Source organism: Natrinema saccharevitans (genome assembly GCF_001953745.1).
GTDB lineage: Archaea > Halobacteriota > Halobacteria > Halobacteriales > Natrialbaceae > Natrinema > Natrinema saccharevitans.
This window is the reverse complement of record NZ_LWLN01000001.1, coordinates 1,335,920-1,390,409: the sequence shown is the minus strand read 5'-3', so window position 1 is coordinate 1,390,409 and position 54,490 is coordinate 1,335,920. Positions and strand designations below refer to the sequence as shown.

The window sequence follows — 54,490 nt, the reverse complement described above, 5'->3', positions numbered from 1 at the left end:
TCGCCCGCTCGACGACGCGATCGGTCAGCACCTTCACGTGGGGGTCGACTCGGTACGTCACTCCTCGATCACGCCCCCCACTTTCGGGACAGCCGAGTTATGAATTCTGATTCGGCGGCCGCTCGGACACGTGTCTTCCGACCGATGGGCTCGGCTGCGAAAGGATGATTAGGGCGGCCGTGCGAGTTCCGGTATCGAATGGCCTGGGAATGCGGAATCGACGGCTGTGGATCGGTCTTCGAAGACGTCGAGTCGGCCGTCGTCCATCAGGCGACGGAACACCAGCGCCGCGAGTGTAAGGTCTGTGGCACCGTCGTCCCCGACGGCTACCTCGCGATCCGACACGCCTTCACCGAACATAGCCGCGCCGAGTACGTCCGCGCCTACGGCGCCAGCTCCGAAGCGGTCCGGGAACGCGAGGAACTGCTCGAGGAGATCGAATCGGTCGCGGACATGAAAGCGATCGCGACCGAACTGAAGCGGTAGCAAGGCGGTCGTCCCTGTCCCGCCGTCCCCTCGCTCGTCGTCCGCTCGAGTCGCGTCGTAGCGCCGTCAGTAGTTGTCGATGATCGCCGAGACGCAGCCGGAGCTCTCCTTGTAGGAGGTGTGGTCGGGAACGGCGTCGCTCACGTCGACGTCCGCGTAGTTGCTCGCCGTCTCCCCGTCGGAGAACCAGCCGCCGCAGTCGGCCGGGCCGCTCCCGAGTCGGGCGATGCTGTCGTTGGTCGAGTAGTAGTTATGAACCTCGCTGACCGAGGACTCGATGGCGTCGGAGAAGTCCCCGCTCTCACAGGGAGCGTCGTCCGCCTCGTCGGAGCCGATGCTGTCGGCCGTCGCGATCGTGAACGAACCGCCGACAGCCGCGAGCGTCTCCAGCTGGACGATCCCGCCCATCGAGTGGCCGAGGGTGCGGATCGTCGTGTCCGGGTTCGGTTCGTGTAGTCGTCGAGCCAGGCGGCGAAGGCGTCGCCGGTGTCTCGAGCGCTCGCTTCGGCTGAACTCCCGCGGCTGGGTTGACGACGGATACCGCTCGCCCGGTTTTGTCGCGATGTCGGATGTCCGTGGACAGCCGCGTCCGTCGTTACCGCGCCTCGCAAAATGTAGCATGAAACCCCTCGATGCTCGCTGCACGCGGGTCGTTCCTCCCCGTTCGCGTTCCGAGACCCTCCAGCGCTCGCGTCGAGCGAACCGACTCGCTACCGCTCGTCGGAATCCAGCACGCGAATCTGGTCGCCCCGAACCGTCACCGGAATCGGAACCGTCGCCTCGTACAGTTCGACGGTCACCTGATCCTTGCCCTCGTCGATGCGCTGAACCTGTGCCTTCTCGCCCTTGAACGGACCGGCGATGAGTTCGACGATGTCGCCCTCGGCGATCCCCTCGACGTCCGGCTTCGGCGAGAGGAAATGTTCGACTTCCGAAATGTCTGACTCGCCGGGGACGATGCTGCGGGCGTGGGGAATGTCCTCGAGGACGCGGTTGAGGACGGCGTCGCCCTCGGCTTCGACCATCACGTAGGAGGTCAGCGAGTCGGGGGCCAGCGCCGCGTGGATCTCCGGTTCCTCGCGGTTGATGATCATGTCGGCGACGGTTCGTTCTTGACTCGCCGTCGTTTTGACAGCGTAGATCCCCATTAGATGCCACCACCGCCCGAGATGAACAGCATGATCGCGCCGATGATGAAGCCGACGAGGCCGACCAGGAAGATCCCCGCACCGGCGATCTTCGACACTTGGAGGAACTCCTCGGTCGTGGGTGTCGTCGCCATTTTCAACACCCGAACGTACGAGGTGAGGTCGTAGGGAACGTCCATATCTGTCTATTCACAGCGCGGGGTCTTTTATCTGTCTTTCGTGTCAGCCGAAGGGTTGCCACGATCGACCCCGCTCGGCGGGCCGACTCGAGGCCGCCATCGACGTTGCAGTCGACGGCCCCGCGTCCAACCCGTTCGACCACCAAGCGCCTCCGCATGGCCGAAGACGACACCGACAGAACCGACGAGTACGAGGCCGAACGAGAAGCCGAGATCGAAGACGAACTCGAGCGGATCGACCGCGATCCCGACGAAGTCGACGACGGCGACGGTGCCCTCGGGACGCAGAACGCACCCCGCGAGGACGCAGAGACCCTCGAGGAGGCGGAAGGCGAGGCCGAGGAGGAATGAGGTCGGACGAGTCGCCGATCGCGACGGGACGGGTCCGGAAACGGGAGTGACTGGATTCGAACCCGACGTTTGTGACCGCGAGAGCGCCGACGGATCAGGGACGGGGCCCTGATGGTCGTTCGCCCGGACCCGGACCGCCGGGTATCGGGAGTCGCGGTCGGTCCGGCTCCGGGCGGGTGCCGAGCGTCAGTTCGACGGTCCTCCGCTCGCCGTCGCGAACGATCTCGACGTCGACCGTCTCGTCCGGCGACGCCTCGAGCGCAAGAGACGAGGAGAGTTGGTCCTGCGTGGGGATCGGCGTCCCCTCGATAGCGACGATCACGTCGCCGGTCTCGGGCCGTCCCGTTGTCGCCGGCTCGAGGACGCCGTCCGCGGGAGAGTTCGGAACCACTTCGGCGACCAGCACGCCGGTCGCGTCCTCGAGACCGATCTCGTCGGCGATGCTCGGGCCGACCGGTCGGACGCCCACGCCCATGTAGGGATGTTCGTAGTCACCGTCCTCGATGAGGGCGGGGACGACCCGGTTCGCCAGTTGCGCAGTGATCGCGAAGCCGATGGTCTGGCCGACTCCGGCGAAAACGACTCCAAGCACCTCGTTGTCGAGACTCACCAGCGGCCCGCCGCTGTTGCCGGGGTTGATCGGCGCGTCGGTCTGGATCGCGGCCGGGATCGAGAACCCGGTCGGACTGGGGAGCGCCCGATCGAGTCCGCTGACGATCCCCTGCGAGACGGAGGCGTCGAGCCCCAGCGGATTGCCGATCGCGAGAACCTCCTGGCCGATCACCGGCTCCGCGTCGGCGAGCGAGAGACCGTCGGCGATCCCGGGCAGGTCCTCGGCCTCGAGGACGGCGAGATCGCTGTAGACGTCGGTACCGACGACTGAGGCCGTCCGCCACTCGCCGTCGTTGAATTGGAGTTCGATCCCGCCCTCGGCGGCGGTCTCGACGACGTGGTTGTTCGTCAGGACGGATCCGTTCTCGAGGACGAACCCGGTGCCGAGACCGCCTCGCCCGCCGCCAGGACCGCCGGTCCCGGCGATGGACACCAGCACGACGGAGTCGATCGACTCCTCGTACACCGCCGCATACTCGCTGTCGACATCGGGGCCGTCGCCCGACGCGCTCGAGTCGCCGTCGTCCTGTGCAGCGCCGGTTCCCGTCCCGCCGAGGCCCAGTACCGTGGCGGTACCGATCGTTCCGACCGCCCGTACGAACCGCCGTCGCGTCCGTTCGTTCGATGACACGCGGGTAGCCACCCCGACGAACGATATAAAACGGAAGCCGGCAGGAGCAGCCGTCGGGGCGGCGATCGGCGAACTTACGCCTCGTCGAAGAGTTCCTCGCCGTCGACCAGATGCTCCGCGACGGCGTCCATATCGAGCGTGACGCCCAGTCCGGGCTCCTCGGGAATCTCGATCGAACCGTCCTCGATAACTGTCTCCTCGATCAGATCCGCCCACCAGCCGAGTTCGTAGGAGTGGTACTCGACGGCCAGGGCGTTCGAAATCGCCGCGCCGACGTGGGCGCTGGCGACCGTCGCGACCGGCGAGGCGACGTTGTGCATCGCGACCGGGACGTAGTACATGTCCGCGAGATCCGCTATCTTGCGCGTCTCGCGCATCCCGCCGACCTTCGGCATATCGGGCGCGATGATGTCGACGGCCTGTTCCTCGAGCAGGCGGCGCTGACCGTGGTTCCGGTAGACGTTCTCGCCGACGGTGATCGGCGTCGTCGTCGACTGCGTGACTTCGCGCTGAACGTCGTGGTTCTCCGGCGGCACGGGGTCCTCGAGCCACCAGACGTCGTACTCCTCGAGGCGCTTCGCGAGTCGCTTGGCGCTACCGGCCGAGAAGCTCCAGTGACAGTCGAAGGCCACGTCGGCGCGCGAGCCCACGCGCTCGGTGACCGCCTCGACGATCGAGGCCTTGTGTTCGATCTCCGGTTCGCGGAGGTGGCGGTTCGCGCGGTCCTTCTCGTGGCCGCTGGGCACGTCGAGGTCGAACTTCAGGGCGTCGTAGCCCAGTTCCTCGACGACGCGTTCGGCCTCGTCCGCGCAGGCGATCGGGTCGGCCTCCGCTTCGGTGTGACAGTCACAGTAGACCCGCACTTCGTCGCGGTACTTGCCACCGAGGAGCTGGTAGGCCGGCACCTCGAGGATCTTCCCGGCCAGGTCGTGCAGGGCGACCTCGATGCCCGAAATCGCCGTCACCGTGACGCCGCCGATCGAGCCCTCGCCGGACATCTTCTGGACGAGGTGTTCGGTCAGCCGGTCGATGTCTAACGGGTTCTCCCCCTGCAGGAAGGGTTTCATCCGCTCGATCAGTTCCGGCGCGCCGGCCCCCCAGTAGGCCTCGCCGGTGCCGACGATCCCCGCGTCCGTGTAGATTCGGACCAGCGTCCACGGGAAGTTGCCGTCGACCATCGTCGTCTGGACGTCGGTGATCTCGACGTCCCGGCCGCCGCCGCGCTCGCGCGTGACCCCCATCGTCTCCGCCGAGAGGTCCCGCATCGTGTACTCGGCGTTCGGGTCGTGCAGCCTCGAGTAATCGACTCCCATGGACGGACGTTCACTCGCACGGTAGTAATAGCTGTCACCTGCCGTCGGCGGGTCGACTCGACCGTCGCAGGGGGCCCGGGGCCGAAACCGCGGCGGTCACGGGCCCTCGAGATCGTCGGGCACGTCCTCGAGGGCGGCGTCGGTCGTCTCCATCGCGGCGAATGCGGCCCGCTTCTCGGCCGTTCGCCGTTCGATCGCCGCCGGTCCGACGGCGAGTTCGATCCGGGTCACGTCCTCGCCGGGGCTCGAGGCCCCCAGTATCGTAACGGGGCCGATTTCGCGGGTGTTGCGGACGTGGGTGCCGCCGCAGGCCCGCGCGTCCCACGGCTCCGGAGAGCCGGTCGTCGCGGTGAATCGACCCGTTCGCTGGCGGTCCTTCTCGTCCTCGATCGAGACGGTTCGGACGCGCCCTTTCTCCACGGCGGCGTCGTCGGCGTGGTCGTCGAAGACGACGGCGTCGCGCTCGCGGACCGCCGACACCGGCTCGTCGTCCCACGACACCGGTCGGGACTCCCAGACCACGCGGTTGACCGCCTCGTCGAGTTCGAGCAGGCGCTCGTCGTCGACCGTCGCCGTCGTCTCGAGGTCGACCCGGACCGTCTCGGGGCCGATCTCGAGGCCGGCGTACGACGCGCCCTCGAGCGACCGGTCGGCGACCCCGAGCAGGACGTGACTGGCGGTGTGGGCCCGCATGCAGTACATTCGGAAGGACCAGTCGACCGAACAGAGGACGCGGTGGCCGACCGAAAACGACGGCTCTGCCGCCAGCACGTGGACCTGCTCGCCGTCGACCAGCTCCACGTCGGTGACTTCGATATCGCTGACCGTCCCGCGGTCGGCCGGCTGGCCGGCGCTCGCCCCGAAGAAGTGACTGCGCTCGAGCCAGACTCGCCGCCCGTCGATCGACGTCACCTCGGTCTCGAACCGCGTCGCGTACGGCTCCGCCGCCGCCCGTTGCCCGGTCATCGGTTGCAGTCGGTCCTCGGTCACTAAAAGTCTGCTCGCCGAGACCGTCGCCCGACCCGAAAACTACCGGTCGCTCACTCCGCCAGCGTTACGTCCAGTCGCTCCTCGAGGGCCTCGATCAGCCCGCCGCCGACGCCGGCCTGAGCCGCCCGCCCCTGTTCGACCGCGAGGACGTCTTTCTCGGGCGCGCCGAGTTCCTCGGCGAGTTCCTCACGCTGGAGGCCGGCCTCCCGTCGGGCCTCGACGAGGGCCTCGCCGTAGTCCGAGACGAGGTAGGGCAGGGGGTCGTCGTCGTAGTTGGTGCCCTCGCTCTCCCAGTGTTCGGAGTCGCCGTCCCACACCGGGTTGGCCTTCGCGACGTTCTGGGCCGCCCTCTGCCTGCGGCTGGGTTCGTCGTTCGACGCGGCGTCCTGCTCGCTCCGGCGTCGGTCCCTGTCGCCGTGGGCCGTCGAATCGTCGTGTGGCGCACAGTCCGGGCAGACCTCGAGTTCGGCGCCGGCGACCGACGCGAGCGTCAGCGAGTCGCTCTCGGTACCACAGAGTTCGCAGTTCGTCCCGCCGCCACCGCCGGACGAACCGGTCGAGTATTTGGCCATGCGGACGTTTGGCATCTGCTGCATTTCAACGGTTCGGTAGCGTAGCAGTCCGTCGAGCGAAAAGCGGGTTGCCGACGGTTCGGCGGGCGATCAGCGCCCGAACCGTTTCCTGATCGTCGCCCGCAACGGCAGCCCCAGCCCGCCGAGCAACGGCAGGACGACGACCGCCGCGATGTCGATCGGGAGGCTGGCAACGCCCGCCGCCGCCGCGCCGATGGCCGCGAGCGGCGCGAGGACGGGAAGGACGTAGAGATACGACGGCGTCCAGCCCGGGCCGCGCCGCGTGTGCCGAACGACGACGCCGAACAGCAGCGGCATGAGGACCGCGCCGGCGAGCAGCGGGCCGCCGACCAGCGTCGTCGGCACCGCCACCGACAGCGCGACGACGATCGTCTCGTCGATCGTCACCGGTCCCCAGGTCTCCTCCCGGCGGACGATCCGCGAGACGAGCAGACCGAGGAACGCGACGGCGACGACGCCCGCCAGCGCGCCGTACCACAGCGGCCGCTCGAGGGGCGGGGTCACGACCTCGAGCCCGCGCATGAACGCGACGGTCGTCTCGACGCCCCCGCGGTCGGCCGAGAGTGCGGTCCAGAGCCCCTGCGGGTCGGCACCGATCCCGGCCAGTTCGGCCCGGAGCGAGCGGAGCGCGCCCTCGTTCGCGAGTCCGAACTGGACGAGGCCGGCGACGTAGACGACCACCGACAGCCACAGCAGCGGCAGCGAGACGTTCCGTCGCCGCCACCAGCGGGCGATCGGATTGGCCGTCGACGCGCCGTCGGCGTCGGTCGTCCGTGATCGGTCGGCACCGCCGGCGGTGTCGCTCGACCCGCCGGTCCGGTCGCTCGTTCCCGACCCCGTCCCGCCGCCGGTCCCCGTCGCGGTCTCGGTTGCGGTCGCGCTCGAGGCGTCGGCGGTCGCGCCGGCCGCCGACGTGCCCGTACTCGAGCCAGTGCCACCGGTTCCGGCGGCCGAGCCGGTCGCGCTCGCACCGGCGCTCGAAGTCGAAGTCGACGCCGAGCCGCGACTCGAGTGCCTCGAGTCGCTGCCCGCGGCGCCGGCCGCCGACGCTCCGGCGGCCGATGCCGACGCGGAGGCCGTCTCCGATTCCGAGTAGCTCACCTCCGTTCCGCCGTCGTCGCCGTCGTCACCGTCGTCGCTCTGCCAGACGTCGGGGGAAGGAAGGCCGCTGGTCCGTTTGGCGACGTAGTCCTCGTGACCGAGTCGGTCGTAGGCCTGTCGCTCGACGGGATCGCCGAGGATGTCGTAGGCGGTTTTGACGGCGGTGAACTGCGCCTGTGCGCGATCGTCGTCGTTCACGTCGGGATGATAGACACGGACCTGTTCGCGGTAGGCGTCTTTGATCTCGTCCTGATCGGCGTCGGGCGAGACCTCGAGTAGATCGTAGAAGTCCTCTGTCATATGAGCGTCGGGCGGGATGGTCTGTCCCCGAGTTGTGGGGGAGGGGTTATAGTTTCAATGTTCTTGCCGATCCGGGCGGAAGCTCGGTCTCGAGCGTCGAGTGCGTTGTGGCCGCCGCCGGTCGGAGCGGACACGGACGGGTGGTCACGAGAAGTCCGCGAGCGACGACTGCCCGCTCGAGCGATCGCCGCCGAGCGTTCCCGGGTCCGGCTCGTCGTCGGTCGCGTCGGCGGCTTCGTCGTCGGCTGACTCGGGGTTCGACCGCCCGTCGGGACCGCCCCCGTCTCCCTCCCAACTCTCGAGGCTGGCCTGGTCGGCGGCCGCGAACTCGAGGTTGGCGACGCGGACGCCGACCTTGCGGACGGGCTCGCGCTCGAACTCGGCGAAGAGGTCGCGCGCCACGCGGTCGACCAGTTCGGGGTCGTCGACGGGGCCGGGCAGGGACCGCTCGCGCGTATTGACGTCGTACGGCGGCGTAACCGCCTTGACGCCGATGGTCCGGTAGAGCGCGCCCTCCCGGCGAGCGCGGTCGGCGACGGCCGCCGCGAGCGTCTCGATCTGGTCGTACTTCGGCTCGGGCTCGGCGACGGCCTCGGCGAAGGCCGACTCCCGAGAGAAGCTCTTGGGGTCGCCCTTTGGCTCGACGCGGCGGTCGTCGTCGCCGCGCGCGCGGTCGTACAGTTCTCGGCCGCGCTCGCCGAACCGCTCGACCAGCGGCTCCGGGTCGGTCGCCGCCACGTCGCCGGCCGTCTCGAGGCCCATCTCCCGAAGCTCGCGGGCGGTCACCGGGCCGACGCCGTGCAGCAGGTCGACCTCGAGCGGGGCGAGGAAGTCCCGGATCTCGTCGGGCCGGACGACGGTGAGCCCGTCGGGCTTGTCGAAGTCGCTGGCGATCTTGGCCGTACTCATCGTCGGCGCGACGCCGACGCTGACGGCCACACCGACTTCCCGTCGGATGCGGTCTTTGATGTGCCGGGCGAAGCCGTCGGCGACCTCCCACGCCGTGCGCTCGGTTACGTCGAGGTAGGCCTCGTCGATGCTGACCTCCCGGACCACGTCGGCGCAGTCGTGAAGGATTTCCCGGACGTCGGCCGCGACCGACTCGTAGTAGTCCATGTCGACGGGGCGGTAGTGGCCGGTCTCCCCGCGGTCCGTCGCCCCGTCGAGATCGCCGGCCTCGTACGCCGCGCGCCTGGGCAGTCGCTCGAGGGCCGTCGAAATCGCCTGGGCGCTCTCGACGCCGAACTCGCGGGCCTCGTAGCTGGCGGTGGCGACGGCCCCGACGGTCTCGCCGGGTTCGTACCCCATGCCGACGACGACGGGTTCGCCCCGGAGTTCGGGCTCGCGCAGCCGCTCGCAGGAGGCGTAGAAGCAGTCGGCGTCGACGTGACAGACGATGCGGTCCTCGTCGACCTGGCGTTCGACGCCCGGCAGCCGCGGCCCGTCGGACATTCGTCTACCGGTCGATTCGTCCGGATCGACGTGAACGTTGCGTCCGCCGTCGGCGGCCGCGGTCCGCCCGGATCGCCGCCGCTACAGCTCGTAGGCCATCATCACCTCGTCGACGTACTCGCCGTCGATCGTGTAGTGGTCCTTGCGGATCGCCTCGGTGTCCCAGCCGTGGACGGTCAGGAACTCGAGCGCGGTGTCGTTGACCACGGGAACGCTGTTGTAGAGCTTCCGGTAGCCGTTGGCCTCGGCCCACTCGATCCCGCGTTGCAGGAGCGTACTCCCGATCCCGTGACCCCGGTAGGCCTCGCGGACGCCGACGGTCTGCTGGGCGACCTCCCGGACCGGTTCGACCCGACGGAGGTCGAGGTGGGTCCAGCCGACCACGTCGCCGTCGACGGTCGCGACGAAGAACTGGCGGGTCTCGACCGCGTTGTGTCTGGTGACGGTGTCGTCGTAGAGCAGTTGCTCGGCGACCGTCTCGGCGACGACGTAGGTCTCCTCGGCCGTGACGTCCCTGATCGTCTCGACGAGCCCGTCGAAGTCGTCCTGTCTGGCGGGTCGGACGGTGACGGTGAACTCGTCCAGCGCGTGTTTCTCGACGGCCCCGAACTCGAGCGCGAGCCGGAGGGTCCCGCCGTCCTCTGCGAGATAGCCGTCCGTCTTCAGCTTCTCGAGGCGGGTCTGGAACTCCTCGGCCGGGAGGGTGACGATCTCGCGCAGTTTGTGCCGTTCGACGGTCCCGTGTCGCTCGACGTACTCGTAGAGACGCCGGCTGGCCTCGGAGTCGAACGTCGGCCGCTCGAGCGCGTCCATACGCCCGCTACGGGGAACCGGTGCTTATTCCTTGCCCATTGGTGTCTATTGTCACAACGATCCGGCTGGAAACGTCGAACGGACCCGGCAGCGTAGTCAGTTGTACTCCCGCCACCGATTCCCGCACTCGGTACACTTGAAAAACCGCGTCGGCGGCTCGTCGGCCGACGCGGTCTGTTTGAGCGTGTACCACGCCTCCTCGGCACCACACTCGTCACAGATCACGTCGTTCGCCTTCGGCTTCCCCTCGAAGTTGGCGTTCTCGTCGGACTCGATCACGTCGTCGTCGGTCTGGGACTCCGTCGTGACGAAGGCGTCTTCCTGCTCGCGGTCGCGCTCGCTCGAGGCCCCGCAGTCGTCGTTCGTACAGACCATGCGATCGCCCTGCGCTTTCATCATCGAGCCGCAGTCGTCGCAAAATTGCATACCCGACCGGTACGTGCCCGAGCGGCAAAAACACTCGAGATCGGCGAGTCACCGCTCCCGGTCGTCGGCCTCGTCCGCGAGGACGAACGGACAGTCCGCGACCCGCACCGTTTCGATCGTCGGCACCGCCAGAATCTCGGCGTCGGCGTGGGTGCAGGCGACGTCGGGCGGCTCGGCGAGGTAGTCACAGCCCTGACAGTAGGCTCGCTTGTCGACCTCGCGGACCTCGCTGGCGTCCGTCGACGCCGGCAGGTCGTCGCCCTCGAGTTCCGCCCAGAGCCGGTCGGCGTCGATCTCGGCGGTGTCCTGTCGATCGAACAGGTCGTCGAACGCGGCCGTCTCCGCGTCCGGTTCGTCGCCGGCCGACTCCGCGACGGCCGAGGCGAGGTCACCGAGGGGGTCGGCGCTGTCGTCCGATTCGGGACCGTCGGCCTCTTCGAACTCGATCTCGTCGTCATCGCCTCGGGTATCGTCAGTCATCGGACTCACCGCCGGTGTCGGAATCGCTGTCGTCGTCGAACGTCTCCGCCCTCGAGTCGGTCAGTTCGACCGTTGACTTCGCGTCTTCGTCGGCGATCCCGCGTAGCGCGTCCGAATCAGGTCCGCCCGACTCCGCGGACGAGCCCTCGAGCGCCGGCGGGTCGCCGGTCAGGAGCCGATGCGAGCCGAAGATCGACGCCCGCTCGGCGACGTCGGTGACGGCGTTCCCACAGTGGGGACACTCCGGGGCGGTCAGCAACGCGATATCGACGCTCGAGCCGCAGTCCTCGCAGGTCGCCGCGCGCACGCCCAGTCGGTTGGCCGCCAGTTTGAGGTCGTCGGTCACAGCTCGGCGACGGCGTCGGTCGGCTCGGTCGTCGTCGCGCTCCCGGAGGTCGACCACCGCCGCGGCCAGCAGAGTCGACCGCTCAGCTAGGTCGTCGACGTCCCCGAGGAGGTCCTCGAGGACGGTCTCGAAGTTCTCGAAGCCGCGGTCGACGGTCTCCCCGAGCGTCTCGAGGTCCGCCCGGACGGCCGCGAGGTCGCCGTCCGTCGGGTAGCCGGCGTGGTCGTGATCGGCCGGGGCCTTGGCGTCGGCCTCGCGTTTGACCTGGATGACTCGCTCGCGGACGTCGTCGAGGTGGGCCTCGAACTCCTCGCGGTGGGTCGCGAGCTGCCCGCGGACGGCGGCGAGTTCGTCGCGGTCGGCCAGTTCGAGGTCGTCGTCGGTCGCGACCGCGGCCGCGGCGGTCACCAGCCGCCGACAGATCTCGTCGCGGCTCTCGCCGCGCCGGGCGGCTTCGTCGGCCAGCCACTCGTCGGCCTCGTCGGGGACGGCAAAGGAGACGGCGCGGTCGTCGTGGTTCCGGCTGGACATCTATCCGTATTTGGGATATCGGGCGTATAAGGATTGGTCCGAACTCGAGGGGTGAGCCGCGCCGCCTCACCTGATCTTGCGGACGTTGCTGATGTCGAAGCCGCCGTCGTGGATCTCCGTCTCGAAGCGGACGATGTCCTCGTCCTCGAGCCGGGAGAGGACGCCCCGGAACTGCTCGACGACGAGGGTCCGGGCGCGCTCGGAGCCGCCGCTTTCCCACTCGAACAACAGCGTGCCGTCTGTGGCCTCCTTGAGCCGGCCGAGTTCCGTCGACCCGAGCAGTTCCGAGTTGACCAGCAGGAGGATGACCCCGCCCCAGCGATGCGAGGCGCGTTTGAGTCCCTTCAGCAGGACGGTCAGGTCCGACCAGCCCAGCCGGTCGTCGGCCGCCGCCACCAGATCGGTGATCGAGTCGATCACGACGAGGTTGTCCGTCGCGTGATCGGTCAGGTACTCGCCGAGCGCCTCGAGGACGTCGGTGCGCTCGTTGTGGCTGCCGAGTTCGGTGATGTCGGCCATCCCGTCGGCGTACCAGTCGGTTGGCACCGGCGTCAGCTGGAAGTACTCCTCGGCGAGTTCGACGAACCGGACGTCGTCCATCCCCGCGTCGACGAGGTCGTCGTCCATGACGAACGCCATCTCGTCGACGACGGCGTTCGGTTCGTCGGTAAAGGAGACGTAGTGGATGGCCTCGGGGAGGGTTACGTCCGGCTCGAGGTCGCCGTAGTAGAGGTCGAAGAGATCGGGGTCGGCCTCGACGAGCCCGTTCATTACGGCGCTGGTGTAGCAGAACTCCTGTGCGCCGGCACCGGACTCTCCGGCCAGCAGGACGACGCTGCCGGCCGGCGCGCCGCCGCCGATCATCCGATCGAGCCGTGAGACGCCGAGCGGCATCCGTTCCATACGGGGTCGTTTGCTCGCGTCCGTTTACCGATTGCGGCCGACCGTTTGCGCTCCGCTCCCTCGCGTCGCTCGGTCGCCCGGCAAAAGGTCGACAGAGTCCGCTACCGGAACTGGTCGAGTCCGCCGAATGCCTCAGGATATTCGACCACCAGCACGAAATCGTCTACACCATCGACATAAGATCTAGAATCATATTATAATTGATTCTTTACGATCTTCTTCATAGCTCTCGGAGTCAATTGTTTCCCAGTACGGTATTCCTGAGCCGTCCCTCCCAATCCAATAGGCGACTTGGAGGGCATATTCGTCGGATACTTCTTTAGAGTCAACCGTCGTCCCCTCTGAATCGCCGTCCATACGCATGTGAACGCGGAAATGTCCCGGCTCATCCGGCCAATCTTGATCGATCCATTGATGCTGGAGTGGTCCTGATTCATTGCGATTCTCGATGTCGTATGAATTAGAAAATATTTCTTCGTTTTCGTAATCAACACGCACATGAATAGTATGAGACTGGGTATCTGCACTAGCTATCTCAATACAACTGAGAACGGACTGGCTACTAGAATAAATTGATGAGATACATCCAGAAAGGCCGGCTACTGTGGTTGATACCACAGTTGATAGGATAGGTCGTCGGGTGGGCATATACTTCACTCCCCATTCGATCAATATTATATTTGTGGCGTGAGTTAGTCAATAGCTTCTTCGTAACTTGATGGGATAGTCGATCGACAGCGACCGACAACAGTCATGCGCTGGGTCCCGTCGGTCCGCTCGTCTTACCGCGGCGCTACGCGCCGCGCTTTCGTTCTCTCTCTCTCACTATCGGCGATCGATACCCGTCTCGATTCGAGCCCCGCTCTCGGCCGCTTCGGCGAGGATCACTCGACCCTCGAGCCCGCGCTCCGCGAGCGCGTCCCGAGCCGCGGCCGCGGCCTCCTCGGCGTGGCGGGTATCGGTCAGGCCGTAGACGACCGGTCCCCACGACGACTGGCCGACGCCCGAGAGGACCGGACAGTCCTCGAGCGCCTCGACGAGTTCGCCAGCGGGCGGCCGGAAGACCCCGCCCTGTGCGTCGGCGTACCAGGCCCCGTTCTTGCGGCCGATCTCGGCGACTGCCTCGCCGAAGGGCTCGAGGCTGCCCCCGGCCGCGGCGGGCAGCAGTTTCCGGGTGACGACGCCGGCGATCTCGTCGGCGATCGCGGGGTCGGCCCGCTCGACGACCGCGCGCATACTCGCGTCCTCGTCGTCGCCGCTGCGGCCGGGCTCGGCGTCGGGGACGACGACCAGAAATCGCCAGTCTGCGGGCAGGTCGTGACGGGCGACGACCGGCGGGACCGTCCAGTTGCCTTCCGCCGGCGGCTCCGTGGTAAAGCGGTTCGTCGGATGGCCGGCGTCGACGACGAACCCGCCGGCTTCGAAGGTCGCGACGCCGACGCCGCTGCGTCCGCCCCGCCCCATCGCGGGCGCGTTCTCGCGGATCCGCGGCTCGAGTCCGTGGGCCCGCGCGGTCGCCGTCAGCACCGCCAGCGCGAGCTGGGTACCGCTCCCGAGGCCGACGTGGCGCGGCAACCGCTCCTCGAGGGCGACCGCGACGCCGGGGAGATCCAGCACGTCGACGGCGCGGCGGGCGTACTCCGCGACGAGCGGGTCGCCGGTCACGACGCCGTCGGCGGGTTCGGCGGTGACGGTCGCCCGCGGCTCCGCGAGCCCGACGCCGATGCCGCCGTAGAGCCGCTCGCGGGCGAGCGACAGGTTCTGAAAACCGACGTGGAGTCGCGCTCCGGTGCTGACGGTCGCGTTCGGCATGATCGTGGGCCCGCTACGAACCTCCCCGGGAAGGGGGTTTCGACGGTGACAATGACTGACGACGACTCGGGCAGTCGCGCCCGCCGGGCCGGAGTTCGATCGACGGGACGCAGACGTTTTACCGGTTCCGCGGACACGCTTCCACGATGGCGAACCCCGACGCCTCGGTGATCGTGCCGGCCCGCAACGAGGCCGACCGGCTCGAGCGGAGCCTCGACTCGCTGGCGGGCCAGCGCTACGACGGCCGGCTCGAGGTGCTCGTCGCGGCCAACGGGGAGCCGACGGTGGCCGCGGCCCGCGCGCACCCGGCCGTCGATCGGGTACTCGTGGACGGCCGAGGGGCCGGACCGGGACCGGCACGGAACCTGGGCGCGAACGCGGCCGACGGTGACGTCCTGCTGTTTACCGACGCCGACACCGTCGTCCCGCCCGACTGGGTCCGCCGTCACTGCCGGCAGTACCTCACGCCCGAGGTGGTCGGCGTCGGCGGGCCGCTCCGGCCGCTCGAGGACGACCCGCACCACCGGCTGTGCTTTCGGCTGCTCTCGGACTGGTGGTATCGGGCCTGCTGGCCGCTGGGGTTCGTCCAACAGCCCGGCCCCAACTGCAGCGTGCGCCGGACGGCCTTCGAGGCCGTCGGGGGGTTCGACGAGTCGCTGGGTTTCCTCGAGGATACCGACCTCTCCCTGCGGCTGCGCCGCGAAGGGATGGTCGTCTACGATCCGACCTGCCCCGTCGAGACCTCGGCCCGTCGACAGGAACGGGTCGGCTACGCGGGGCTGTTCCTGACGTATCTGGTCGGCTACCTCGAGTACGTCCTGCCGGGGCGGTCGCCGACGCGTGAGTACTTCTGAGCGCTCGAGTCTGTGTTCCGGTCCCGAATCCGCGCCGTTCGCTCCGCGGGCGAACGTATTCGGCTTTTTCGGAGTTTCCGAACCATTGGCCGAGAAAGGGTAACTTATACCGTTTCGATGCGACGTGAGACCATGAGCAGCGACAGCGAGTTCGACTACGGCAAGGACGAGGAACTGCGTAGTCGCGAGGTGACCGAGGGCGCGGACAAGGCCCCGCACCGCGCGATGTTCCGGGCGATGGGGTTCGACGACGAGGACTTCGGCGCGCCGATGATCGGCGTTCCGAATCCCGCGGCCGACATCACGCCGTGTAACGTCCACCTGGACGACGTCGCAGACGCCGCCCTCGAGGGCATCGACGAGACGGGCGGGATGCCCATCGAGTTCGGAACGATCACGATCTCGGACGCCATCTCGATGGGGACCGAGGGGATGAAGGCCTCACTCATTTCGCGGGAGTTGATCGCCGACTCCGTCGAACTGGTGTCGTTCGGCGAGCGCATGGACGGCCTGGTCACGGTCGGCGGTTGCGACAAGAACATGCCCGGGATGATGATGGCCGCGATCCGGACCGATCTTCCCTCCGTCTTTCTCTACGGCGGCTCGATCATGCCCGGCGAACACGAGGGCCGGGAGGTCACCGTTCAGAACCTCTTCGAGGGCGTCGGCGCCGTCGCCGACGGCGAGATGAGCCCGGACGAACTCGACGAGATGGAGCGCAACGCCTGTCCCGGCGCAGGCTCGTGTGGCGGCATGTTCACCGCGAACACGATGGCCTCGATCTCCGAAGCGATCGGCTTCGCGCCGCTTGGCAGCGCCAGCCCGCCCGCCGAGGACGAGTCCCGCTACGACGTCGCCCGCGAGGCCGGCGAGATCGCCGTCGACGCCGTCGAGGCAGGGCGGAAACCCTCCGACTTCCTCAGCGAGGCGTCCTTCGAGAACGCGATCGCCCTACAGGTCGCCGTCGGCGGCTCGACCAACGCCGTCCTCCACCTGCTGGCGATGGCCGCCGAGGCCGGCGTCGACTTAGACATCGAGACGTTCAACGAGATCAGCGCCCGCACGCCGAAGATCGCCAACCTCCAGCCCGGCGGCGAGCGCGTGATGAACGACCTCCACGAGGTCGGCGGCGTCCCCGTCGTCCTGCGCGAACTGCTCGAGGCAGACCTCCTCTATGGCGACGCCCTGACGGTTACCGGCGAGACGATGGCCGAGGCCGTAGAGCGGGTCGATCCGCCCGCGATTTCGGACCTCGACGCCGACTTCCTCCACACCGTCGACGATCCGATCCACGAGCGCGGTGCCATCCGCATCCTCACCGGCAACCTCGCGCCCGAGGGCGCGGTCATCAAGATCACCGGCGAGGATCACCTCCACCACGAGGGGCCCGTCCGGATCTTCGAGCGCGAGGAGGAAGCGATGGCCTACGTCCAGGAGGGCAACGTCGAGTCCGGCGACGTCATCGGCATCCGCAACGAAGGTCCCCGCGGCGGCCCCGGGATGCGCGAGATGCTCGGCGTCACGAGCGCCGTTGCGGGCCAGGGCCACGCCGAGGACGTCGCGCTCTTTACCGACGGGCGGTTCTCCGGCGCGACCCGCGGGTTCTCCATCGGCCACGTCGCCCCCGAGGCCGCGGCCGGCGGCCCCATCGCCGCCCTCGAGGACGGCGACACGATCACCATCGACATCGACGACCTCGAACTCTCCGTCGACCTCTCCGACGAAGAGATCGAGCAACGACTCGCGGACCGCGAGCAGCCCGACCGCCAGTACACCAGCGGCGTGCTGGCGAAGTACGGCCAGGCCTTTGGCTCCGCGGCCAACGGCGCCGTGACCAACCCCGGCGTCAAAGACGAGTAGCGACCGCGGCCGAGTCGCGTCACGTTCGACAGCGCGGCCGGTCCCTTCGATTTCCTGCACCGTTCTTTCCCGCCCTTGCGACAGAGTACCGAATAGACCCGCGTATGTGTAAGTACTGTCTCGAGTGCGACTGGCAGGTCAGCACCGCCGACGGCTACACCGAAAAGGAAGTGTCTGAAAGGGCGATCGAACACTTCGTCGAGACGGGACATACGGTCGATTCGCTGCGACTGCCGCCGCCCGTGATCCGCCAGAACTGACCGCTTTTCCCTCTCACGCTCAGCCGCGGCGCTCGAGGATCCGATCGATGATCAGCCGGGTCGAGAGCAGTTGCTCGTCGTCGGTCTCGCGGCCGCTCGCGCGACGGACCTCGCAGTCGATCCCCCGTCGCTCGAGTTCGGCCGCGATGGCCTCGTCGTCGTGGTGCTGGTCGTGGCCGAGCGCGATCACGTCCGGATCGATCTCCTCGATCGGAACGAAGATGTCCTCCTCGTGGCCGAGCAGGGCCTCGTCGACGGCCGCGAGCGCGCCGACCACGTCCCGGCGCTGGGTCGCCGGACAGATCGGCTTCTCCTTGTGATCGACGTTCGCCTTGCGGGCGACGATCACGTACAGTTCGTCGCCCATCGCGGCGGCCTCCTCCAGATAGTGGACGTGGCCGGGATGGAGGATGTCGAAGGTCCCCTGCGCGATGACGGTCCGGGTCATGTCGCCCTCGCGGTCGATCCGGCGCGTGGTTTCCGTGTCGATCCCGTCGTCGGTCCGGTATATAGCATCGTCTCGAGCATGGCGAGTCTCGTCATCGCAGTTCCTCGTCGATATCCGCCTGCGTGAAATCGAAGAAGTCCTCGGTCTCGGGCAGATCGACGTCGATCACGTTCAGCTGGGTTGGTTGCCCCTTCGAATCGAACGCCTTCCAGTCGGTTCGGCGGTAGGGCGCGCCGATGATGACGTGAACGCTGCCGCGACCGAAGGTATCCAGGTCCGCGTTACTCGGGCTGATGACGCCGTTCGGATGGGAGTGGACGCTTCCCAACGCCTTCACGTCGTTGGGAATCTGGTTCGTCTTGACCGTCGCGCTGACGCTGTTGGACTCGGTGCCGGGCACCACCAGAATATCGGTGATGACCAGGCCCTCGCGGTCCAGTCCCAGCCGGTCGGCCTCGGTCCCCCGGAGGAACCCCATGTACTCGTTCGGGTGGGTCTCCTCGGAGGACTCGAGGGCGAACTCGAGGGTCTCCTCGGCGATGCCGAGGATCTCGCTCGAGCGAAACAGCGCGTCGAACAGCCCCATGGTCTACGCTGGGGCCTTGCGGTTGCTAAACGTTCCGATGCGTCGGTTCGTCTCGGACGTCGATCGGCCCTACTCGTCGTCTCTTTTCGCGGCGACGGGTCGAGGATACTCGACGCGAAGCTGACGCATCCGCTCGAGCATCGTCTCCTCGATATCGGCAGTACCGCGGTGTTTCTCGAACGGATCACCGCCGTCCGTCGCAGTCGGCTCGTCGTTTCGGTCCACGTGGTATCACTCCGATCTGTACAGCCCGCCGTCGGAAAACGGTTTCTCGAGCCGCCATCCCTTCTTGACAAGGGTTATACGCGACCGCCTCAAACGACGATTCAAGATGACGCGTGACTCCGCCGGGGAACCCGGCGCAGACGACGGGGATTCCGTCGTCTACGATCTCGCCCCTGACTGTACCGCCGACGACGTCGAACAAGGCCGTCCCTATCTCGCCGAAATCAACGGTATCGTCGACTACGGCGTCTTCGTCGATCTCTCCGACTCCGTCTCCGGACTCGTCCACGAATCCGTCCTCGAGGGCACCTACGCCGTCGGCGACGAACTCGTCGTCGAACTCGAGAGCGTCCGCGAGAACGGCGACATGGCCTTCGAGCCGGTCGACGTCGGCGACGACTACGAGATCGAGTCGGTCAGCCGCGACTACTCGCTGACCGGCACCGACGGCCTCGAGGCCTCGATCGGCGAGCAGATCCACCTCGAGGGCGAAGTGACCCAGGTCAAACAGACCGGCGGCCCGACGATCTTTCACGTCGCCGACGAGAACGGGGTCGTCCCCTGTGCCGCCTTCGAGGAGGCCGGCGTCCGCGCCTACCCGCAGGTCGAGGTCGGCGACGTCGTCCGCGTCACCGGCACGCCGGAACACCGCGAGGGCTCGGTCCAGATCGAGGTCGAGGGCCTCTCGACGCTCGAGGGCGAAAACGCCGACCAGGCCCGCGAGCGCCTCGAGGCGGCGCTCGCGGAACGGGCCGAACCCCACGACGTCGAGCCGCTGATCGACTGGCCCGCCTTCGAGAAACTCCGGTCGGACTTAGAGGAGGTCGCGCGACTGCTGCGCCGGACCGTCCTCGAAGGACGGCCGATCCGGGTCCGGCACCACGCCGACGGCGACGGCATGTGCGCCGCCGTCCCCGTCCAGATCGCGCTGCAGCACTTCATCGCCGACGTCCACGAGGACGCGGACGCGCCGCGCCACCTCATCAAGCGGCTGCCGGCCAAAGCGCCGTTCTACGAGATGGAGGACGCGACGCGGGACCTGAACTTCGCGCTCGAGGACCGCGAGAAACACGGCCAGCAGCTCCCACTGTTGCTGATGCTCGATAACGGCTCGACGGCCGAGGACGTCCCGGCCTACGAGACGCTGGCCCACTACGACATCCCCATCGTCGCCGTCGACCACCACCACCCCGACCCCGACGCGGTCGGCGACCTGCTCGACACCCACGTCAACCCCTACCTCCACGACGAGGACTACCGGATCACGACGGGGATGCTCTGTGTCGAACTCGCGCGGATGATCTATCCCGAACTTGGCGAGGAACTCCGCCACGTCCCCGCCGTCGCCGGCCTCTCGGACCGCTCGAAGGCCGACGCGATGGACGACTACCTCGAGCTGGCCGCCGCGGAAGGCTACGACGAGGACCGCCTGCAAGACGTCAGCGAGGCGCTCGACTACGCCGCCTTCTGGCTGCGCTACAACTCCGGCGACCAGCTGATTCAGGACCTGCTGCAGGTCGACAGCGACGACGAAGCCCGCCACCGCGAACTCGTCGACTTCTTCGCCGAGCGCGGCCGCGAGGAAGTCGACGAGCAACTCGAGGCCGCCATGCCCCACCTCGAACACGAGACCCTCGAGAACGGCGCGCACCTCTACCGGATCGACGTGGAGAACTACGCGCACCGCTTTACCTACCCCGCGCCGGGCAAGACCACCGGCGAGATCCACGACCGCAAGATCGAGGAGACCGGCGATCCGGTCATCACGGTCGGCTACGGCCCCGATTTCGCCGTCCTTCGCAGTGACGGCGTCCGGCTCGACATCCCGAACATGGTCTCGGAACTGGAAGCCGAGATCGCGGGCGGCGGCGTCTCCGGCGGCGGCCACCTCGTCGTCGGCTCGATCAAGTTCGTCAGCGGCAAACGCGAGGAAGTGATCGACGCCCTGGTCGAGAAGATGGCCGAGGCCGACATCGACGAGGCGCTCTCGAGCGCGGCCCCGATCGACGACTGACGGCTCCGACGGTCGCAGGAGCCCCCTCTTTAGTCCAGTAGAACTTGCGGTACGTACGTCGAATACATTTATCGGTACGGGTGGTGTAGTGACCCACTATGCCCGAAGAAGTCCTGTTCAAATCCGAGAGCGACCAGAGCCGAGCGGACATCGCGTCGTATCTCCGCCGCGTCGCTGACAAGCTCGAACGGGGGGATGCAGTCACGCTCAAATCCGGTTCCGAGTCCGTGACGATGGAGCCGCCGGCCCGCCCGACGTTCGAGGTCAAAGCCGAACGCGAGGGGCCAACGAACGGGCCCGGTGAGTTGAGTGTCGAGTTCGAACTCGAATGGAACGAGGACGGCAACGAGGGGGGCGGCGGGAGCGACGGCCAGTTGGAGATCGAGTGAGCGATTAGCAGACGGAGTTCCCGAGAGAGTTGTCCGAGACCGGAGCGGACACGAACGGCCGTTGCGATCCGGATTCCGGCGCGACTCGAGCGAGGGCCGCGACGAACCGGTCGCAGCCGACGCGTCGTCCCGGCACCGCTATTTTGTTGTAGTTTCAACGCGGAGATCAGTTCCGATGACGCACCCAACCGAGGGCGAGACGAGGACGTTCGAGCGAACGTTTACCGCCGACGATGTACAGCAGTTCGCGGACCTCTCCGGCGACGACCAACCGCGTCATACCGAACCGGACGACGATGGTCGCGTGATGGTTCAGGGGTTGTTGACCGCGACGCTGCCAACGAAGTTGGGAAGCGATAACGAAGTGTTGGCCAGTACGATGGAGTTTGACTTCCACCAGCCGGTTTACACCGGCGAGCCGATCACGTGTCGCTCGACGTTCGACACCGTTAGAGAACGAGACGACCGGTACGAATTCGTCTCGGACGTCGTCTGTGAGAACGCGGCCGGTGAGACCGTCCTAACCGCGGAGACCGAAGGCCTCATTTGGAAAGACGAGTGACTCGAGCACGGTCCGAGGGAATCGAGCCCGCGCTTCGTACCGACTGCGGCGTGAAACGTCCCGACTGCTGAGCGGACGTTCTCGAGCGTTGAGGGAACTGAAAACCGGGCGGTCGGTCATCGATTCGATTACGACACTGTCGCGGACCGATCAGTCGGCACCGTGACGCGGCGTGTAGCCGCAGTCGTCACAGACGATCGATTCGTATCGGGTCGAGAGCGCGCCCGAACAGTTGGGACACTGGTATTCGGATTCCAGTGAATGCTGGGAGATTGCTATGTGTGAACCGAGGAGTCGAGCGCTGATAAACTCACCTATTATGGCGGTGAAATTATATCGTGTTCCTCGGGGTCATAGTAGTTCAGCGGCCTGAACGTCGGAAATTCCGATCGGTCGCCGACTGGCGACGGACACGCGAATTCAGAACTGATAGCGGCGCTCGTCGTCCATCGAAGGGTACTGGTCCGCGCCGGTCATCTCCTCGAAGGTCATCCCCGAGAGGTACTCGTCGTAGGTCACGTCGTAGGCCGTCCGCAGCTGGAAGTCGAGTTTCCCGGTGTCGACGGTGGACTGAAAGAGCATGTGGATCGCCCGCCGGACGAGTTCGTCGGTTTCCTCGGGCTCGAGGGCCGTCTCGAGCAAGGCGAGTTCGTTGCGCGTCTCGCGGTCCAGCGAGAGCGCCAGTTCGTCGCCGATGTCGGAGTACGACGCCGTCACGTCCTCGTTGAGATCGTCGAGGCTCATACGAGTGGGGACTCGAGCGGGCCGGATAGGCCTTTCCAGTTCGAGCCGGCTTCGATCGGTTACCGGCCATCCGACCGCCCCATTGCGACACCCACTTACAGCCGACGGCGTAACCCCCGTCGATGACAGCAGGGGACGGGGAGACGATCCCCGACGACCGCGGAGCGGTTCGCGAGGCGCTGATCGAGTGGTACGAGGACGACCACCGGGAGTTCCCGTGGCGGCGGACCGACGACCCCTATGAAATCCTCGTCAGCGAAGTGATGAGCCAGCAGACCCAGCTCGGACGAGTCGTCGAGGCCTGGGAGGGGTTCCTCGAGCGGTGGCCGACGACCGCCGACCTCGCGGCGGCCGACCGGGCAGACGTGGTGGGCTTCTGGACCGACCACAGTCTGGGCTACAACAACCGGGCGAAATACCTCCACGAGGCGGCCCGGCAGGTCGAGGAAGAGTACGACGGCGCGTTCCCCGAGACGCCCACGGAGCTACAGGAACTGATGGGTGTCGGCCCGTACACGGCCAACGCGGTCGCGAGCTTCGCGTTCAACAACGGCGACGCGGTCGTCGATACGAACGTCAAGCGAGTCCTCTATCGGGCGTTCGACGTGCCCGACGACGACGCGGCGTTCGAGGACGCGGCGAGCGACCTCATGCCGGCGGGCCGGTCGCGGGTCTGGAACAACGCGATTATGGAGTTGGGCGGGGTCGCCTGCGAACAGACGCCGAAGTGTGACGAGGCCGGCTGTCCGTGGCGCGAGTGGTGTTCTGCCTACGCCAGCGGCGACTTCACCGCCCCCGACGTCCCGACCCAGCCGAGTTTCGAGGGGAGCCGCCGGCAGTTCCGTGGTCGCGTGATCGGCACCCTGCGGGAACACGGCGAACTCGAGATCGATACGCTCGGCCACCGCATCCGCGTCGACTACGTCCCCGACGGCGAGTACGGCCGCGAGTGGCTGGCCGGCCTGCTCGCGGACCTCGAGGACGACGGACTGGTCGAGTTCGACCGTGACGGTGCGGACGGCCCCGTCGCCCGTCTGCGACGGTAGCGACTGCGCGTCGAGACGGCGAGAACGGAGGGCCGTGGTCCTGTATTCCCTGTCAGCCAACTACCGGTGATTGGCTACCCGGAACGACGACCCGGACGGACTTGTACCTGACCGGAAGTTACAGGAACTGAGAATTCACTCAGGCGACGGCTATTGAGATAGTGACACTACCGGACGCGGATCTCGAGCCGACGGTTTCGAATCCACGACGATCGGTCCGAAACGACTGTCACCGGGCGGAGATCGGATCCGCTGACACTGGGGCGATCCTGACAGTCATCCGAGTTGGGTGGCGGGAAAGGCTACCGGTAACGAAATCCGTCTATACGTCTTCGTGGTGGGGTTCGGTGATGACCACAGTCGTCGAACTCGAGATTCCGGCAACCCGACTCGGCTTCGACCGGACCTTCGATCGAGTATCGACGTTCGAGTTTCAGGTCGGGGGAATGATCGGCGATTCGCCGCCGCTGATCTGGGCCGGCGGTCCGGATCGGGACGCCGTCGCTCGGGCGCTCGAGGCGGATCCGTCGGTCGACGTGATCGCCAGCCTCGGCGACGGCAGGGAGTCACCGACCGACGCATCCGAAGGCGCTGGGCCGGACGCCAGCCCGGGCGATCGCTGGCTGTTCAGGATCGCGCTCGGGGATGCGGCGAAACTGTTCACCGAAATCGTGGCCGACAACGACGGCGCGATCCTGACCGCTCGGGGCCGGAACGGTCGGTGGCTGGTGAAACTGCTCTTTCACGATCGGGAGTCGGTGTCGGCGTGTCACGACCTGCTCGAGCAATACGAGTACCGGGCGACCGTCACCCGAATCAGCGGCGTCGACGATCTCGCGAGTGCGCAGACGCCGCTGACCGAGACCCAGTACGAGACGATCTGTAAGGCTCACGAACTGGGATATTTCGACGTGCCGAGGGGGGTGACGCTCAAGGAGTTGGCGGCCGAACTCGACGTCTCCCATCAGGCGCTGTCCGAACGGCTCCGCCGAAGCCACGCGGCCCTGGTCAGTGCCGAACTCTCCGAGCGGACCGCACCGATGGCGATCGATCCCTGAAGCCGTGGGTCCCGCTCGACATGCTATCAATTTTGCCGCGATCCTACGAAAACAGCCACCTGTATCAAAACTATTTCGGCCCATAGTGATCAAATCGTGTTCTTTCTCCGGCATACGATGAAGATCTTGTTCCAAGGGGTAGTTTTATTGTCTGATAGGACAATAACGATCATGTCGGCGAGACGCCGACCGCCCGACGACCGACCGTCGCTGTAAGCGCCGGTGGATCACCCGTACTCAATCACGACTCGCGGTCATTCGTGGCTGTGTGACCGCGTTGCTATCGGGTCGCTCACGACCCGAGCGTTCGTTTTTGCCGTCGATCACCGAGACACACCATCGGGGTCAGTATATTTATCCGTCCATCTGGTATACTGTCACACGAACGTGATCGATCGCGGCCGGACCGACGACCCCGCTGACGCCGCCCGAGACGCGGACGGAGAGGCGATCCCCGCCGACCTGTCACTGGACGACGTCCACCATCTCCTCCAGACGAAGCGTCGCCGGGACGTCCTGCGGTACCTGCGGGACGCGGAGGAGCCGGTCCGACTGCGCGAACTCGCCGAACAGATCGCCGCCTGGGAGCAGGAGACGACCGTCGAGGAGCTACGATCCGACGAGCGCCAGCGCGTTTACATCTCGCTGTACCAGTCTCACCTGCCGAAACTCGACAATCACGGGATCATCGAATACGACAAGGACCGCGGCCGGGTCGACTCGACGCCGCGGACCGCCCAGTTCGAGCCGTATCTCGAGGGGCCGACCGGAACGGCCGCGAGCGACCCGTGGCCCCGCCGGTACGGGGCGACCGCCGGCCTCTGTGCCGCGGTCCTCGGCGCGGTGGCAGCCGGGTTCGTTCCGATCGACGGGCTCGTCGCTGCGGGACTCGTTTTGGCTTCGTTCGCGGCCGTGACGGCCGCACACGCGTGGACCGACTAACGTGACGGGAACGGCCCGGCGACGACCGTCAATCGGCGCGGGAAGGGGCCGTTCCGGTCCGCTCTCGGGACCGCTCGAGGAGTCGGCCGGCGTGAAAGGCGACCGAGAAGTCCTGCGGACTGGGCAGGGCACAGGCGAGCCACCCGATCGCTGCCGCGGCGACGACGGGGGGCTCCGCGGTCAGGTGACCGGTCAGTCCCAGTCCGAAGACGGGCACGGCGAGCAGGGCGGGCGCGAGCGCCGCGAGGCGGAGCGCCCAGGGCGGTTCGGTACCGGTCGGTCGGGGGTGGACGGCCGCCCAGGGCCGCGTCGTGACCAGCGCGAGCAGGCCGTCGGCACGACCGGGAAAGTAGGTGACGGCGTACTCGACGCGTGCGAGCTGCAGGACCGCGGCGTGTGACCACTCGTGGGCGACCAGCCCGACCGCTACCGCGATCGCGAGGGCCGATCCAGCAACCACCACGTCCGAGCCGATCATTGGGAACGCGCGACACGTCTGCCGCCGGTTGAACCGGGCGGCGATCGTCTCACGCGATCGGATCGATGAACTACCGATCCAAGGGACTCCGCCTGTACCAGTTGCCGCCTTAAGATCGTGACGCGATCCGAATCGTGTCCGGCAAGTAAGGATTAAGTATTGTGTTGTGGTACCGTGCATCATGGCTACCGAGGAACTCGAATTCGGTCACGAGGACCGCAAGCGGATCTACGAGTACGTCGAGCGACACGGCGCGGTCGATCCCGAGGACACACGGGAACGGTTGGGAATCGATTCGAGCGGCTTCCGACACCACGTCGCGATTCTCAAACGCGACGGCCGACTCGAGAAAGGTGACGGCAAACTCCGGGTGACGATCGACGCCGGCGCCGAGGAGGAGTACGTCTCGGCGGACCTCGAGTTCCATATCCGACCCGCCCGGCAGGAAGACCTGACGGGGATCGTCGGCGCGATCCGGCAGGTCGCCGAGGAGCGGACCTATATCGAAGCCGAGAGCGTCGCCGACGAGATCGATCACGAGGAGGCGCTCTTGCGCCACAACGAACTCGAGTCGCGGATGTTCTTCGTCGCCACCGTCGAGGACGACGTCGTCGGCTGGGTCCACCTCTACGCGCCCGAGATCGACAAGTTGAGCCACACCGCCGAACTCACCGTCGGCGTCTTGGAGGAGTACCGCGGCCACGGCATCGGCTCGCATCTCCTCTCCCGGGGGCTCGAGTGGGCCGGTTCGAACGGCTACGAGAAGCTCTACCAGAGCGTTCCCTCGACCAACGAGGAGGCGATCGCCTTCCTCGAGGGCCACGACTGGGAGACGGAAGCCGTCCGCGAGGACCACTACAAACTCAACGGCCACTACGTCGACGAGGTGATGATGGCTGTCGAACTCTGAGTTGACAGTTCGATTTATGTAACCGTCCGCGAAACGGGGAGGCATGCGCAACGCTACCCCCACGCGGGTCGAGTACGAGGGGTGGGGGGAATCGACCGCCGCGATCGTCGCTATGGGGCTCGTCCTCGCGGTCGCCGGCATCGTCCGAGCGCTGGGCGCACCGACCGCCGAATCGGTCGCCGCGTTCGAACTGTTCGTCTCGCTACTCGTCCCCACCGGGCTGGCCACCGGCGGGTACTGGCTGGCCGCCCGAAACGTTTCCCCGGCCGTTCGCTGGCGGGCCGTGACACAGGTGTCGGTCGGGATCGTCGCGGCCTGTGCGCTCGCGCTCTGGCTGACGGGCTATCTCGCCCTCGAGGGCGGCGCGATCCGCGATCCGCTGGCGCTGACGACGACGCTGGCCGGTATCGGCGGTGCGACCGGCTTCGCGACCGCCGTGCGAGACGTGCCGGCCGCCGCTTCGGCCGAACCGAGCCGCTCGAGGAAGGCGTCACGGACGGTCGACACCGAGACACTGCCGTCGCTCGAGTCGATCGACGCGACCCCGCGATCGTCGGCGACGACCCCGGTCGAATCGACGCCCGACGGCCCGACGACCGAGATCCCGACGCGTACCACGGTGCTCCCCGTCGTGTCGCGGCCGGCCGACGTGTCGATCACCGTGGAGACGCGCCCGTCGACCGCCGTCTGGACCGACGTCGACGCCGCGGGGCGGACCGCCGCTCCCGCACGCCCGCTCCGCTCGTCCGACCGGGACGCGGTCCGTGAACCCGGTCCCGACCAGTCCCGACGGTTCGGCCGCGACGCGTTCGACCGGCCCGGCGGTCCGCGGGACTCGCTCGAGTCGCCGATCCCGACACCGGACCCGGGCGTCGACGCGGTCACCAACGTTCCGTCGACGGCCGAGGCGGTCCTCGGCGTCCTCCGGAACGAACGCGCGCGGCTCACGCTCGCCGTCCTCTACCACGAGTGGGACGGACGGACGCGGTCGGTCGACGCCCTCGCTCGGGCCGTCGCCCTCCACACGGACGACTCCGCTGACGCCGTCGCGGCCGGGTTGCGACACGCGACGCTCCCCCGACTGGTGGAACTTCGAGCCGTCGACTGGGACCGGTACGCGGACCGGGTCGGGGCACCCGACCACGCCGTCTTCGAGGAGGGCGTCCGCGAAGCGGCGGTCCTGCTCGAGTCGTTCGAACCGGGGACGAGATAGCGCTCGAGCGACGCGAACGACCGCCGAGGTCGGCCGAATCGAAAGACAATTCCTCCGGACGGCGCTATCCGGAGGCATGCTTTCGATCGCGCTTGCCGGGAAACCGAACGCCGGCAAGTCCACGTTCTACACCGCGGCGACGATGGCGGAGGTCGACGTCGCCAACTACCCGTTCACGACGATCGACGCCAACCGCGGGGTGAGCTACGTCCGGACCGAGTGTCCCTGCCTCGAGCGCGAGGAGCGCTGTAACGCCGAGAACTGCGAGGACGGCAAGCGCTACGTCCCGATCGAGCTGCTGGACGTGGCGGGACTGGTGCCCGGCGCTCACGAGGGGAAGGGGCTGGGCAACCAGTTCCTCGACGAACTGACGAACGCGGACGTGATCGTCAACGTCGTCGACGCCTCCGGCGGTACCAACGAGAAGGGCGAACCCGTCGACGTCGGCGACCACGACCCGCTCGAGGACATCGACTTCGTCGAGGAGGAGATGGACCTCTGGCTGGCCGGCATCGTCGACCGCAACTGGGAGTCAGTCGAGCGGAAATCGCGCTCGCCCGACTTCGACATCGACGACGCCCTGGCGGACATGCTCTCGGGTTTCGGTGCCTCTCCCAAACAGATCGCGACGGTCTTGCGGGAACTGGACTACCCCGACGACCCGATCCAGTGGGACGACGACCGCCGGGAGGAACTCGCGCGACTGGTCCGCGAGCGAACGAAACCGATCGTCGTCGCCGCCAACAAGATCGACGTCGCGCCCGAGGAGAACGTCGAGCGCCTGCTCGACCTCGACAAGCCCGTGATCCCGACCACGGCGGAGGGCGAACTCGCCTTGCGCCGGGCCGCGGACAACGGCCTCGTCGAGTACGACCCCGGCGACGAGACCCTCGAGATCGGCGACGACGTCAACGACGCCCAACGGGAGGCCCTCGAGGGCCTCGAGGACACCATGGCCGAGTGGGGCGGCACCGGCGTACAGGCGGCGCTGGATCACGCCGTCTACGGCCTGCTCGATCACCTCACCGCCTACCCGGTCGAGGACGCCTCGAAGTGGTCCGACGGCAGCGGCAACGTCTTGCCCGACGCCCACCTGCTCCCGTCGGGGTCGACACCCGTGGATCTGGCCTATGCCGTCCACTCCGACATCGGCGACGGCTACCTCCACGCCGTCGACGCCAAGTCGAATCGGGAGATCAGTGAGGAGTACGAACTCGAGGAGGGCGACGTGATCAAGATCGTGTCTACTAACTGACTGTATTGTAACAAATAAGACTCTGCGTTTTAGGCGGCGCGGTGATCAGTACAGGTGAGGAACATACCATTCTACTACGTTTTGGTTGACTCTATCTGAGATAGTGTACTGGTTAGATTGAGTGCCGTGGATGAGAGAACGGTGGTGGTCGAATAATGTAGTGATCGATCGAACAATGAATATGACCCAAGGTCAAATCAAGCGTTTACTTGAATTCTTTATCATTGGGATCGTATTCGGTGTCTCCGAAGATATCCTCGCTGTTTTGATTGCTACTGATGCAGAACTATCGTTCGATATCATAGTAGTAGTGGTGGTAATCGCAATTCCGTTTGCCATACTCTCGGAGCTTATTGTTGATCACCCAAAGTTCTTGCATTTTGATATAATATCGATGCGAATCAGTTCGTCAATCCTTGGCCACGAGAGTATTCAAAACAAGAATCCACCCGGTGACCTTCAGAAAGAGACTGCACCATGGCCACATCATCAGTATTACTGTGACATCTGCAACGTCGAATTCGAAACAGGAGAACTACTCCAAGAGCATCTTGATCACCACCATTCTGGTGTACATATCAATTGGTCTATTCATGCCGAGAAAGCAAGTCAGTAGTCTATAGTAGCTCTTGAAAGTCAATGCACACCCGATCGCAGGACAGCGTTGTGATCGGTGTGTAAATCGTTTCAAGAGCGACTATAGTAAGGCGTTCAGTGCGCACGTGTAGTTATCGCGATGTTCAGCCAACTTCCGAGTGAATAGAAGATGGTGAGTCACTGTTTCGATCCAACCCCCCTGGGGCCGCACATCGACAGAATCTGATTCCCTAATATGCACACGAGTTGCCGATCCTTGTGTATACATCTACCAGACTATCGTCCGGATCCTTACCATACCGTTGGGTCCGATGAGCGAATTTATAAGCAAACATCGTTCGGATGATCCGAACGGCCGTAGAATAGCGTGTCGTGTTCACGGCTGCGTCAATGCCGAAACCGATGCGCAGTGAAACACTGGTTTGATATCGAATACGAGCAATAGATTGTCCAGTTGACTGAATTCGACGGTGTAATTCACTGATCCGGCGGACTGGCCTCGAGCGGCCGACCAACATTCAGTTAGCCGTCATCCAATTCGAGGTCGTCTGCCTCGAGACTATCCGCATCGAGTTCGCCCTCGAGATAGGCGTGACCGGCGTCAGTGATCGTGTAGTAGCCGTCGTCGACTTTCTCGACGAGCCCGTACTCGATAAGGACACGGAGCCGCTCGTGAACGGTACTCTGTGATTTGTCGATGTTCCGCGCGATAGCCGTGGGGCCGATCTCGAGACCCTTATCGAGAGCTTCGAGAATGAAATTGTCCGTGGGGAGTTGCATCCAATCTCCCGGTTTTCTCATCATCGTCGAAAGGGAGAATCGACATTTAGTTGATTCGAACACGGCCCTCTGTCGGACTATATCATCCGATATATCGGACTAAATAGCCCGAGTACTTATTTTGGAGGAGGAGATGCTGAGTAAGTAACGCGAGCTACACGCGGTCCCGCCTGTCCGTACGGCCGCTCGGAAAATGCGGACTGGTGCCGCCAGCACCGGGTCCGCGCGGCTCGCGCAGCCATGGGACGCAAGCCATGTCTACTGACAGTTCACGGGACCTTCAAAGTCCCGACGCGACAGACGCATCGCTGCGGTCCGAACGCGCCGACGCCGCTCGCGGTGATCCCGCGCGCGGAAACGGCGATCGGCGTCGACGTCGGCGAATACAACCTCTACACGGCCTGCCCGGTCGCCCTCCCGGACTGGCGGGGCGCGCACGCCGTCTGTGGCGACGACCTCTGCGAGCGCCGCGACGCCATCGTCGCCGAACTCGACGACGCCGGGCGGACGGTCTGCGAGTACGCGACCGCCTACGACGACCCGGTTCTGGTCACCGAGGACAGCCACTACCGGCCCGACCTCTGGGCGTGGCTCACCGACCCCGACGCACATCGGGTCTCCGCGTGGCTCCTCCCCGCGGCGCACCTTCGGCTGCGGGCCGTCGCCGCCGAGTACCGACTCCCGGTGACGGCGGTGCCCGAAGCGTACTCCACGCAGGAGTGTCACGCCTGCGGCGTCCTCGGAACTCGAGAACGGAACACGACCGTTCGATGCGCGAATCCGAACTGCCACGTCGACACCGTGGCCGCGGACTTCAACGCCGCGATGGTCCTCGCCCGGCGCTACTACACCGGCCGGTGCTGTGACTACCGGCCGCGCGAGTCACCGCACCCCGGCGATCGCCCGGGGCTCGCCGCCGACGGCGGACGCCCGGACTGGCGCGACGAGCGGCGGAGAAGACGACGGCTGTGAGCGACGCGGTGGCCGGCGTTGCCACTCGAGCAGGCGTCGGTCGACCGCGACTGAACCCGCGCTCGAGTCACTCGAACTGGGCGGTGTCGCCGCGCCGGTAGCGGTCGACCCGGCGGTAGCCGTGGACGGTCGCGCCGGGGTCGAGTTCGATCTCGTAGCGGCCGATGATGTCCTGGGTGTCGGGGACTGCTCTGCGTTCGACGACCTCGACGACGGCCCGCCAGCCGTCGTCGGTCGGCGAGATCTCGCTGACGCCGTCGAACTCGTGGCCGATGAGTTGGCCCGCGGTCGACTGGACCGTCTCGCGAACGGCGAGGATGCCCGCGATCTCCTCCTGTTCGACGTCGACCTCCGCCTCGACCTCGTCGGGGTCGGTCATCTCGTCGGCGGTCATGTGGGTCGTTCCGCGAGAGCGGGGCTCCTCGATTTCCTTGCTCTCGCCCTGTTCCTCCTCCTGACTCGCTTGACTGTCGCTCACTGTTGGATCACTCTCGTCGTGCTGGTAGCAGAAGCCGTCCTCGCCGGCCGGTCGCGAGCAGCGCTCACCGTCCGCCGTGCGGGCCTTGCGCTGCGCTCGTGATTGCGTGTCGGCTTCGGCCATTGGTATCTGGGTCGGTCGATCGCCTCCGTCTCGGCTCAGATCGTCTCGCCGATTCGCGTTCGCAACGCCTCGATGTCGCCGCCGTCCTCGCCGGCGACCTTCGGCGCGAGGACGTCCGTGAAGACGTGGGTCAGCGTCTCGTCGTCGAGCTCGCCGTCCCCGTCGTGGCCGTCGAAGACGGTCAGCCCCTGCGCGGCGGTGATCGCCGCCCGGGTGCCGACGACGATCTCGAGTTCGGTCTCGACGAACGGGTCGGGGACGACGCCCGGGGTCGGAGAGGGGACTGTCGCCGTTGCGTTCGCCGACGTTCGATGCCGTTCGCGCGAGCTCTTTTTTCGCTCTGTGGCCGTCCTTCTGCTCGCGACTGGCCCGGATCTTCGCGCCGCGGACCGTTCGCTTGCGCGACGTGGCGTCTGCCATGGCGGGCTACTCCGCGGACTGCGGCGACGATTCGGGGCGGGGCTCGACCTCGAGTTCCTCCAGCTCGTCGAGGTCGCCCTCCGCCGTGGCCTGCTCAATTTTTGCGATCTCCTCCGCGTAGTGCAGGAAGGTGTCGACCGAGGCGACCACGACGCGGGCCTCGATGGTCAGGAGTTCGATCCCGACGACCGAAATCCGCGCCCAGACGTCGATGACGACGCCCTTGTCGAGGACGCGGTCCAGTACTTCCGCGAGACTCGAGGAGTCGGGCCTTCGTTGTGGCTGTGCCATACACCCGCTCTTCAGCGGGAGTCCGTAACACGGCTTGGACTGCGACCGCAAGCCAGCGGAAGCGGTTCGGCCGGCAACGAACTCACGAGCGCGAGGGCGACGGGGACTGCGACTGCAAGCACCACGGTAACCCGAGACGGTGGTGTAGCCCCGACGATACGCGAGTACTCCACAGCGTTCGAACGAGTACTGCTATCACCCCTACTGAAACGATGAGTAATCGATACGTCTACGGCGTCGTCGAAGCCGACACCGTCGAGTTCGAGACCGAGGCCGTCGCCGGTGCCGAGCGGGTCTACACCATCTCGCATCGCCGGCTCGGGGCCGTCGTCTCGGACATCGACACCACCGACCCCGAGGAGACCGACGAGGATGCACAGCGCCACGACGAGGTCCTCCGCGAGATCATGGACTACGACGGTGGCACGACCGTCGTCCCGATGCAGTTCGGCATGGCCTTCGAGAGCGACCGGGCGTTGAAGAACGTCCTGCGCGGTGCGCGACCCGCGTTCCGACGCGCGATAAGCGACATCGAGGGCGAAGTCGAACTCGGGCTCAAACTCGTCAGCGAGGACGGGGCCGACGTCGACCGCGAGGCGATCGAGGCCGAGGTCGGCGAGCGCCTCGATCCCATCGCCGCGCAGACCGTCGAGAACGACCTGTTCAGCGACCGGCTCGTATACAACCGCTCGTATCTCGTCGCCGAGGACGACCGGGCGGCGTTCGACGACGAGATCGCCCGCGTCGAGGACGACCACGACGAACTTATGGTCCGGTACACCGGGCCGTTCGCGCCCTACAGCTTCGTCGACGTGAAGATCGGCACCCAGTAACCATGTTCGTCCTCGACGACCTCCTGTTCCGACCGCTCGTCGGCATCGTCAACGCCCTCCACTCGATCGCGCTCGATGAACTGTACGATATCGAGTCCCTCGAGGCCCAGCTCAAGGAAAACCAACTGCTGTACGAACTCGGCGAGCGCGACGAGGACGAGTACCGGCGTCGCAAGGAGCGACTCGAGGCGGACCTCGAGGTCGCCCGTGACGTTCACGAACGGCTCTCGAGCGGCCGCGTAGAGGTGAAAGGATAATGACCGATAGCACCCCCGACGACCGCGACCGGGACGAATCGGCCGACGACAGCGACTACGAGAACGACAGCTGGCTCTCGAGCCTGCTGTCCGCACTGGAGTCTTTGGAGGGCGATACGACGTCGACCGCGGGCCGTCGCCGGAGCGACCGGGCGGTCTTCGATTACGACATCTCGATCCGCTCCGGCGGCGATCTCACCCGCGACACGTCGTCGGAGCGGCGTTCGTTCGGTGAGGGGCCGGGCGAGGAGACGGCCGCCCGCGATCGATTACGGAACCGTCGCGTTCGGTCCTCGGGTCCCTCGAGCGACCACCACGTCGCCACCCGGGAACACGAGGGCGAACTGTTCGTCACGGCGGACGTCGCCGGGGCTGACCCGGCCGACGTCACCGTCGGGTTCGACGACTCGACGCTCGTCGTCGCCGTCGACGGGACCGAACTCGATCGGATCGAGGTTCTCTGGGAGGAGCGAACCTCCGACGCAGTGATCAACAACGGCGTCCTGACGGTCCGCGTCCGCCGGGAGACGACGGGCGGCGACGAAAAGACGGACGACGAGGGGGACGCCGGAGGCCAGACATGAACGAGACGGAGTCCGAGGACGGCCTCGACGCACTGCTCGAGGACGCGACCGAGAGCGTCGGCCAACTCGAGGAAACCCTCGCGGACAGCGAGACGATCGACGACGACACCCTCGAGACGGTCGTGGGCGACCTCGATACCCTCGTCAGGGTCGCGGAGGAGACCGCCGAACTGCTCGAGTCGATGGACGTGAGCGAACTGCCGGAGGCGGTCGACGGCGACGAACTGCTCGCGGCGATCGAACTCGGGGAGATTCCCGACGCAGTGATCGACGAGGAGACGGGCGCGACCGACCTCGTCGATTTCACGGCACTGCTGGACGCGATCGACCTCTTGAACGCCTGGAACGCCGCGGACCTGACCGACCTCTGGGAGAACAAACGCGAACTCGACGACGTCGTCGGCGACCTCGAGGACGGCGACGACGCGGGGCTGCTCGAGGACGCGGTCTCGGACGTCGCGAACGGCGGGGACGACGGCGAGGGCCTCCTCGACGACGACGGGGACGGCGTCCTCGACACCGGCATGGACGCCGGGTTCGCGGCCAAGCAGGCGCTTGGCGACATCGACGTCGCCGAGGATCCGGAGGCCTACCAGGTCGCCATCCAGCAGCAGGCGATGCAGGGCATCGACACCTTCCGGGCCGCCTTGCTCGAGATCCACGAGAAGTTCGAGCGACTGTACGAGTGCAACCGCGAGAAGATGCGCCGGCAGGACAGGGGAACGAACTCGCGGAACCCGACGGCGTCCTCGACGATGCCCGTCGACCGGCGCGACCTCGGCGGCGGGGCCCGGTACGCGACGGTACCACAGGACGTGAAGCTCTCGACGGCCCCCACCCGCAAGCGAATCTACGGCCGCCGGTTCGAACTCGAGCGGGAGCGCCAGCGCCGGACCGAACGACAGGAGGGCAAGCGATGAGCCGACAGGAGAGCCAACGATGACCGACCCACCACTCCGACGACCGACCGACAGCGAGGTGCGTGCGACGACCGACCGCGCCGCGGCGAGCCGCCCCGGAGGTGATCGCGGTGCCCGATGACTTCCAGCCCAGCCGCCAGAAGGCCGACCTGGCCGAGGTCGTCGAGATGTTGCTCGACAAGGGGATCGTCATCAACGCCGACATCGCCGTCTCGATCGGCGACACCCAGCTGCTCGGCGTGCAGGTCCGGGCCGCCATCGCCTCATTCGAGACCGCGGCGAAGTACGGCCTCGAGTTCCCCGAGGGAACCGACATGCGCCGGGTCGCCGAAGCGGTCGACGATCCCGAGGTCGCGGAGATGGACCGGCCGAACCCGGCGATCGATCCGACCCGCGGCGTCAACGTCACGGCCGAGGGAGACGCCGACGGCGAGTCGGACTCCTCGAGCGACGACGGGGGAAACGAGTCGACCGAGAGCGAACTGGCCGTCGGCGACGAGGAACTGGTCAGCGAACGGCCCGGTGCCAGACCCGGCCCCGAGCGGCCCACCAGCGGCGGGTTCGATCTGGTAAGCGACGATGATGACGGCTCGGGCGATACCGGCTCGAGCAACGACGCAGACTCGAGCGACGAGGGCACCGAGGGCGATGCGGCCGCGCCCGAGACGGAGGGCGAACCCGAATCGGGGGGTGACGACCCGTGACGGCGATCGACGTCGGCAACGGCGACGACGCACGGGACGGGCTGGTGACCCTGGTCGTCGCCGTCGTCGAGATCCTGATCGACGCCCTCGAGCGCGAGGCGGTCCGGCGCATGGAGTCGGGGAGCCTCTCCGACGAGGAGATCGAGCGGCTGGGCGGCCAGCTCGCGAGGATCGAGGCCGAGATCGAGCGGCTCAAGGACGACGAGGGAATCGAGGACGGCGTCGACGACCTCCGGAGCGATCTGGACGGGCTGGTCAACGACGCGATCGAACAGCTCCGCGGCGAGCCGACGGCGACGACGCAGCCCGGCCACTCCGTTTTCGGGGGTGAGTCCGAGTGAGCGAACGCGACCTCGAGGAACCCGCCGACCGACTCGAGACGATCGAGGGGGTGGGAACCGCGGACCCCGCCGACGCCCCGTCGATCGACGAGGGGCGGTACCTCTACTGTCTCGTCCGGGCCGACGAGGACGCCGCGCTCGAGACGACCGGCGTCGACGGCGAGCCGGTGTCGGTCGTCGTCGCGGACGGCATCGGCGCGGTCGTCCATGCCTGCGACGGGGTCTACGACTCCGGAGATTTCGCCCAGATCCGACGCTGGCTCGTCCGCCACCAGACGGTCGTCGACGAGGCGGGGCAGGACTTCGGCACGCCGGTTCCCTTCCAGTTCGATACGATCCTCCGGGGCGACGACGACGGCCTCCGCGAGTGGCTCCGCGAGGAGCGGGCGATCTTAGAGCGGGCGCTCGACGGACTCGCCGGCCACTGGGAGTACCGCGTCGAGGTCGTCGAGATCGACCCAGTCGACGACGCAGCGCTGATCGATCGCGACGACCGCCTGCGCGAACTCGCCGAGCGGATCGCCGACGCCGAGGCCGGGACCGCCTTCCTGCTCGAGAAGCAGTTCGACCAGCGGCTGACCGAACTCCGGGCGGCCCGCCGGGAGTCGGTGACCGCCGACCTGCGGGAGCGACTGGCCACGGCGGCCCGGGAAGTCCACGCCCTCGAGCGGTCGCCGAGCGCGGGGTTGTCGGACGACCTGGCCGGCAGCGGTGCGGGAGCGTCGGAGAGTAAAGCGGACGACGGCGAGACCCTCGCGCGGCTCACCCTACTGGCCCACGAGGACGACGAGGGCGCGATCGGCTCGGTCCTCGACGACGTGGCCGCGATCGACGGCCTCGAGGTCAGGTTCACGGGGCCGTGGCCGCCGTACACGTTCGCGCCCGAGCTGGGGGGCGACGGCGACGGAACCGACGGCGATCGCGCGGATCCGCAACCATGAGACCGCGAAAGGACGACGAGAGCCTCGTCGACGTCCTCGACGTGTTGCTCCGGGACGGGGCGATCCTTCGCGCGGACGTGATCGTCTCGATCGCCGAGATTCCGCTGATCGGAATCAAGCTCACCGCGGCGATCGCCGGCATGGAGACGATGAACGAGTACGGGCTCTTCGAGGACTGGGACGCCCACCGGCGGATGGCGGCCGCCGGTCGCTGCACCCACTACGACGGGCCGCCCGCGAACGCAGCGGATGACGGTGCGGAGACGGGACTCGAGAACGACGGCTCGGACGCGGCCTTCGACGGCCTCGAGGAACTCGGAATCGGCAGTTCACACGCCGGCGTCGACGAGACAGGAAAAACGAACGGGGAAGAGTGAGGAGGATCGGCGCGGGGACCGCACTCGAGATCGGCGAGAGCGGGTCGACTCGCGGTCGGATGCCCCCGAACGGGGGCCGGCGGTCAGGCGTACTTCGGGCGCTCGGTCGTGTGTTCGACCTCGCCGGTGACGGTCTCCTCGTCGCGGTCCTCGTCGTAGACGTACTTCCCGGTCGCGCCACAGAGCGTACACTCGTAGGTCTCGGAGATCTCGTTGATCATCTCGCCGTCCTCGAAGTAGACGCGGCTCTGCGTGATCTGCAGGAACTGGGCGGTCTCGCAGTTAGTGCAGGTGATCATACCCGTTCGATAGCCACGACCGGTTGTAGTTATCCGGCTTGTAACCGAAAGCGACGGGTAGCTATCGCCCTCTTACCGGGGCTTCGGCCGCTCGAGGCCCTCCGCGGCGACGCCGGCGGCGCTCTCGCCCCCGTCCGGCCGAGTAACCACCACGTAACCGCCGGACAGAAGCGGGAACGCGGACCGATGATTCCGTGACCGTTCGGCGGACACAAACTCGTCTTTCCCGACGAAACGTCGTTATTACCGGGCACCGATTCGACGGCTCCCGGCCGGCGTCGAACCGGACTCGAGGCGTGGCCGCGACCCGGAACGCTCAGTCGTCGACGGGGACTCGCTCCCCGCTCCTCGCCGCCTCGTAGGCCGCTTCGGTCAGCGCCGTCACCCGGAGGGCGTCCCGGACCGTCGCCGGGGGCTCGGTCCCCTCGCGGACGCTCTCGAGGAAGGCGTCGGCCCGGGACCGCTCGTCGCGGGGATCGACGTAGGGAGTATACTCGCCGGCGTCGGCGTCGATCTCCCGGACCTCGCGGGGACCCCACTGGGCCCCCTCGAGGTAGACCGCGCCCGCGCCGTCCCACAGATGGACGTGTTCCCGGACCGACGGCGCGTCGCCGTGGAACGCAAACGTCCCGGTCGCGCCGTTCTCGAACGCGACGTCGAGGTGGGCGCGGCGGTCGACCCGCTGTGCGTCGTCGTGGAAGTCCATGCTCGCGGCGACCGAGGCGGGCTCGAGGCCGGTCGTCCAGCAGACGCCGTCGAGGACGTGGCTGCCCGTATCGTAGAGGAAGCCGCCGCCCGAGAGGTCCGGATCGAGCCGCCAGGTGCCGCGGGCGTCGTCGATCCAGTCCTGCGTGATCGAGGCGGTCACCCACTCGGGATCGCGGTCGGGGTCGGCGAACCGCTCTCGGGCCCGTCGAAACGCCGTCTGGAGGTGTCGCTGGTAGCCGACCATCACGGTCCGGTCGCTCCCCTCGACGCGGTCGGCGAGGTCGCGAGCGCGCTCGAGGTCGGTCGTGAGCGGTTTGTCGCAGTAGACGTGACAGCCCCGCTCGAGGGCGGCGACGACCTGTCCATAATGAAGGGTGTGTGGCGTCCCCGCGAGGACAGCGTCGAGGGCCGCCTCGTCGAGCATGGTCTCGTACTCGGCGAATCGGCGGTCAGCGGGGACCCCGAACCGGTCGCCGACCGCCTCGCGAACCGACGGCTCGAGGTCGCAGATCGCGCCGACGGTCGCCTCCGCGTGGCGATGAAACTGTCCCCCGACGGTCCTGCCGATGTAGCCAAGTCCGACGATGCCGATCCGGAGCGGGCCGGCGTCGATGGCGTCGCTCATAGGGACCGACACGGCGTCCAGCGCCATCCCTTTGGAACCGTCGCAGGCAAGCCGAGATTCGATTGTGGCAGGTGACCACTGACACGTAGCAGCCGGCTACACCGGCGTTATACACCGCCTGCGTCCGCTTCGAGGGGACTACCGCCGGCCAAGTGACTGCATAACAATGACTCCCGACTGCATTGTCCGGCCTGCGGGGAGGAAAGGCCCCGCCGGGTACGCGTTCGGTCAACGGCGACGCGCTAATCAGCCGATTGCGTGCGTTCGTGCCCGGATCGCTCGGATGTGGACTCGCCCCGCTTCGAGTACGCTCATGTCTCTCACGCCCAGGGCGGTTCCCGCCCCGCCCGGGGTTTCCGACGCTCGAGTCGCCAGCGGCGGCCAACTCGCCGCTTAGAACTCCGTGACGACCGGGATGCCGACCGTCTCGTAGTCGTCCATCGAGGCCAGCGTCTCCGGCAGGTCGTCGAGCGAGAGTCGCTCGCCGATGATCTTGCTCGGCTCGAGGGTGCCCTGTGCGATCAGCTTGAACAGTTCTTCGTAGCGGACCAGCGGCATCCCGAAAGAGCCGTGGAAGTCGATTTCCTGCATCGTCATGACGTCGACGGGGAGTTCGATCTGGCCCTCCTCCTCGCCGGTCGTCAGGCCGACCTGGACGTGGCTGCCCCGCGTGCCGAGGCTGTTGACCGAGTTCTTGCAGGTCTCGGCGACGCCAAGCGCGTCGATGGAGACGTCCGCCCCGCCGTCAGTGATCGCCTGCACTTCCCGGGCTGCGCTGTCGACCTCGGTCACGTTGATCGTCTCGCGGGCGCCGAGTTCCTCGGCGCGCTCGAGTTTGTCGTCGACGAGGTCGATCGCGATCGGGTGGGCCCCCAGCGCGTTCGCGATGTGAATCGCCGAGAGGCCGACGCCGCCACAGCCGTGGACGGCGACCCAGTCGCCCGGCCGGAGGTCGGCGCGGTCGGCCAGCGCGTGGTAGGCCGTCATGAACCGACAGCCCAGGCCGGCCATCTCGTCGTACTCGACGTCGTCGGGGAGTTCGACGCAGTTGAAGTCGGCTTCCCGGACGGCGAACGCCTCCGCGAACGCGCCCTGAGAGTACTCCGACAGCCCCAGCGGAAGCACGGTTTCGCAGTTGTTCGCACGCCCCTCGCGACAGTGCGGACAGGTGCCGTCCCCGAGGTGGAACGGGACCGCGACGCGGTCGCCCTCCTCGAGGGTTTCGACCTCCGAGCCGACCTCGGAGACGACGCCGGCGGGCTCGTGACCGAGGATCTGGCCCTCCGGGACGCCGGCCCCGACCCAGTTCCAGTCGCCCTGCCAGGCGTGCCAGTCACTGCGACAGACCCCACACGCCTCGGTCTCGACGATGACCTGATCCGGCTCGGGCTCGGGATAGTCGACGTCTTTGACCGCGAGCGGTTCCCCATGTTCTTCGAGTACGGCTGCTCGCATATCCTGACTGTTCGGTCAGCGAGTACAAAAGTGTGTGCGGTACGTGACCGATCTGTCATAAACCCATATAGAGTTCATTTCTGTTGTCGCGAGCTACTTCCATGGAACGACCGGGTTCGCACCGATCGCGATCGGGAGCGACTATCGAACGGCGACAACCGATAATCGGTGTGTTCGGCGCAACGAATTTGTGGTGTATAAACTGTATCGCCTCGATCACCGACGGGTATCGCTCGTCTGGCGGAGCGACTGGTCGACTCGAGCGCCGTCGACTTCGGAGTAGAGGGAGGTAACAACAACCGAGCGAATCGGCCGTTGCAGCGTTTAGCTGAATTGAGGCGCTAAGCCCCCTTCCTCAGCGAGTGAAGCGAGCAGGGGGGATACAGCGCCGCCCGTATTTCTTGGCCTACCTAGGTCGTTCTCCGGCCGACGGCCTCGACGGCCGATGTTCCCGGCTCTCGAAACTATATCGTATCCGAGGAGATTACCAAATAATCAGTTAAAATATATTATTCTGGGCAGGATTGGAGAGCAGACGCTCGAGTGGTGAGATTACGCGCCGATATCGGAGGACCGCCGAGATTGCGTCTGTAGTGGCTCTACAGTGGGCTTTTCGGTAGTGGGAGACTCGGAACTGAGTGGGACGTCGGTGGGCGGGTACGAAGTGTTCGAGGTACTAAAGCGGAGTACAGGGCTAATACCGGTTTTCGTCTCGAAGCACACCTGCTCTACACTGCCCGAGCGCCTGGAACTCGTTTCGTCTCCCAGAAACAATACCTATAGTATACACAGCTATATAATATTTGTTATGTGATTGCGTGTAGGCGGCCGCTCCAGAAGCCGAACGGGGGATTCGTTACGTACTCGTGTCTGTCATGGCATGGCGGAACGCTCACGCTGTCTCGAGCGCCCGTCGATCGAACTCCGGAACCGATGCGTGTCGGCCGGGACGATCAGGACTCGTTGCCCTGCGCGTCGACCGTCGCGACGGCCGCGAGGTTCACGATGTCCGTGACCTCGTCGCCCCGCTGGAGGACGTGGACCGGTTCGTCCATCCCGACCAGCATCGGGCCGATCGCCTCGGCCCCGCCCAGCCGCTGGAGCAGTTTGTAGCCGATGTTGCCCGCCTCGAGATTCGGGAAGACCAGCACGTTCGCCGGTTTCTCGAGGTCGCTAAACTCGTAGGTACCGGTCAGCATCTCCTCGACGACGGCGGTGTCGGCCTGCATCTCGCCGTCGACGGGGAAGTCGACGTCCGGGTCGTCGCGAAGCCGCTGTGCGGCTTCTCGGGGCTTTCGCGTCCCGTCGTTGTCGACGCTCCCGAAGTCAGAATACGAGAGCAGGGCGGCCCGGGGGTCGACGTCGAACCGGCGGGCCAGCTCGGCGGTGTGGCGGGTGACTTCCTCGAGGACGTCGGCGTCGGGGGACTGATTGACCGTCGCGTCGGCGACGAAGACCACGCGGTTCTTGAACGTCAGCATGTAGACGCCGGCCGCGTAGTCGGCGTCGTCGGCCGTGCCGATCACCTGTAGCGGCGGCCGCAGCGCCGAGGGATAGTGGTTGGTCAGCCCGGTGAGCATCGCGTCGGCGTCGCCGCGGTCGACCATCACGCTGCCGAAGTAGTTCGTGTCGTCGTGGATCATCGTCTCGGCCTCGCGGCGGGTCACGCCGTTGCGTCGGCGGCGCTCGTAGAGGTGGTCGACGTAGTTGCCGTAGTCGCCGCTCTCGGGATCGACCACGTCGGGGTCGAACTCGAGGGCGAGGTCCGCGACCGTCCGACGGATCTCGTCCTCGTCGCCGATCAGGACCGGCTCCGCGACGCCCCGGTCGACCATCTGGGCCGCCGCGCGGACGATGGTCTCGTCGGTCCCTTCCGCCAGCGCGATCCGCCTGGGATCGGACGTGGCCTTGTTGAGGACGACCCGCATCATCTCGCGGGACTTGCCCAGCCGCGCCTCGAGTCGTTCGACGTACTCGTCGACGTCGCGCTCGACCCGGGCCGCGCCCGATTCGATGGCCGCCCGCGCGACTGCGGGTGCGACCTCGAACAGGACTCGCGTATCGAGCGGTTTCGGAATGATGTAATCCGGCCCGAACTGCAGGGGTTGATCGCCGTAGGCCTTGACCACCGAGTCGGGAACGTCCTGTTTGGCCAGTTCGGCCAGGGCGTGGGCCGCCGCGACCTTCATCGCCTCGTTGATCTCGGTCGCGCGCACGTCGAGGGCCCCGCGGAACAGGAACGGGAACCCGAGGACGTTGTTGACCTGATTCGGGTAGTCCGACCGGCCGGTGGCCATGATGACGGTGTCGTCGCGAGCCGTCTTGGCGGACTCGTAGTCGATTTCGGGGTCGGGGTTCGCCATCGCGAAGATGATCGGATCGTCGGCCATCGAGCGAACCATCTCCTGGGAGACGATGTCGCCGGTCGAGAGCCCGACGAAGGCGTCCGCTCCGTCCATCGCCTCGGCGACGCCGCCCTCCGGTACGTCGCTGGCGAACTGGCGATTGTACTCGTTTAAGTCGCCGGCCTCGGCCCGCTCGGTCGTCAGGATCCCGTCGATGTCGACCATCGTGATGTTCTCCCGGCGGACGCCCAGCGAGACGTAGAACTTCGCGGTCGCGACCGCGGCCGCGCCCGCGCCGGCGAAGGCGACCTCGAGGTCGGCGAGGTCCTTCCCCGAAATCTCGACGGCGTTGAGCAGCGCGGCCCCGGTGATGATCGCGGTGCCGTGCTGGTCGTCGTGGAAGACCGGGATCGAGAGCCGCTCGCGGAGGCGCTCTTCGATCTCGAAACATGCCGGCGCGGCGATGTCCTCTAAGTTGATTCCGCCGAAGGTCGGCTCCATGGCCGCGACCGCCTCGACGAACGCGCCCGTGTCGTCCAGATCGAGTTCGATGTCGAAGACGTCGATGTCGGCGAAGCGCTTGAACAGCACGCCTTTGCCTTCCATGACCGGCTTGGAGGCCTGTGCGCCGATGTCCCCCAGTCCGAGGACCGCCGAACCGTTCGAGACGACGCCGACGAGGTTGCCCTTCGTCGTGTATCGGTAGGCCTCGCCCGCGTCCGCGTCGATCTCCCGGCAGGGCGCCGCGACCCCCGGCGAGTACGCCAGCGAGAGGTCTCGTTGGGTGTTCGTCGGTTTCGTCGTCGAAATCTCGATCTTGCCCGGTGGATCGGTCCCGTGATACTCGAGTGCGTCTTCGTCCATCTTGTGATCACGTCTCTCCGGCGGACCGATAAAAGTGTACGGCTGTCGCTGCCCGCTGCCGAGGGGGAACGATAGTTCTCCCCGTCGGACTGGTCCGGAATCGCGCGGCCGCTGTCCACCCGGATACGGGAACCGGACGATCGCGGGCCGGAGATGACCTCCTCGACCCGCGGACGACCCCGATTCGGGCGATACTGACCATTGGTAACGAGCATCGGTCACGCGCCGCTTCCGAAGGGCTCGACTCGATCGTCGATCGTTCAGTGGTGGTGAACGATACCGGGCGGCTGACCGTCGGAGCTTACAGGCATAGCCGTGTAATCGTGAGCGCCGCGGTCGGTTCGGACCGATCGCCCGTCGGACCGGGTGTCGATCCCCTACCAAAACCGATTACTAAACAATAAACTATTTTACTGTTATCCCGCATTCCGATCGGGACCGATTCGGTTCACTACTGCAAGACAGGATTTTACCCCGTCGAGCCCCAATTCCGACGAGATCAGTCTCGACCCAGTATGGCATTCGTCCGTCAATTATAATACAACAATGATTATGATTTCGGCGGTGACTCGCCGGTCAGCAACGGCAGTTCGCCCGGTAACCGCCGGCCCGACCGAACCGGAGACGACCACAACATTTGTACGATAGGCCGCGGTGCCATCCGGTATGACAGACGGCTCGCGTGGTGGGCGGCGAACGAAAGTCGAACGAGTGATGGACCAGTACGACCTCGAGGAGTGGGGGGAGCGCCTGGAGGCGGAGTGGATCGGCGACGGAACGGACCGAACGAGCCTCCGGGACCTCGCGACCGAATTCAACGAGGCCGTCCTCCGTGCCGCCGTGCGGGAGGCAGGGGGCTCGGCCCTCGATACGGACATCGAGTCGCTCTATCGAACGCTGACCGACGACGACGCGCCGCGATCCGACGCGGTTCGGCGACGGCGCGAACTCGAGCGTGCGGGCGTCGACGTCGACGCAGTCGAGTCGAACTTCGTCACCCATCAGACGATCTACTCCTATCTCACGGACGTTCGCGACGCCTCCCTCCCCGAAGAGGACACCGAGGACCGCATCGAGCGGAAGAAAGAGACCGTCCAACGGCTCGCCGGGCGCACCCAGGTCATCACGGAGTCGACGCTCGAGGAACTGGGGAACGCCGACGAGATTACCGACCGGGAGTACGAGGTGTTCGTCGACGTCCGGGCGATCTGTGGGAACTGCGGTGCCGACTACGGGATCGCCGAGTTGCTCGATCGAGGCGGCTGTGACTGCGACGCGCCCGACGCCGCGTGATCCCGATGCGAGACCGGCCGTAACCACATAGCATTTATTTCAGCGGCGAGAAAGTAGGCTCGTGTCATCTCAACAGTCAGTCACCTCGTCGATCACCGTCGCGGCGGAGAACATCGGCGGTATCGATAGCACCGAGGTCACACTGGCGCCCGGTGTGAACGTTCTGACCGGGCGAAACGCGACGAACCGCACGTCGTTCCTGCAGACGATCATGGCGGCGCTCGGCAGTCGGCGCTCGTCGCTGAAAGGCGACGCGGACGCCGGTCGCGTCGAGCTGTCCTTCGACGACGAGCGATACACGCGCTCGCTGACGCGGCGCAACGGCGAGGTCGTCTTCGACGGGGACCCCTATCTCGACGAGCCGGAACTCGCGGACCTGTTCGCCTTCCTGCTCGAGTCCAACGAGGCCCGGCGCGCGGTCAGAAGCGGTGACGATCTCCGCGAGCTCATCATGCGGCCGATCGATACCGACGAGATCGAGGCGGAGATCAGCCGACTCGAGGCCGAAAAGCGCGACCTCGACGGACGGCTCGAGGAACTCGCCCAACTCGACAGCGAACTGCCAGATCTCGAGGCCGACCGCGTCGCGCTCGCGGACGAGATCGAGGCGACCGAAGAGCAGATTGCCGACCTCGAGGCCGACCTCGAGGCCTTCGACCTCGACGTCGAGGCGAGCCGCGAACGAAAGGACGCGATCGAGTCGGCCTTCGCGGACCTGCAGGAGGCCCGGACCGAACTCGAGTCGATCGAGTACGACCTCGAGACCGAACGCGAGAGCCGCGCCGAACTTAAGGCCGAACGCGACGACCTCGCGGCCGAACTCGAGGCGCTCGACGACGATCCCGAGTCGCCGGATCGCCTCGAGGGTCGCGTCCAGGAGCTTCGGGACCGAAAGCGGTCGCTCGACACGACCGTCAGCGAACTCCAGAGCGTGATCCGGTTCAACGAGGAACGGCTCGCGGAGGACGGCTTCGACGTCGATCTCGAGGTCGACGACGAAGCAGTCGGAGACGACGACGGCGACGTCACCGACCAGTTGCTGGCGGACTCGGACGACGTCGTCTGTTGGACGTGTGGCTCCCGGGTCGACCGCGACCGGATCGAGGCGACGCTCGACCGACTGCGCTCGCTCCGCCAGCGGAAACTCGACGAGCGCAGCGACCTGCAGGAGCGGATCGACGAACTCTCCGACCGGCGAAAGGAACTGCGCGAGCAACGCCGAAAGCGCGGCGAGATCGAAACGCGACTCGAGGCCGTCGAGGACGAACTCGAGCGCCGCGCGGACCGAATCGAGGCCCTCGAGGGCGACCTCGCGGACCAGCGGGCGCGCGTCGAGGAACTCGAGTCGGACACCGAAACCTACGAGAACGCCGAGTACGGCGAGGTCATCGACACCCACCGCGAACTGAACCGGCTCGAACTCGAACTCGAGGACCTCGAGGCCGAACGCGACGAGGTCGACGCGCGGATCGCGGAGATCGAAGGGAAGATCGAGGAGCGAAGCGACCTCAAGGGGCGTCGCGAGACGGTCGAGGACGAACTGACGGACCTCCGAACCCGGGTCGACCGGATCGAGGAGAACGCCGTCGACGCCTTCAACGATCACATGGACTCGATCCTCTCGATCCTCGAGTACCGCAACATCGACCGCATCTGGATCGAGCGCCGCGAGCGGACGGTCCGGGAGGGTCGACGGAAGGTCTCGCGGACGGCCTTCGACCTCCACATCGTCCGGACGACCGAGGACGGCCGGACCTACGAGGACACCGTCGACCACCTCTCGGAGAGCGAACGCGAGGTCACCGGGCTGGTCTTCGCGCTGGCCGGCTATCTGGTCCACGACGTCTACGAGGTCGTTCCGTTCATGCTGCTGGACTCGCTCGAGGCGATCGACTCGAACCGGATCGCCGACCTCGTGGCCTACTTCGAGGAGTACGTCGACTGCCTCGTCGTCGCCCTGCTCCGGGAGGACGCCGAGGCGCTGTCGGAGTCGTACACCTACGTCGAGGAGATCTAGCGTTCGACGACCAGTATCCCCACGGGCGTTCGCTGTCCGGAACCGACGACAGTCGGCGGGCCGGTCAACCACTCGGGAACTCGATAACATCTGCCATACATACAATAATAGATATATCGAGATTCAAATGCCACACGGAAAGCCTGACTGTCGAATTCATCGATATAGTGGGTCTTTGAGTGCTGAATCAAAAATATTCGCGGGCGAGATACTGAATTCGAATCGTCGGAGTCGAACGGTATCATCTCGAGTCTTTCGGCGGATTTACGCGGGCTACTGTCGGGCCTTCCGTACGATTCCGATCACCGATCGATCGTCCAGGCCGACAAAAATATAAGCATAGGCACTATAATACTCCGCTAGCACTTTTGTGGTGGGAACGGTAGAGAGATACTCGAGCGATCGGTGCCGCACTCGCGGGTCGGGACGGCGGGCCGCGCGGTCAATCGCCGGGCGAAGACTCGGGTCGGTAGCCGCGACTGATGGCCTTCCAGTGGCCGGCGGCGAACCGGTAGTAGGTGACGGCAGCCGGGACGAGCGTCTCGAGGATCAGTGCGGCGTACAGCGCCCCGATACCGAGCGGTGTCACGACCTCGAGGCCCGGCAGCGGGACGGCGACGGCACCGAGGGCGGCGACGGGGAGCGCGAACGCGTACAGCCCGAGGACCTGCCCGTAGAACGGCCAGCGGGTGTCGCCGCTGGCGCGCAGCGGGCCGGTCGCGCCGCCGCTGATGCCGCGGAAGACGACGCTCACGCAGGCGACGACGATGAACGTCGTCACGAGCGGCACGATCGCGGGGTCGTCGACGAAGAGCCGTCCGACCCGCTCGGCGAAGACGAGGACCAGCGCCGCGCTACAGAGGTAGACGGCGGTCCCGAACCACAGCACCTCCCAGCCGTAGGTGTCGGCGTCGCCCTCGTCGCCGGTGCCCAGTTCCTGCCCGACCAGGCTGCTCGAGGCCAGCGAGAACCCCCAGCCGGGCGTGTCCATCAGATCCCGCACCCGGCGCGCGACGACGTAGGCGGCCACGACGTTCGGGCCGAACAGGGCGACGATCGCGAGCATGGGAAACTGCGCGCCCCGGCGGGCGACGTTGGTAAAGACGAGCGGCGTCCCGATCTCGATCACGTTCCGGACGTCCTCGAGAGTCGTGTACGGCCGCGAGCGGTCGATTTCGACCGGGAACTCGCCGATCAGCGGGAGCCGGCCGAACGCGAACCCCCCGACGAACGCCGCCAGCACGAGGACGTTCGCGAGTACCGTGCCGATCGCCGCCCCGACGACGCCCAACTCGAGGACGAACAGCAGGACGGCGTTGACCGCGACGTTGACGGCGGCACCGCCGGCTCGCAGCGCCATCGGCGTCCACGCGTCGTCGGCACCGACGAGGGTACGGCTGCCGATCAGGTTCAGGGCGGCGACGGGAACCCCGAGAGCGACGACGCGGAGGTAGTCGGCACCGTAAGCGACCGCCGCGGCGTCGTCACCGACGAGTCCGATAAGCTCCTCGGGAACGAGCCAGAACAGGGCCGCCAGCGGCACGGTGAGCGCGACGACGACGAGCGCGCTGGTCGTCACCGCCAGCGAGAGTTGCTCGGACGCGCCCGCGCTGAACCGCTGGGAGACCAGTCCGATCGTCGCGCCGGCGACCCCACCGCCGATCGCGAACGCGAGCGCCCAGAACGGCGTCGCGAAGCCGACGCCGGCGATCGCCGCCGGCCCCAGCGCGATGCCGACCATCGCCACGTCCGCCGCCGACTTCGACATCCGGGCGATCCCGGTGACGATCCGCGGCCACGCGAGGTCCGTCGTCCGCACGACGCGCTCCCGGTCGACGACGCCGACCCGCGCGAGCAGGAACCCGATCGAGAGCAGGAGCCACCGGAACGGATTCGGAACGCGAGAAGCCACGTCTCGCGGTTCGGGATTCGGCGCTAAAACGTTTTATACCGTCGGCGTCCGTCACGGCCGATCGTTCAAGTCGCGCTCAGTGACAGGTTCGCGGCCGACCGGCGGCCGGATTTATCCGGCTCGAGCGCGTCGGATCGAGTCGACGCACGCGATGACCAGCGACGATCGATACAAACTGTTCGGCGTCTACGCCTCGCCGTCGGTCTTCGACGCGCTCGAGGCGGTTCTCTACGAGGAGGCCGGCGTCGTCGACTACGCTGACTACTTCGAGCCGACCGTGTCCTCGGTGCCGGTCGGCGATCCGGGCGCGGACGCGACCGCCCAGCTGGTCGCCGACCTCGTCGCGGACTTCGCCGACCTCTACGACGCGGCGGACTTCGAGGCCGCTCGAGCCGTCGACCCCGAGGCGTTCGAACTCGCGCAACTCGCCGCGGACCCGGAGACGGTAGCCCGCGCCCGCGAGCGGTTCCAGGCGGCGGCTACGATTCAGGAAACGGACAGCCGCACGGTCCACACCGCGATCCTGACGGCGGCGCTCGACGAGGCCGACGACCCCGAGTGAACGCGCTGCTCAGGCCTCGCGCAGGTCGACGATCCGCACCCAGTGGTCGCCGTAGTTCGCCTCGTGATCCCTGGCCGCTCTGTTGGCGTCCGCCCAATCTGCGTGTTCCCGCTCGAGGTCACAGCTGTCACACTGCAACTGGTACGCCATGTAAATCCATACCATCCGAAGGGGCTTAAGTTTCATCGCGACCGTCTCCGGTCGAGCGTTCTCGAGGGGCCCATGCGGCCTGCTGTCACTTGGCCCCGACGACCGCAGGCGGTCGCGGTCGCCCCGATACTGACTTCCGGTAATCCGTATCGTGGGTAGGAAATCGCCCGACTGAAACGCGAAGATTCATGTCGCACGGATTGGATATACAGTCGATGTATCGGTACACGCCGGACGATAGCGATCACGAACGCGCACATCATCAGGCGGTCATTCAGGGGGCCGACGACGTGGACGGCAAGCGGATCGGCAATCTCGGGGAACTCGCGTTCGAACAGTTCTGTCGGGAGTATCTCCCGGTCGAGATGTGGGAGTGGAACAACGAGGAAGCGATCCGCCGGTGCAACCCGGAAAGCTTCGCGGGGCACGACTTCGAGGTTTTCGGCTACGAGGTCGACGTGAAGTCCTCGCGGGACGTCTCGGCCTTTCTCCCCGAATCGCTCGTCGAACGCGATCCCGACGACGATATCGTCGTCATGGTCTGGCACCGGGACAACGAGGACAGCCTCATCCTGCTGGGCTGGGAACGGCTCGAGACGCTGCAATCGAAAGTCGAGACCGAGGCCGAGTACTCGGGCGACGCGCCGGCAAAGCTCGACCACCTCGCGGCCCGACCGATGAACGAACTGCTCGATCTCGGGCCGAACACCGCCCACATGAACCAGAAGCCGGAGAACCCCTTCGAGCCGGGCGATCGCGTGGTGAAGGCCGGGGAGGACGACCCGTCGGTGGGCGTCGTCGTCGAGGTGTTGCCACCCGAAAAGAACACGGGCGCGTTCGGACAGGAGCTAAACGGCGAGGCGGTCCGGGTCACGTTCCCGAACGTCCTCGACGAGGGGCCGGCCGACTGGCGCGAGTACCACCCCGCGATCCTCGCGTCCTACTGCGACGATCAGGAGATCAAACGCTGGACCTACAACCACGAGAACCTCACGTTCGCGGCGAACCCCTACGTCCCCGGCGACCGCGTGATCAAGCCCAGCCACGACGATCCGGACGCGGCCGTCGTGGTCGAGCGCGCCGCCGACGGAACCGACGTCACCGTCGCCTTCCTGAACGCCTTCGACGACGAGGACGTCTGGTCCGGAAAACTGGCCGATCACTGCGAGGAACACGGCATCAACCGATACACGTACGAGCCGTCGGAACTCGCCTTCGCCCGTCGAGAGACGTGACGCGAGGACGGCATTCGGGAGTCGTGATTCACGGGACGGGCCGGGACCGGACGGCGGCCCGCCGAGTCCGCACCTGCGAGAACGCCGTTAGTCGGACCGGTGTTCGTCCATCGCCGACTCGTCTTCCTGTGGCCACACCGCCCAGGCCAGGATGGCGGCGACAACCGCCAGCCCGACGACGACCGTCTCGAGGACGGACAACGTGATCCCGAACCACGAGAGGGCCGTTCGTAACTCGACGACGATCGGGACGAGGACGGCCACGATGACGAGGAGCGCACCCTTCGAGAGACGCACGTATTGATCCCCGTCATATGTTGGTGCCGAGGACGCCAAAGGATGGCGGCGAACGCGTTCGGTAAGCTCACTCGAGGAGTATAAAAGTCTCGCACGATCCGTAGCGCGTCGGTATTCGATCGCAATTGGCTCGAGCGACGCGGCCAGCGCCGCCCGAGATCGCCGTCCGAGAACTTCGGCACACGGGGTGACGGGAGATGAGTGACGACGGCACGCTCGGGACGTGTTCACGCTGTGGCCGTGACGTGTTGATCACCCACTGTCTCGGCTCCGGTGAATGCTATGCCTGACCCTGTGGCTGTCGCCAGCCGCCCGCGGCAGTAGCGACCGGAGACGATTCGTAGGCCAGCCGTCGATCACGGACTACAGTAGCCACTGACCGTCATTGCACACCCGATCGCACGACGGCTGTGCGATCGGTGTGTAAATCGTTTCAGGTGTTACTGTAGCATCAGTAACGTGTTCGATAGTATCGACCACGGCGGTGCCGACTCCGTCAAGAGTTCGATCGATTCTGGCGTTCAGCAGTCCGTAACGCGACATCAGCACACGGATCCTGGGTCTCCACATCCATAATCCGCGAGCGGCGATAGACTGATACTGTGACCCGGCGTGGGCCTACGATATGAATGGGCCGGCCGGGAACGACGTCCGCGAGTGGATCGCGGAGCGGTCACGACGGCGCGTCGCGATCCACGCCCTCGCGGTTGTCGCAGTCCTCGTCATTCTGGCTGGTATGGGGTTCTACGCGTACTTCGGCATCTTCGCCCACCACGCACCCGAAGACGTTCGAGAGGCCGCTCGAGCGGACGCGAACGTCAGCGTGACGGAGGCCTACGGTGGGTACGTCGTATCGGACGCCGACTCCGACGCCGACCGGCTGGGACTCGTGTTCTATCCGGGCGGACGGGTTGCGCCCGACGCGTATCTTCCGACAGCGACTCGGATCGCCGAGCGCGCGGACGCCACAGTCGTGATCCCGAAGATGCGAACGAACCTCGCGGTCTTCTCTCAGGGTCGCACCGACGCGGTCGTCGACGGCGAATCGCAGGTCTCTCGATGGGTCGTCGGCGGCCACTCGCTCGGCGGCTCGATGGCGTGTCGGTATGCCGGAAATAACGGCGACACAGTCGACGGGATCGTCCTCGTCGGCTCGTACTGCGATCGACCGATCGAGGAGACGCAGACGGTAGCCGTTCTCGGCACTCGAGACGCGGTACTCGACCGTGACCGGTTCGCAGCCAACCGCGACAACCTCCCGCCGGACCACAGCATCAGCCGTATCGAAGGCATGAATCACTCACAGGCAGGGTGGTACAGCGGCCAGCGCGGCGGCCAGCCGGCACGGATTTCGACTCCAGAGGCCCACCGAAGACTCGCGACGGAGATCGCCGACTGGCTCTGTCGTGACCTCGACCACTGTGCGGACGGCTAACCCCGACTGTCGGCTTCAGTGCTGTCTCCGTCCACCAGATTGCCCGAACTCCCGCAACTAAATGCCGTAACGGTACGGTCGAAGATCCTTCTCTGTTCGTCCGCGTTTTCAGCCGGTAGCGGATACTGGTTTCACCTCCAATTCTCCCTACGCTGTCTACGGTTTTCGAGGCGCAAGGCAACGAGTGGGTTGGGACGGATTTGAACCACGAGGACTCGCTTCGCTCGTCCTCTGGGTTCAAATCGCCCGTAACGATTTCTGACGACACGGACTCGTCGCTACGCTCCTCGTCCGTGTGTCGTCAGAAATGGGTTGGGGCGGATTTGAACCGCCGGCTTCCTCCGTGTGAAGGAGGTATCATAACCGGACTAGATCACCAACCCGCACGAGGCCCTTCCCGTGCGTCTGACTTAAGACTTCCTTTCAGCGGTCGTCGGCGTCGCTCGAGCGACCACCATCGACCCGCCCACGCACACCGCCAACGACGCCACGAATCCGCATCGCAGCACGCCGCTCGAGGCCGATCGCCTCGTCCCGAACCCCCTCGAGCCGACTCGGTTCGGACTCTGCTTCGACCGCGAGTCCGAGCCGTGATCGGACGCGATCGACGTAGGGGCTGAGCGTTTCCGCAACGCCCAGACGAGCGTGTTCGGCGGCGCGAGCGAGGTAATACCGGCTGTCGTGGAAGTGGTTGTTCATCGATTCTCACCCGTAGAAAGGTTAGCTGCGTATATAGTCCTACCGCAGAGGACGAATTTCGACGCCGGTCCCTGTCGGCGATTTCGAGCGTTACGCGATCGATTGACATACGTCCCTCCGCGAGCATCTCCCGCTATGAACGAGTTACAGCCGGTCGCGCTCGAGCGCGAGGGGGCGACCGCCGACGTAGTCGTCGAGGGTGGGCGGGTGTACCGCTCGAACCGCCGGGACTTCCGCAATCTCGACGTCGCGATCGTCGGCGACAGGATCGCCGCCGTGCTCGCGGACGCCGATTCGGTCACCGGCCCCGAGACGACGGTCGTCTCGGCGGCCGACAGCGTCGTCCTTCCGGGATTGATCGACGCCCACACCCACGCCGACATCCAGTTGCTGTTCGATCGCGAAGTGCCCCACCTGCTCGCGTCGGGGACTACCTCGATCGTCACCGAAAGCTCCGGACTGGGGCTGCTCTTTGGCAGCCGCGGCGTCGAGACCTTCCTCGAGCGAACCGCCGACGCGCCCGTCTCGGCCTACGTCTCCCTGCCGCCACAGGACTTCGTCGACACCTTCGAACCGGCGACGGGGACGCCGGCCGAACTCGAGGCGCTCTCCGACCTGCTGGATCACGAGCGGGTCGTCGGCGTCGGCGAGATCGACTGGATCCA

63 protein-coding genes and 1 tRNA gene (2 of these 64 cut by a window edge) are annotated in these 54,490 nt (G+C 66.5%); 30 read left to right on the top strand and 34 right to left on the bottom strand.

Annotated elements, in window-relative coordinates; genetic code table 11:
• Positions 1-61, bottom strand: the start of a protein-coding gene (locus A6E15_RS07075) for a PHP-associated domain-containing protein (protein ID WP_076145026.1). Its footprint begins 692 nt before the window's first position; the window shows 61 of its 753 coding nt (coding positions 1-61); its start codon is at positions 59-61; the stop codon falls past the left edge of the window.
• Between the two features lie 137 nt (positions 62-198).
• Between A6E15_RS07075 and A6E15_RS07070 the strand changes: the two genes are divergently transcribed.
• Positions 199-486: a DUF7565 family protein gene (locus A6E15_RS07070; protein WP_066301550.1), complete on the top strand. Its 288-nt coding sequence runs from the start codon at positions 199-201 to the stop codon at positions 484-486.
• 66 nt (positions 487-552) lie between these two features.
• On the opposite strand, the gene A6E15_RS07065 is transcribed toward A6E15_RS07070, so the two are convergent.
• From A6E15_RS07065 to A6E15_RS07055, 3 genes are all read right to left on the bottom strand, one after another.
• Complete coding sequence (locus tag A6E15_RS07065; RefSeq protein WP_245800542.1) at positions 553-894, bottom strand: hypothetical protein; 342 nt, start codon at positions 892-894, stop codon at positions 553-555.
• Positions 895-1,196: 302 nt separating this feature from the next.
• A complete protein-coding gene (locus tag A6E15_RS07060; protein ID WP_076145024.1) occupies positions 1,197-1,634 on the bottom strand; it encodes a transcription elongation factor Spt5 in 438 nt (145 codons plus the stop codon).
• The gene (locus A6E15_RS07055; RefSeq protein ID WP_006180673.1) at positions 1,634-1,813 is read right to left on the bottom strand and encodes a protein translocase SEC61 complex subunit gamma; all 180 of its coding nucleotides are present in this window, start codon (positions 1,811-1,813) and stop codon (positions 1,634-1,636) included. Before A6E15_RS07055 ends, A6E15_RS07060 begins: the two co-directional genes overlap by 1 nt.
• A 156-nt stretch (positions 1,814-1,969) precedes the next feature.
• On the opposite strand from A6E15_RS07055, the gene A6E15_RS07050 reads away from it, so the two are divergent.
• Positions 1,970-2,164, top strand: a complete 195-nt coding sequence (locus A6E15_RS07050) for a hypothetical protein (protein ID WP_076145022.1) — start codon at positions 1,970-1,972, stop codon at positions 2,162-2,164.
• Between the two features lie 94 nt (positions 2,165-2,258).
• On the opposite strand, the gene A6E15_RS07045 is transcribed toward A6E15_RS07050, so the two are convergent.
• The 13 genes from A6E15_RS07045 to A6E15_RS06985 form a co-directional block, all read right to left on the bottom strand.
• Positions 2,259-3,434 carry a S1C family serine protease gene (locus tag A6E15_RS07045; RefSeq protein WP_076148237.1) on the bottom strand — a complete coding sequence of 392 codons (1,176 nt, stop codon included), beginning with the start codon at positions 3,432-3,434 and terminating at the stop codon, positions 2,259-2,261.
• A 47-nt stretch (positions 3,435-3,481) separates the two neighbouring features.
• Positions 3,482-4,720: a mandelate racemase/muconate lactonizing enzyme family protein gene (locus tag A6E15_RS07040; protein WP_076145020.1), complete on the bottom strand. Its 1,239-nt coding sequence runs from the start codon at positions 4,718-4,720 to the stop codon at positions 3,482-3,484.
• Between the two features lie 96 nt (positions 4,721-4,816).
• On the bottom strand, positions 4,817-5,686 hold the full coding sequence (locus A6E15_RS07035) for an alanyl-tRNA editing protein (RefSeq protein ID WP_076145019.1): 870 nt from the start codon (positions 5,684-5,686) through the stop codon (positions 4,817-4,819).
• A 74-nt stretch (positions 5,687-5,760) separates the two neighbouring features.
• On the bottom strand, positions 5,761-6,282 hold the full coding sequence (locus A6E15_RS07030; protein ID WP_076145017.1) for a helix-turn-helix domain-containing protein: 522 nt from the start codon (positions 6,280-6,282) through the stop codon (positions 5,761-5,763).
• Between the two features lie 90 nt (positions 6,283-6,372).
• Positions 6,373-7,704, bottom strand: a complete 1,332-nt coding sequence (locus A6E15_RS07025) for a J domain-containing protein (RefSeq protein WP_076145015.1) — start codon at positions 7,702-7,704, stop codon at positions 6,373-6,375.
• Between the two features lie 144 nt (positions 7,705-7,848).
• Positions 7,849-9,156 (bottom strand): DNA polymerase IV, encoded by a 1,308-nt coding sequence (gene dinB, locus A6E15_RS07020; protein ID WP_076145013.1) that lies wholly within the window; start codon positions 9,154-9,156, stop codon positions 7,849-7,851.
• An 81-nt stretch (positions 9,157-9,237) separates the two neighbouring features.
• Complete coding sequence (locus A6E15_RS07015) at positions 9,238-9,969, bottom strand: GNAT family N-acetyltransferase (RefSeq protein WP_076145011.1); 732 nt, start codon at positions 9,967-9,969, stop codon at positions 9,238-9,240.
• Between the two features lie 96 nt (positions 9,970-10,065).
• On the bottom strand, positions 10,066-10,395 hold the full coding sequence (locus A6E15_RS07010; protein WP_066301522.1) for a transcription factor S: 330 nt from the start codon (positions 10,393-10,395) through the stop codon (positions 10,066-10,068).
• 48 nt (positions 10,396-10,443) lie between these two features.
• Complete coding sequence (locus A6E15_RS07005) at positions 10,444-10,875, bottom strand: hypothetical protein (RefSeq protein WP_076145009.1); 432 nt, start codon at positions 10,873-10,875, stop codon at positions 10,444-10,446.
• The gene (locus tag A6E15_RS07000) at positions 10,868-11,752 is read right to left on the bottom strand and encodes a hypothetical protein (protein ID WP_076145007.1); all 885 of its coding nucleotides are present in this window, start codon (positions 11,750-11,752) and stop codon (positions 10,868-10,870) included. The genes A6E15_RS07005 and A6E15_RS07000 overlap by 8 nt, the downstream gene beginning before the upstream one ends.
• A gap of 66 nt (positions 11,753-11,818) precedes the next feature.
• The gene (locus A6E15_RS06995) at positions 11,819-12,655 is read right to left on the bottom strand and encodes an RAD55 family ATPase (RefSeq protein WP_076145005.1); all 837 of its coding nucleotides are present in this window, start codon (positions 12,653-12,655) and stop codon (positions 11,819-11,821) included.
• Positions 12,656-12,844: 189 nt separating this feature from the next.
• On the bottom strand, positions 12,845-13,273 hold the full coding sequence (locus tag A6E15_RS06990) for a hypothetical protein (RefSeq protein WP_245800541.1): 429 nt from the start codon (positions 13,271-13,273) through the stop codon (positions 12,845-12,847).
• Between the two features lie 207 nt (positions 13,274-13,480).
• Complete coding sequence (locus tag A6E15_RS06985) at positions 13,481-14,467, bottom strand: beta-ribofuranosylaminobenzene 5'-phosphate synthase family protein (RefSeq protein ID WP_076145001.1); 987 nt, start codon at positions 14,465-14,467, stop codon at positions 13,481-13,483.
• 146 nt (positions 14,468-14,613) lie between these two features.
• Between A6E15_RS06985 and A6E15_RS06980 the strand changes: the two genes are divergently transcribed.
• The 3 genes from A6E15_RS06980 to A6E15_RS20840 all read left to right on the top strand — a co-directional run bounded on the left by A6E15_RS06980 (position 14,614) and on the right by A6E15_RS20840 (position 17,441).
• The gene (locus tag A6E15_RS06980; protein WP_076144999.1) at positions 14,614-15,321 is read left to right on the top strand and encodes a glycosyltransferase; all 708 of its coding nucleotides are present in this window, start codon (positions 14,614-14,616) and stop codon (positions 15,319-15,321) included.
• A 132-nt stretch (positions 15,322-15,453) separates the two neighbouring features.
• The gene (ilvD, locus tag A6E15_RS06975) at positions 15,454-17,181 is read left to right on the top strand and encodes a dihydroxy-acid dehydratase (RefSeq protein ID WP_076144997.1); all 1,728 of its coding nucleotides are present in this window, start codon (positions 15,454-15,456) and stop codon (positions 17,179-17,181) included.
• Positions 17,182-17,285: 104 nt separating this feature from the next.
• Positions 17,286-17,441 carry a hypothetical protein gene (locus A6E15_RS20840; protein WP_175607219.1) on the top strand — a complete coding sequence of 52 codons (156 nt, stop codon included), beginning with the start codon at positions 17,286-17,288 and terminating at the stop codon, positions 17,439-17,441.
• Positions 17,442-17,460: 19 nt separating this feature from the next.
• On the opposite strand, the gene A6E15_RS06970 is transcribed toward A6E15_RS20840, so the two are convergent.
• From A6E15_RS06970 to A6E15_RS20275, 3 genes are all read right to left on the bottom strand, one after another.
• A complete protein-coding gene (locus A6E15_RS06970) occupies positions 17,461-17,889 on the bottom strand; it encodes an adenylyltransferase/cytidyltransferase family protein (RefSeq protein WP_076144995.1) in 429 nt (142 codons plus the stop codon).
• A gap of 91 nt (positions 17,890-17,980) precedes the next feature.
• Positions 17,981-18,475, bottom strand: coding sequence for a Mov34/MPN/PAD-1 family protein (locus A6E15_RS06965; protein WP_076144993.1), 495 nt, complete (start codon positions 18,473-18,475; stop codon positions 17,981-17,983).
• Positions 18,476-18,544: 69 nt separating this feature from the next.
• Positions 18,545-18,700 (bottom strand): hypothetical protein, encoded by a 156-nt coding sequence (locus A6E15_RS20275; protein ID WP_217693443.1) that lies wholly within the window; start codon positions 18,698-18,700, stop codon positions 18,545-18,547.
• A 106-nt stretch (positions 18,701-18,806) separates the two neighbouring features.
• On the opposite strand from A6E15_RS20275, the gene A6E15_RS06955 reads away from it, so the two are divergent.
• The 3 genes from A6E15_RS06955 to A6E15_RS06945 all read left to right on the top strand — a co-directional run bounded on the left by A6E15_RS06955 (position 18,807) and on the right by A6E15_RS06945 (position 21,665).
• On the top strand, positions 18,807-20,714 hold the full coding sequence (locus A6E15_RS06955; protein ID WP_076144991.1) for a DHH family phosphoesterase: 1,908 nt from the start codon (positions 18,807-18,809) through the stop codon (positions 20,712-20,714).
• Positions 20,715-20,812: 98 nt separating this feature from the next.
• Positions 20,813-21,103: an amphi-Trp domain-containing protein gene (locus tag A6E15_RS06950; RefSeq protein WP_076144989.1), complete on the top strand. Its 291-nt coding sequence runs from the start codon at positions 20,813-20,815 to the stop codon at positions 21,101-21,103.
• A gap of 175 nt (positions 21,104-21,278) precedes the next feature.
• Entirely contained in the window at positions 21,279-21,665 is a 387-nt protein-coding gene (locus A6E15_RS06945; protein WP_076144988.1) for a MaoC family dehydratase, read from the top strand.
• Between the two features lie 420 nt (positions 21,666-22,085).
• Here A6E15_RS06945 and A6E15_RS06940 read toward each other — a convergent pair whose 3' ends face one another.
• A complete protein-coding gene (locus A6E15_RS06940) occupies positions 22,086-22,409 on the bottom strand; it encodes a hypothetical protein (protein ID WP_076144986.1) in 324 nt (107 codons plus the stop codon).
• A gap of 122 nt (positions 22,410-22,531) precedes the next feature.
• Between A6E15_RS06940 and A6E15_RS06935 the strand changes: the two genes are divergently transcribed.
• The 3 genes from A6E15_RS06935 to A6E15_RS06925 all read left to right on the top strand — a co-directional run bounded on the left by A6E15_RS06935 (position 22,532) and on the right by A6E15_RS06925 (position 25,455).
• Positions 22,532-23,455 carry an HhH-GPD family protein gene (locus A6E15_RS06935; RefSeq protein ID WP_076144984.1) on the top strand — a complete coding sequence of 308 codons (924 nt, stop codon included), beginning with the start codon at positions 22,532-22,534 and terminating at the stop codon, positions 23,453-23,455.
• Positions 23,456-23,805: 350 nt separating this feature from the next.
• Complete coding sequence (locus tag A6E15_RS06930; protein ID WP_076144983.1) at positions 23,806-24,513, top strand: helix-turn-helix domain-containing protein; 708 nt, start codon at positions 23,806-23,808, stop codon at positions 24,511-24,513.
• 387 nt (positions 24,514-24,900) lie between these two features.
• Entirely contained in the window at positions 24,901-25,455 is a 555-nt protein-coding gene (locus tag A6E15_RS06925) for a DUF7344 domain-containing protein (protein WP_076144981.1), read from the top strand.
• A 28-nt stretch (positions 25,456-25,483) separates the two neighbouring features.
• On the opposite strand, the gene A6E15_RS06920 is transcribed toward A6E15_RS06925, so the two are convergent.
• Positions 25,484-25,933 carry a hypothetical protein gene (locus A6E15_RS06920; RefSeq protein WP_076144979.1) on the bottom strand — a complete coding sequence of 150 codons (450 nt, stop codon included), beginning with the start codon at positions 25,931-25,933 and terminating at the stop codon, positions 25,484-25,486.
• Positions 25,934-26,114: 181 nt separating this feature from the next.
• Here A6E15_RS06920 and A6E15_RS06915 point away from each other — a divergent pair, with 181 nt between their 5' ends.
• The 4 genes from A6E15_RS06915 (at position 26,115) to A6E15_RS06900 (ending at position 29,927) form a co-directional block, all read left to right on the top strand.
• The gene (locus A6E15_RS06915; RefSeq protein ID WP_076144978.1) at positions 26,115-26,843 is read left to right on the top strand and encodes a GNAT family N-acetyltransferase; all 729 of its coding nucleotides are present in this window, start codon (positions 26,115-26,117) and stop codon (positions 26,841-26,843) included.
• 43 nt (positions 26,844-26,886) lie between these two features.
• Positions 26,887-28,056, top strand: a complete 1,170-nt coding sequence (locus tag A6E15_RS06910) for a hypothetical protein (RefSeq protein ID WP_076144976.1) — start codon at positions 26,887-26,889, stop codon at positions 28,054-28,056.
• A 76-nt stretch (positions 28,057-28,132) separates the two neighbouring features.
• The gene (locus A6E15_RS06905; protein WP_076144974.1) at positions 28,133-29,311 is read left to right on the top strand and encodes a redox-regulated ATPase YchF; all 1,179 of its coding nucleotides are present in this window, start codon (positions 28,133-28,135) and stop codon (positions 29,309-29,311) included.
• A gap of 160 nt (positions 29,312-29,471) precedes the next feature.
• Entirely contained in the window at positions 29,472-29,927 is a 456-nt protein-coding gene (locus tag A6E15_RS06900; RefSeq protein WP_245800540.1) for a hypothetical protein, read from the top strand.
• 503 nt (positions 29,928-30,430) lie between these two features.
• Here A6E15_RS06900 and A6E15_RS06895 read toward each other — a convergent pair.
• Complete coding sequence (locus tag A6E15_RS06895; RefSeq protein WP_084177345.1) at positions 30,431-30,688, bottom strand: winged helix-turn-helix domain-containing protein; 258 nt, start codon at positions 30,686-30,688, stop codon at positions 30,431-30,433.
• A gap of 339 nt (positions 30,689-31,027) precedes the next feature.
• Here A6E15_RS06895 and A6E15_RS06890 point away from each other — a divergent pair, with 339 nt between their 5' ends.
• Positions 31,028-31,660, top strand: a complete 633-nt coding sequence (locus A6E15_RS06890; RefSeq protein WP_076144971.1) for a zinc ribbon domain-containing protein — start codon at positions 31,028-31,030, stop codon at positions 31,658-31,660.
• A 67-nt stretch (positions 31,661-31,727) separates the two neighbouring features.
• On the opposite strand, the gene gvpO is transcribed toward A6E15_RS06890, so the two are convergent.
• Together gvpO and gvpA are read right to left on the bottom strand one after the other, a co-directional pair.
• Positions 31,728-32,261 (bottom strand): gas vesicle protein GvpO, halophile-type, encoded by a 534-nt coding sequence (gene gvpO, locus A6E15_RS06885; RefSeq protein ID WP_076144969.1) that lies wholly within the window; start codon positions 32,259-32,261, stop codon positions 31,728-31,730.
• A gap of 426 nt (positions 32,262-32,687) precedes the next feature.
• Positions 32,688-32,972: a gas vesicle protein GvpA gene (gvpA, locus tag A6E15_RS06875; protein ID WP_076144968.1), complete on the bottom strand. Its 285-nt coding sequence runs from the start codon at positions 32,970-32,972 to the stop codon at positions 32,688-32,690.
• A 212-nt stretch (positions 32,973-33,184) separates the two neighbouring features.
• On the opposite strand from gvpA, the gene A6E15_RS06870 reads away from it, so the two are divergent.
• The 8 genes from A6E15_RS06870 (at position 33,185) to gvpM (ending at position 37,929) form a co-directional block, all read left to right on the top strand.
• Complete coding sequence (locus tag A6E15_RS06870) at positions 33,185-33,805, top strand: GvpL/GvpF family gas vesicle protein (RefSeq protein ID WP_076144966.1); 621 nt, start codon at positions 33,185-33,187, stop codon at positions 33,803-33,805.
• Between the two features lie 2 nt (positions 33,806-33,807).
• The gene (gene gvpF / locus A6E15_RS06865) at positions 33,808-34,062 is read left to right on the top strand and encodes a gas vesicle protein GvpF (protein ID WP_076144964.1); all 255 of its coding nucleotides are present in this window, start codon (positions 33,808-33,810) and stop codon (positions 34,060-34,062) included.
• Positions 34,062-34,646 (top strand): Hsp20/alpha crystallin family protein, encoded by a 585-nt coding sequence (locus tag A6E15_RS06860; RefSeq protein WP_076144963.1) that lies wholly within the window; start codon positions 34,062-34,064, stop codon positions 34,644-34,646. Before gvpF ends, A6E15_RS06860 begins: the two co-directional genes overlap by 1 nt.
• Positions 34,643-35,566 carry a hypothetical protein gene (locus tag A6E15_RS06855; RefSeq protein WP_076144961.1) on the top strand — a complete coding sequence of 308 codons (924 nt, stop codon included), beginning with the start codon at positions 34,643-34,645 and terminating at the stop codon, positions 35,564-35,566. The genes A6E15_RS06860 and A6E15_RS06855 overlap by 4 nt, the downstream gene beginning before the upstream one ends.
• 101 nt (positions 35,567-35,667) lie before the next feature.
• Positions 35,668-36,270, top strand: coding sequence for a gas vesicle protein GvpJ (gvpJ, locus tag A6E15_RS06850; protein ID WP_245800598.1), 603 nt, complete (start codon positions 35,668-35,670; stop codon positions 36,268-36,270).
• Positions 36,267-36,611, top strand: coding sequence for a gas vesicle protein K (locus A6E15_RS06845; protein WP_076144960.1), 345 nt, complete (start codon positions 36,267-36,269; stop codon positions 36,609-36,611). Before gvpJ ends, A6E15_RS06845 begins: the two co-directional genes overlap by 4 nt.
• Positions 36,608-37,552 carry a gas vesicle protein GvpL gene (gvpL, locus tag A6E15_RS06840; RefSeq protein WP_076144958.1) on the top strand — a complete coding sequence of 315 codons (945 nt, stop codon included), beginning with the start codon at positions 36,608-36,610 and terminating at the stop codon, positions 37,550-37,552. The genes A6E15_RS06845 and gvpL overlap by 4 nt, the downstream gene beginning before the upstream one ends.
• Entirely contained in the window at positions 37,549-37,929 is a 381-nt protein-coding gene (gene gvpM, locus A6E15_RS06835; RefSeq protein ID WP_076144956.1) for a gas vesicle protein GvpM, read from the top strand. The genes gvpL and gvpM overlap by 4 nt, the downstream gene beginning before the upstream one ends.
• A gap of 83 nt (positions 37,930-38,012) precedes the next feature.
• Here the strand turns inward: gvpM and A6E15_RS06830 are convergent, their stop codons facing one another.
• From A6E15_RS06830 to A6E15_RS06815, 4 genes are all read right to left on the bottom strand, one after another.
• Entirely contained in the window at positions 38,013-38,228 is a 216-nt protein-coding gene (locus A6E15_RS06830; protein WP_006182085.1) for a hypothetical protein, read from the bottom strand.
• Between the two features lie 316 nt (positions 38,229-38,544).
• The gene (locus A6E15_RS06825) at positions 38,545-39,588 is read right to left on the bottom strand and encodes a Gfo/Idh/MocA family protein (protein WP_084177344.1); all 1,044 of its coding nucleotides are present in this window, start codon (positions 39,586-39,588) and stop codon (positions 38,545-38,547) included.
• 366 nt (positions 39,589-39,954) lie between these two features.
• Complete coding sequence (locus A6E15_RS06820) at positions 39,955-41,016, bottom strand: zinc-dependent alcohol dehydrogenase family protein (RefSeq protein WP_076144955.1); 1,062 nt, start codon at positions 41,014-41,016, stop codon at positions 39,955-39,957.
• Positions 41,017-41,969: 953 nt separating this feature from the next.
• A complete protein-coding gene (locus A6E15_RS06815) occupies positions 41,970-44,225 on the bottom strand; it encodes an NADP-dependent malic enzyme (protein WP_076144953.1) in 2,256 nt (751 codons plus the stop codon).
• A 666-nt stretch (positions 44,226-44,891) separates the two neighbouring features.
• On the opposite strand from A6E15_RS06815, the gene rdfA reads away from it, so the two are divergent.
• Entirely contained in the window at positions 44,892-45,518 is a 627-nt protein-coding gene (rdfA, locus tag A6E15_RS06810) for a rod-determining factor RdfA (RefSeq protein WP_175607218.1), read from the top strand.
• Between the two features lie 61 nt (positions 45,519-45,579).
• Positions 45,580-47,535, top strand: a complete 1,956-nt coding sequence (locus A6E15_RS06805) for an archaea-specific SMC-related protein (protein WP_076144949.1) — start codon at positions 45,580-45,582, stop codon at positions 47,533-47,535.
• Between the two features lie 442 nt (positions 47,536-47,977).
• Here A6E15_RS06805 and A6E15_RS06800 read toward each other — a convergent pair whose 3' ends face one another.
• Positions 47,978-49,447, bottom strand: a complete 1,470-nt coding sequence (locus A6E15_RS06800; RefSeq protein ID WP_076144947.1) for an MATE family efflux transporter — start codon at positions 49,445-49,447, stop codon at positions 47,978-47,980.
• A gap of 151 nt (positions 49,448-49,598) precedes the next feature.
• Here A6E15_RS06800 and A6E15_RS06795 point away from each other — a divergent pair, with 151 nt between their 5' ends.
• Positions 49,599-50,009 carry a hypothetical protein gene (locus A6E15_RS06795; RefSeq protein WP_076148230.1) on the top strand — a complete coding sequence of 137 codons (411 nt, stop codon included), beginning with the start codon at positions 49,599-49,601 and terminating at the stop codon, positions 50,007-50,009.
• A gap of 9 nt (positions 50,010-50,018) precedes the next feature.
• Here the strand turns inward: A6E15_RS06795 and A6E15_RS20835 are convergent, their stop codons facing one another.
• Positions 50,019-50,159 carry a hypothetical protein gene (locus A6E15_RS20835; RefSeq protein WP_175607217.1) on the bottom strand — a complete coding sequence of 47 codons (141 nt, stop codon included), beginning with the start codon at positions 50,157-50,159 and terminating at the stop codon, positions 50,019-50,021.
• A gap of 215 nt (positions 50,160-50,374) precedes the next feature.
• Here A6E15_RS20835 and A6E15_RS06790 point away from each other — a divergent pair, with 215 nt between their 5' ends.
• Positions 50,375-51,394 (top strand): hypothetical protein, encoded by a 1,020-nt coding sequence (locus tag A6E15_RS06790; protein ID WP_076144945.1) that lies wholly within the window; start codon positions 50,375-50,377, stop codon positions 51,392-51,394.
• Between the two features lie 87 nt (positions 51,395-51,481).
• Here the strand turns inward: A6E15_RS06790 and A6E15_RS06785 are convergent, their stop codons facing one another.
• The gene (locus A6E15_RS06785) at positions 51,482-51,691 is read right to left on the bottom strand and encodes a CbaC protein (RefSeq protein WP_076144944.1); all 210 of its coding nucleotides are present in this window, start codon (positions 51,689-51,691) and stop codon (positions 51,482-51,484) included.
• Positions 51,692-52,316: 625 nt separating this feature from the next.
• On the opposite strand from A6E15_RS06785, the gene A6E15_RS06780 reads away from it, so the two are divergent.
• Positions 52,317-53,126, top strand: a complete 810-nt coding sequence (locus A6E15_RS06780) for an alpha/beta fold hydrolase (RefSeq protein WP_084177343.1) — start codon at positions 52,317-52,319, stop codon at positions 53,124-53,126.
• A 308-nt stretch (positions 53,127-53,434) separates the two neighbouring features.
• On the opposite strand, the gene A6E15_RS06775 is transcribed toward A6E15_RS06780, so the two are convergent.
• Positions 53,435-53,509 (bottom strand) — tRNA-Val (locus A6E15_RS06775).
• A gap of 40 nt (positions 53,510-53,549) precedes the next feature.
• On the bottom strand, positions 53,550-53,825 hold the full coding sequence (locus A6E15_RS06770; protein WP_076144942.1) for a DUF7553 family protein: 276 nt from the start codon (positions 53,823-53,825) through the stop codon (positions 53,550-53,552).
• A gap of 135 nt (positions 53,826-53,960) precedes the next feature.
• Between A6E15_RS06770 and A6E15_RS06765 the strand changes: the two genes are divergently transcribed.
• Positions 53,961-54,490, top strand: the start of a protein-coding gene (locus A6E15_RS06765) for an adenine deaminase C-terminal domain-containing protein (protein ID WP_076144941.1). 1,240 nt of this gene lie beyond the right edge of the window; the window shows 530 of its 1,770 coding nt (coding positions 1-530); it begins with the start codon at positions 53,961-53,963; its stop codon lies beyond the right edge, outside the window.

Excerpts from the sequence above, each read along its gene's own strand:
- A6E15_RS07070 (WP_066301550.1), top strand. The coding sequence starts at position 199 with ATGGCCTGGGAATGCGGAATCGACGGCTGTGGATCGGTCTTCGAAGAC.
- A6E15_RS07065 (WP_245800542.1), bottom strand. The coding sequence starts at position 894 with ATGGGCGGGATCGTCCAGCTGGAGACGCTCGCGGCTGTCGGCGGTTCG.
- A6E15_RS07060 (WP_076145024.1), bottom strand. The coding sequence starts at position 1,634 with ATGGGGATCTACGCTGTCAAAACGACGGCGAGTCAAGAACGAACCGTC.
- A6E15_RS07055 (WP_006180673.1), bottom strand. The coding sequence starts at position 1,813 with ATGGACGTTCCCTACGACCTCACCTCGTACGTTCGGGTGTTGAAAATG.
- A6E15_RS07050 (WP_076145022.1), top strand. The coding sequence starts at position 1,970 with ATGGCCGAAGACGACACCGACAGAACCGACGAGTACGAGGCCGAACGA.
- A6E15_RS07040 (WP_076145020.1), bottom strand. The coding sequence starts at position 4,720 with ATGGGAGTCGATTACTCGAGGCTGCACGACCCGAACGCCGAGTACACG.
- A6E15_RS07035 (WP_076145019.1), bottom strand. The coding sequence starts at position 5,686 with ATGACCGGGCAACGGGCGGCGGCGGAGCCGTACGCGACGCGGTTCGAG.
- A6E15_RS07030 (WP_076145017.1), bottom strand. The coding sequence starts at position 6,282 with ATGGCCAAATACTCGACCGGTTCGTCCGGCGGTGGCGGCGGGACGAAC.
- A6E15_RS07025 (WP_076145015.1), bottom strand. The coding sequence starts at position 7,704 with ATGACAGAGGACTTCTACGATCTACTCGAGGTCTCGCCCGACGCCGAT.
- dinB (WP_076145013.1), bottom strand. The coding sequence starts at position 9,156 with ATGTCCGACGGGCCGCGGCTGCCGGGCGTCGAACGCCAGGTCGACGAG.
- A6E15_RS07015 (WP_076145011.1), bottom strand. The coding sequence starts at position 9,969 with ATGGACGCGCTCGAGCGGCCGACGTTCGACTCCGAGGCCAGCCGGCGT.
- A6E15_RS07010 (WP_066301522.1), bottom strand. The coding sequence starts at position 10,395 with ATGCAATTTTGCGACGACTGCGGCTCGATGATGAAAGCGCAGGGCGAT.
- A6E15_RS07005 (WP_076145009.1), bottom strand. The coding sequence starts at position 10,875 with ATGACTGACGATACCCGAGGCGATGACGACGAGATCGAGTTCGAAGAG.
- A6E15_RS07000 (WP_076145007.1), bottom strand. The coding sequence starts at position 11,752 with ATGTCCAGCCGGAACCACGACGACCGCGCCGTCTCCTTTGCCGTCCCC.
- A6E15_RS06995 (WP_076145005.1), bottom strand. The coding sequence starts at position 12,655 with ATGGAACGGATGCCGCTCGGCGTCTCACGGCTCGATCGGATGATCGGC.
- A6E15_RS06985 (WP_076145001.1), bottom strand. The coding sequence starts at position 14,467 with ATGCCGAACGCGACCGTCAGCACCGGAGCGCGACTCCACGTCGGTTTT.
- A6E15_RS06980 (WP_076144999.1), top strand. The coding sequence starts at position 14,614 with ATGGCGAACCCCGACGCCTCGGTGATCGTGCCGGCCCGCAACGAGGCC.
- ilvD (WP_076144997.1), top strand. The coding sequence starts at position 15,454 with ATGAGCAGCGACAGCGAGTTCGACTACGGCAAGGACGAGGAACTGCGT.
- A6E15_RS20840 (WP_175607219.1), top strand. The coding sequence starts at position 17,286 with ATGTGTAAGTACTGTCTCGAGTGCGACTGGCAGGTCAGCACCGCCGAC.
- A6E15_RS06970 (WP_076144995.1), bottom strand. The coding sequence starts at position 17,889 with ATGACCCGGACCGTCATCGCGCAGGGGACCTTCGACATCCTCCATCCC.
- A6E15_RS06965 (WP_076144993.1), bottom strand. The coding sequence starts at position 18,475 with ATGGGGCTGTTCGACGCGCTGTTTCGCTCGAGCGAGATCCTCGGCATC.
- A6E15_RS06955 (WP_076144991.1), top strand. The coding sequence starts at position 18,807 with ATGACGCGTGACTCCGCCGGGGAACCCGGCGCAGACGACGGGGATTCC.
- A6E15_RS06950 (WP_076144989.1), top strand. The coding sequence starts at position 20,813 with ATGCCCGAAGAAGTCCTGTTCAAATCCGAGAGCGACCAGAGCCGAGCG.
- A6E15_RS06945 (WP_076144988.1), top strand. The coding sequence starts at position 21,279 with ATGACGCACCCAACCGAGGGCGAGACGAGGACGTTCGAGCGAACGTTT.
- A6E15_RS06940 (WP_076144986.1), bottom strand. The coding sequence starts at position 22,409 with ATGAGCCTCGACGATCTCAACGAGGACGTGACGGCGTCGTACTCCGAC.
- A6E15_RS06935 (WP_076144984.1), top strand. The coding sequence starts at position 22,532 with ATGACAGCAGGGGACGGGGAGACGATCCCCGACGACCGCGGAGCGGTT.
- A6E15_RS06930 (WP_076144983.1), top strand. The coding sequence starts at position 23,806 with ATGACCACAGTCGTCGAACTCGAGATTCCGGCAACCCGACTCGGCTTC.
- A6E15_RS06920 (WP_076144979.1), bottom strand. The coding sequence starts at position 25,933 with ATGATCGGCTCGGACGTGGTGGTTGCTGGATCGGCCCTCGCGATCGCG.
- A6E15_RS06915 (WP_076144978.1), top strand. The coding sequence starts at position 26,115 with ATGGCTACCGAGGAACTCGAATTCGGTCACGAGGACCGCAAGCGGATC.
- A6E15_RS06910 (WP_076144976.1), top strand. The coding sequence starts at position 26,887 with ATGCGCAACGCTACCCCCACGCGGGTCGAGTACGAGGGGTGGGGGGAA.
- A6E15_RS06905 (WP_076144974.1), top strand. The coding sequence starts at position 28,133 with ATGCTTTCGATCGCGCTTGCCGGGAAACCGAACGCCGGCAAGTCCACG.
- A6E15_RS06895 (WP_084177345.1), bottom strand. The coding sequence starts at position 30,688 with ATGCAACTCCCCACGGACAATTTCATTCTCGAAGCTCTCGATAAGGGT.
- gvpO (WP_076144969.1), bottom strand. The coding sequence starts at position 32,261 with ATGGCCGAAGCCGACACGCAATCACGAGCGCAGCGCAAGGCCCGCACG.
- gvpA (WP_076144968.1), bottom strand. The coding sequence starts at position 32,972 with ATGGCACAGCCACAACGAAGGCCCGACTCCTCGAGTCTCGCGGAAGTA.
- A6E15_RS06870 (WP_076144966.1), top strand. The coding sequence starts at position 33,185 with ATGAGTAATCGATACGTCTACGGCGTCGTCGAAGCCGACACCGTCGAG.
- gvpF (WP_076144964.1), top strand. The coding sequence starts at position 33,808 with ATGTTCGTCCTCGACGACCTCCTGTTCCGACCGCTCGTCGGCATCGTC.
- A6E15_RS06860 (WP_076144963.1), top strand. The coding sequence starts at position 34,062 with ATGACCGATAGCACCCCCGACGACCGCGACCGGGACGAATCGGCCGAC.
- A6E15_RS06855 (WP_076144961.1), top strand. The coding sequence starts at position 34,643 with ATGAACGAGACGGAGTCCGAGGACGGCCTCGACGCACTGCTCGAGGAC.
- gvpM (WP_076144956.1), top strand. The coding sequence starts at position 37,549 with ATGAGACCGCGAAAGGACGACGAGAGCCTCGTCGACGTCCTCGACGTG.
- A6E15_RS06830 (WP_006182085.1), bottom strand. The coding sequence starts at position 38,228 with ATGATCACCTGCACTAACTGCGAGACCGCCCAGTTCCTGCAGATCACG.
- A6E15_RS06825 (WP_084177344.1), bottom strand. The coding sequence starts at position 39,588 with ATGGCGCTGGACGCCGTGTCGGTCCCTATGAGCGACGCCATCGACGCC.
- A6E15_RS06820 (WP_076144955.1), bottom strand. The coding sequence starts at position 41,016 with ATGCGAGCAGCCGTACTCGAAGAACATGGGGAACCGCTCGCGGTCAAA.
- A6E15_RS06815 (WP_076144953.1), bottom strand. The coding sequence starts at position 44,225 with ATGGACGAAGACGCACTCGAGTATCACGGGACCGATCCACCGGGCAAG.
- rdfA (WP_175607218.1), top strand. The coding sequence starts at position 44,892 with ATGACAGACGGCTCGCGTGGTGGGCGGCGAACGAAAGTCGAACGAGTG.
- A6E15_RS06795 (WP_076148230.1), top strand. The coding sequence starts at position 49,599 with ATGACCAGCGACGATCGATACAAACTGTTCGGCGTCTACGCCTCGCCG.
- A6E15_RS20835 (WP_175607217.1), bottom strand. The coding sequence starts at position 50,159 with ATGGCGTACCAGTTGCAGTGTGACAGCTGTGACCTCGAGCGGGAACAC.
- A6E15_RS06790 (WP_076144945.1), top strand. The coding sequence starts at position 50,375 with ATGTATCGGTACACGCCGGACGATAGCGATCACGAACGCGCACATCAT.
- A6E15_RS06780 (WP_084177343.1), top strand. The coding sequence starts at position 52,317 with ATGAATGGGCCGGCCGGGAACGACGTCCGCGAGTGGATCGCGGAGCGG.
- A6E15_RS06770 (WP_076144942.1), bottom strand. The coding sequence starts at position 53,825 with ATGAACAACCACTTCCACGACAGCCGGTATTACCTCGCTCGCGCCGCC.